This is a genomic window from Variovorax sp. RTB1, assembly GCF_035018765.1.
GTDB lineage: Bacteria > Pseudomonadota > Gammaproteobacteria > Burkholderiales > Burkholderiaceae_C > Variovorax.
In genome coordinates this window covers 1-57512 of the sequence record NZ_JASJXG010000011.1, presented here as the reverse complement: position 1 = coordinate 57512, position 57512 = coordinate 1, and the positions used below count along the sequence as shown (strand labels likewise).

General features: G+C 64.5%; 54 protein-coding genes (1 of these 54 running past the window's edge). 34 read left to right on the top strand and 20 right to left on the bottom strand.

Annotated elements, in window-relative coordinates:
- On the top strand, positions 1 to 299 hold the 3' end of the coding sequence (locus QN397_RS09790) for an FAD-dependent oxidoreductase (protein ID WP_323500793.1). Its footprint begins 859 nt before the window's first position; only the last 299 of its 1158 coding nucleotides appear in the window; its start codon lies off the left edge, out of view; its stop codon occupies positions 297 to 299.
- A 140-nt stretch (positions 300 to 439) separates the two neighbouring features.
- Entirely contained in the window at positions 440 to 1426 is a 987-nt protein-coding gene (locus QN397_RS09785; RefSeq protein ID WP_323500841.1) for an ABC transporter substrate-binding protein, read from the top strand.
- A gap of 36 nt (positions 1427 to 1462) precedes the next feature.
- On the opposite strand, the gene QN397_RS09780 is transcribed toward QN397_RS09785, so the two are convergent.
- Entirely contained in the window at positions 1463 to 1624 is a 162-nt protein-coding gene (locus tag QN397_RS09780) for a hypothetical protein (protein WP_323497942.1), read from the bottom strand.
- A 9-nt stretch (positions 1625 to 1633) separates the two neighbouring features.
- Complete coding sequence (locus QN397_RS09775) at positions 1634 to 1828, bottom strand: hypothetical protein (RefSeq protein WP_187052933.1); 195 nt, start codon at positions 1826 to 1828, stop codon at positions 1634 to 1636.
- Positions 1829 to 2089: 261 nt separating this feature from the next.
- Here QN397_RS09775 and QN397_RS09770 point away from each other — a divergent pair, with 261 nt between their 5' ends.
- The 4 genes from QN397_RS09770 to QN397_RS09755 all read left to right on the top strand — a co-directional run bounded on the left by QN397_RS09770 (position 2090) and on the right by QN397_RS09755 (position 5620).
- Positions 2090 to 2533, top strand: coding sequence for a hypothetical protein (locus tag QN397_RS09770; protein ID WP_323500792.1), 444 nt, complete (start codon positions 2090 to 2092; stop codon positions 2531 to 2533).
- 96 nt (positions 2534 to 2629) lie between these two features.
- Positions 2630 to 4102: an NAD(P)/FAD-dependent oxidoreductase gene (locus QN397_RS09765; RefSeq protein ID WP_323500791.1), complete on the top strand. Its 1473-nt coding sequence runs from the start codon at positions 2630 to 2632 to the stop codon at positions 4100 to 4102.
- A 15-nt stretch (positions 4103 to 4117) separates the two neighbouring features.
- Entirely contained in the window at positions 4118 to 4678 is a 561-nt protein-coding gene (locus QN397_RS09760) for a DUF4124 domain-containing protein (protein WP_323500790.1), read from the top strand.
- 762 nt (positions 4679 to 5440) lie between these two features.
- On the top strand, positions 5441 to 5620 hold the full coding sequence (locus QN397_RS09755) for a hypothetical protein (RefSeq protein ID WP_323497938.1): 180 nt from the start codon (positions 5441 to 5443) through the stop codon (positions 5618 to 5620).
- Between the two features lie 7 nt (positions 5621 to 5627).
- On the opposite strand, the gene QN397_RS09750 is transcribed toward QN397_RS09755, so the two are convergent.
- From QN397_RS09750 to QN397_RS09715, 8 genes are all read right to left on the bottom strand, one after another.
- A complete protein-coding gene (locus tag QN397_RS09750; protein WP_323500789.1) occupies positions 5628 to 7100 on the bottom strand; it encodes a D-aminoacylase in 1473 nt (490 codons plus the stop codon).
- Positions 7101 to 7170: 70 nt separating this feature from the next.
- Positions 7171 to 8187 carry an oligopeptide/dipeptide ABC transporter ATP-binding protein gene (locus QN397_RS09745; protein WP_323500788.1) on the bottom strand — a complete coding sequence of 339 codons (1017 nt, stop codon included), beginning with the start codon at positions 8185 to 8187 and terminating at the stop codon, positions 7171 to 7173.
- On the bottom strand, positions 8184 to 9233 hold the full coding sequence (locus QN397_RS09740) for an ABC transporter ATP-binding protein (RefSeq protein ID WP_323500787.1): 1050 nt from the start codon (positions 9231 to 9233) through the stop codon (positions 8184 to 8186). The genes QN397_RS09745 and QN397_RS09740 overlap by 4 nt, the downstream gene beginning before the upstream one ends.
- A 28-nt stretch (positions 9234 to 9261) precedes the next feature.
- Positions 9262 to 10155, bottom strand: coding sequence for an ABC transporter permease (locus tag QN397_RS09735; RefSeq protein WP_323497934.1), 894 nt, complete (start codon positions 10153 to 10155; stop codon positions 9262 to 9264).
- A 13-nt stretch (positions 10156 to 10168) separates the two neighbouring features.
- Positions 10169 to 11104: an ABC transporter permease gene (locus QN397_RS09730; RefSeq protein ID WP_323500786.1), complete on the bottom strand. Its 936-nt coding sequence runs from the start codon at positions 11102 to 11104 to the stop codon at positions 10169 to 10171.
- 31 nt (positions 11105 to 11135) lie between these two features.
- Complete coding sequence (locus QN397_RS09725; RefSeq protein WP_323497932.1) at positions 11136 to 12722, bottom strand: ABC transporter substrate-binding protein; 1587 nt, start codon at positions 12720 to 12722, stop codon at positions 11136 to 11138.
- 45 nt (positions 12723 to 12767) lie between these two features.
- Positions 12768 to 14228, bottom strand: coding sequence for a M81 family metallopeptidase (locus tag QN397_RS09720; protein ID WP_323497931.1), 1461 nt, complete (start codon positions 14226 to 14228; stop codon positions 12768 to 12770).
- A gap of 10 nt (positions 14229 to 14238) precedes the next feature.
- Positions 14239 to 15417, bottom strand: coding sequence for an FAD-binding oxidoreductase (locus QN397_RS09715; RefSeq protein ID WP_323497930.1), 1179 nt, complete (start codon positions 15415 to 15417; stop codon positions 14239 to 14241).
- 193 nt (positions 15418 to 15610) lie between these two features.
- On the opposite strand from QN397_RS09715, the gene QN397_RS09710 reads away from it, so the two are divergent.
- From QN397_RS09710 to QN397_RS09700, 3 genes are read left to right on the top strand one after another with little or no spacing between them, the layout of a single operon-like run.
- Positions 15611 to 16255, top strand: a complete 645-nt coding sequence (locus QN397_RS09710) for an XRE family transcriptional regulator (RefSeq protein WP_323497928.1) — start codon at positions 15611 to 15613, stop codon at positions 16253 to 16255.
- 22 nt (positions 16256 to 16277) lie between these two features.
- On the top strand, positions 16278 to 16904 hold the full coding sequence (locus QN397_RS09705; protein ID WP_323497927.1) for a DUF2141 domain-containing protein: 627 nt from the start codon (positions 16278 to 16280) through the stop codon (positions 16902 to 16904).
- Positions 16905 to 16919: 15 nt separating this feature from the next.
- Positions 16920 to 18440, top strand: coding sequence for a carotenoid oxygenase family protein (locus QN397_RS09700; protein ID WP_323497926.1), 1521 nt, complete (start codon positions 16920 to 16922; stop codon positions 18438 to 18440).
- A 19-nt stretch (positions 18441 to 18459) separates the two neighbouring features.
- Here QN397_RS09700 and QN397_RS09695 read toward each other — a convergent pair whose 3' ends face one another.
- Positions 18460 to 19572, bottom strand: a complete 1113-nt coding sequence (locus QN397_RS09695) for an ABC transporter ATP-binding protein (protein WP_323497925.1) — start codon at positions 19570 to 19572, stop codon at positions 18460 to 18462.
- A gap of 33 nt (positions 19573 to 19605) precedes the next feature.
- A complete protein-coding gene (locus QN397_RS09690; protein WP_323497923.1) occupies positions 19606 to 20337 on the bottom strand; it encodes a FadR/GntR family transcriptional regulator in 732 nt (243 codons plus the stop codon).
- A gap of 190 nt (positions 20338 to 20527) precedes the next feature.
- Here QN397_RS09690 and QN397_RS09685 point away from each other — a divergent pair, with 190 nt between their 5' ends.
- Genes QN397_RS09685 through araD form a run of 7 tightly spaced genes read left to right on the top strand, consistent with a single transcriptional unit; the run spans position 20528 to position 28161 of the window.
- On the top strand, positions 20528 to 21907 hold the full coding sequence (locus QN397_RS09685; RefSeq protein WP_323497922.1) for an ABC transporter substrate-binding protein: 1380 nt from the start codon (positions 20528 to 20530) through the stop codon (positions 21905 to 21907).
- Between the two features lie 13 nt (positions 21908 to 21920).
- Positions 21921 to 22817 carry a carbohydrate ABC transporter permease gene (locus QN397_RS09680; protein WP_187052915.1) on the top strand — a complete coding sequence of 299 codons (897 nt, stop codon included), beginning with the start codon at positions 21921 to 21923 and terminating at the stop codon, positions 22815 to 22817.
- Positions 22814 to 23650, top strand: a complete 837-nt coding sequence (locus tag QN397_RS09675; RefSeq protein ID WP_323497921.1) for a carbohydrate ABC transporter permease — start codon at positions 22814 to 22816, stop codon at positions 23648 to 23650. Before QN397_RS09680 ends, QN397_RS09675 begins: the two co-directional genes overlap by 4 nt.
- Before the next feature lie 2 nt (positions 23651 to 23652).
- Positions 23653 to 24468, top strand: coding sequence for a shikimate dehydrogenase (locus tag QN397_RS09670; protein ID WP_323497920.1), 816 nt, complete (start codon positions 23653 to 23655; stop codon positions 24466 to 24468).
- An 18-nt stretch (positions 24469 to 24486) separates the two neighbouring features.
- Positions 24487 to 25497: a tripartite tricarboxylate transporter substrate binding protein gene (locus QN397_RS09665; RefSeq protein WP_323497919.1), complete on the top strand. Its 1011-nt coding sequence runs from the start codon at positions 24487 to 24489 to the stop codon at positions 25495 to 25497.
- A 38-nt stretch (positions 25498 to 25535) separates the two neighbouring features.
- Entirely contained in the window at positions 25536 to 26360 is an 825-nt protein-coding gene (locus QN397_RS09660) for an aldolase/citrate lyase family protein (protein WP_323497918.1), read from the top strand.
- Between the two features lie 19 nt (positions 26361 to 26379).
- Positions 26380 to 28161: an L-arabinonate dehydratase gene (gene araD, locus QN397_RS09655; protein WP_323497917.1), complete on the top strand. Its 1782-nt coding sequence runs from the start codon at positions 26380 to 26382 to the stop codon at positions 28159 to 28161.
- Between the two features lie 15 nt (positions 28162 to 28176).
- Here araD and QN397_RS09650 read toward each other — a convergent pair whose 3' ends face one another.
- A complete protein-coding gene (locus QN397_RS09650; RefSeq protein ID WP_323497916.1) occupies positions 28177 to 29358 on the bottom strand; it encodes a mandelate racemase/muconate lactonizing enzyme family protein in 1182 nt (393 codons plus the stop codon).
- Between the two features lie 111 nt (positions 29359 to 29469).
- On the opposite strand from QN397_RS09650, the gene QN397_RS09645 reads away from it, so the two are divergent.
- From QN397_RS09645 to gph, 5 genes are all read left to right on the top strand, one after another.
- Positions 29470 to 31197, top strand: a complete 1728-nt coding sequence (locus tag QN397_RS09645) for a tannase/feruloyl esterase family alpha/beta hydrolase (protein ID WP_323500785.1) — start codon at positions 29470 to 29472, stop codon at positions 31195 to 31197.
- A 55-nt stretch (positions 31198 to 31252) separates the two neighbouring features.
- The gene (locus tag QN397_RS09640) at positions 31253 to 31564 is read left to right on the top strand and encodes a hypothetical protein (protein WP_323497914.1); all 312 of its coding nucleotides are present in this window, start codon (positions 31253 to 31255) and stop codon (positions 31562 to 31564) included.
- A gap of 95 nt (positions 31565 to 31659) precedes the next feature.
- Positions 31660 to 32067, top strand: coding sequence for an FHA domain-containing protein (locus QN397_RS09635; RefSeq protein ID WP_323500784.1), 408 nt, complete (start codon positions 31660 to 31662; stop codon positions 32065 to 32067).
- A gap of 183 nt (positions 32068 to 32250) precedes the next feature.
- Positions 32251 to 32457, top strand: coding sequence for a hypothetical protein (locus QN397_RS09630; RefSeq protein ID WP_323497913.1), 207 nt, complete (start codon positions 32251 to 32253; stop codon positions 32455 to 32457).
- Positions 32458 to 32499: 42 nt separating this feature from the next.
- Positions 32500 to 33201 carry a phosphoglycolate phosphatase gene (gph, locus tag QN397_RS09625; protein WP_323497912.1) on the top strand — a complete coding sequence of 234 codons (702 nt, stop codon included), beginning with the start codon at positions 32500 to 32502 and terminating at the stop codon, positions 33199 to 33201.
- Positions 33202 to 33403: 202 nt separating this feature from the next.
- On the opposite strand, the gene QN397_RS09620 is transcribed toward gph, so the two are convergent.
- A complete protein-coding gene (locus QN397_RS09620) occupies positions 33404 to 33535 on the bottom strand; it encodes a hypothetical protein (protein WP_323500783.1) in 132 nt (43 codons plus the stop codon).
- A gap of 7 nt (positions 33536 to 33542) precedes the next feature.
- Positions 33543 to 34439 (bottom strand): LysR family transcriptional regulator, encoded by an 897-nt coding sequence (locus QN397_RS09615; protein WP_323497911.1) that lies wholly within the window; start codon positions 34437 to 34439, stop codon positions 33543 to 33545.
- A gap of 106 nt (positions 34440 to 34545) precedes the next feature.
- Between QN397_RS09615 and QN397_RS09610 the strand changes: the two genes are divergently transcribed.
- The 7 genes from QN397_RS09610 to QN397_RS09580 all read left to right on the top strand — a co-directional run bounded on the left by QN397_RS09610 (position 34546) and on the right by QN397_RS09580 (position 46178).
- A complete protein-coding gene (locus tag QN397_RS09610) occupies positions 34546 to 35415 on the top strand; it encodes an aldo/keto reductase family oxidoreductase (RefSeq protein ID WP_323497910.1) in 870 nt (289 codons plus the stop codon).
- A gap of 26 nt (positions 35416 to 35441) precedes the next feature.
- Entirely contained in the window at positions 35442 to 36155 is a 714-nt protein-coding gene (locus QN397_RS09605; RefSeq protein ID WP_323497909.1) for a biliverdin-producing heme oxygenase, read from the top strand.
- A 690-nt stretch (positions 36156 to 36845) separates the two neighbouring features.
- A complete protein-coding gene (locus QN397_RS09600; RefSeq protein WP_416352203.1) occupies positions 36846 to 38729 on the top strand; it encodes a GspE/PulE family protein in 1884 nt (627 codons plus the stop codon).
- 33 nt (positions 38730 to 38762) lie between these two features.
- Positions 38763 to 40217, top strand: coding sequence for a diguanylate cyclase domain-containing protein (locus QN397_RS09595; protein ID WP_323497907.1), 1455 nt, complete (start codon positions 38763 to 38765; stop codon positions 40215 to 40217).
- A 65-nt stretch (positions 40218 to 40282) separates the two neighbouring features.
- Positions 40283 to 41365: a TRAP transporter substrate-binding protein gene (locus QN397_RS09590; protein ID WP_323497906.1), complete on the top strand. Its 1083-nt coding sequence runs from the start codon at positions 40283 to 40285 to the stop codon at positions 41363 to 41365.
- Positions 41362 to 44373: an EAL domain-containing protein gene (locus QN397_RS09585; protein WP_323497905.1), complete on the top strand. Its 3012-nt coding sequence runs from the start codon at positions 41362 to 41364 to the stop codon at positions 44371 to 44373. Before QN397_RS09590 ends, QN397_RS09585 begins: the two co-directional genes overlap by 4 nt.
- Complete coding sequence (locus tag QN397_RS09580) at positions 44370 to 46178, top strand: PAS-domain containing protein (protein ID WP_323497904.1); 1809 nt, start codon at positions 44370 to 44372, stop codon at positions 46176 to 46178. Before QN397_RS09585 ends, QN397_RS09580 begins: the two co-directional genes overlap by 4 nt.
- Before the next feature lie 36 nt (positions 46179 to 46214).
- Here the strand turns inward: QN397_RS09580 and QN397_RS09575 are convergent, their stop codons facing one another.
- The gene (locus tag QN397_RS09575; protein WP_323497903.1) at positions 46215 to 46478 is read right to left on the bottom strand and encodes a hypothetical protein; all 264 of its coding nucleotides are present in this window, start codon (positions 46476 to 46478) and stop codon (positions 46215 to 46217) included.
- 158 nt (positions 46479 to 46636) lie between these two features.
- Here QN397_RS09575 and QN397_RS09570 point away from each other — a divergent pair, with 158 nt between their 5' ends.
- Positions 46637 to 47275 carry an ABC transporter ATP-binding protein gene (locus QN397_RS09570; protein WP_323497902.1) on the top strand — a complete coding sequence of 213 codons (639 nt, stop codon included), beginning with the start codon at positions 46637 to 46639 and terminating at the stop codon, positions 47273 to 47275.
- A 15-nt stretch (positions 47276 to 47290) separates the two neighbouring features.
- A complete protein-coding gene (locus QN397_RS09565) occupies positions 47291 to 47854 on the top strand; it encodes a nucleoside 2-deoxyribosyltransferase (RefSeq protein ID WP_323497901.1) in 564 nt (187 codons plus the stop codon).
- On the opposite strand, the gene QN397_RS09560 is transcribed toward QN397_RS09565, so the two are convergent.
- Together QN397_RS09560 and QN397_RS09555 are read right to left on the bottom strand one after the other, a co-directional pair.
- Positions 47855 to 48964 carry an aromatic ring-hydroxylating dioxygenase subunit alpha gene (locus QN397_RS09560; protein WP_323497900.1) on the bottom strand — a complete coding sequence of 370 codons (1110 nt, stop codon included), beginning with the start codon at positions 48962 to 48964 and terminating at the stop codon, positions 47855 to 47857.
- Between the two features lie 162 nt (positions 48965 to 49126).
- On the bottom strand, positions 49127 to 49504 hold the full coding sequence (locus QN397_RS09555; RefSeq protein ID WP_323497898.1) for a helicase SNF2: 378 nt from the start codon (positions 49502 to 49504) through the stop codon (positions 49127 to 49129).
- Positions 49505 to 49781: 277 nt separating this feature from the next.
- On the opposite strand from QN397_RS09555, the gene QN397_RS09550 reads away from it, so the two are divergent.
- The 4 genes from QN397_RS09550 (at position 49782) to ligD (ending at position 54951) form a co-directional block, all read left to right on the top strand.
- On the top strand, positions 49782 to 50759 hold the full coding sequence (locus QN397_RS09550; RefSeq protein WP_323497897.1) for a cation diffusion facilitator family transporter: 978 nt from the start codon (positions 49782 to 49784) through the stop codon (positions 50757 to 50759).
- Positions 50760 to 51014: 255 nt separating this feature from the next.
- A complete protein-coding gene (locus QN397_RS09545) occupies positions 51015 to 51893 on the top strand; it encodes an oxaloacetate decarboxylase (protein ID WP_323497896.1) in 879 nt (292 codons plus the stop codon).
- An 87-nt stretch (positions 51894 to 51980) separates the two neighbouring features.
- Entirely contained in the window at positions 51981 to 52172 is a 192-nt protein-coding gene (locus tag QN397_RS09540; protein ID WP_323497895.1) for a hypothetical protein, read from the top strand.
- A gap of 229 nt (positions 52173 to 52401) precedes the next feature.
- Complete coding sequence (gene ligD, locus QN397_RS09535) at positions 52402 to 54951, top strand: DNA ligase D (RefSeq protein ID WP_323497894.1); 2550 nt, start codon at positions 52402 to 52404, stop codon at positions 54949 to 54951.
- A gap of 172 nt (positions 54952 to 55123) precedes the next feature.
- Here ligD and QN397_RS09530 read toward each other — a convergent pair whose 3' ends face one another.
- Both QN397_RS09530 and QN397_RS09525 read right to left on the bottom strand, forming a co-directional pair.
- Positions 55124 to 56287 (bottom strand): HupE/UreJ family protein, encoded by a 1164-nt coding sequence (locus QN397_RS09530; protein ID WP_323497893.1) that lies wholly within the window; start codon positions 56285 to 56287, stop codon positions 55124 to 55126.
- Positions 56287 to 57512, bottom strand: a 1226-nt coding sequence (locus tag QN397_RS09525; protein ID WP_323500782.1) for a hypothetical protein, incomplete at its 5' end; no start/stop codon positions are given. The genes QN397_RS09530 and QN397_RS09525, both read right to left, overlap by 1 nt.

Genomic DNA, 57512 nt, shown 5'->3' with positions numbered 1-57512 from the left:
TGCTTTCGAAGCAGGCAATCGAGCTGCTGCCGATGTTGCGCAATGCTCACTTCATTCGCACGTGGGGCGGCACCGAAGGCTATCTGCCCGACCGTCAGCCGGTGATCGGCCCGAGTCGCACGACGCCGGGTCTGTTCCATGGTTTCGGCTTTTCCGGCGGTGGCTTCCAGATCGGACCGGCCGTCGGCGAGGTGCTCGCCGATCTGGCGCGCGACGGCCGCACCCGCACACCCATCGGTGCCTTCGCGGTCGACCGTTTTTCATCCGTGCCGGAAGCAACGCCGGCGCTTGCCTCGTAAGTCATTTCGTTTCCCGTTCCTCGTCCCCACCCTCGAAAGGAAAGCCCATGTTCCGCTCCATCCGCTCCACCCAACAGCCCATCGCGTCGCGCCGCGCCCTCTTCACCGTGACCGCGGTTGCCGCCCTTGCCGCGTGCGGCATGGCAAACGCCCAGACCAAGACGATCTACATCGGCATGAACGGCGGCACGATGGAGAAGGCGTATTCGCAGTACGTGTTCCCTGCCTTCGAAAAGCTCTACGGCGCGAAGGTCGTCGTGGTGCCGGGCACCTCGTCGGACATCCTGGCCAAGGCGCAGGCCAACAAGGACAAGCCGCAGATGCACGTGATGTTCCTGGACGACGGCATCATGGTGCGCGCCATCGGCATGGGTCTCTGCGAAAAGCAGCGCCCGAGTGCTGCGCTCAACGACATCTATCCGGCCGCGCGCTTCAAGGACGACATGGCCAGCGGGGTGAGCCTGGGCGTGACGGGCCTCGCCTACAACGCGAAGATGTTCAAGGAAAAGGGCTGGGCCGCGCCGACCTCGTGGATGGACCTGGCCGACCCCAAGTTCAAGGGCAAGGTCGTGTTCCAGTCGGTGTCGGCATCGTCGTTCGGACTGCACGGCTTCCTGATGTTCAACCGCATCCAGGGTGGCAACGACAAGAACGTCGAGCCTGGCTTCAAGGCCTGGCCCACGACCATCGGGCCGAACGTGCTGGAGTACATCCCGAGCTCGGCCAAGATTTCCGAGATGGTGCAGACGAATGAAGCGGCTATCTTTCCGCTGACGCCAACCGCCGTGGCCGCGCTCAAGGTAAAGGGAATTCCGGTCGAGTACGCGAACCCGAAAGAAGGCTCTGTCGTGTTGATGGTCGGCCAGTGCGTGATCGCCAACAACAGCGAGCCCGAACTCGCACAAAAGCTCGCCGAGTTCCTGTTGTCGCCGCTGGCTCAAGCGAATGTGCTGCAGTACGGCAGCCAGATCCCGACCAATCCGAAGGCGCCGGCCGTCGGCGAAGGGGTGGGGCAGGTCGCTGCAATCAACGGCTACATGAAGACCGCGATCACAGTTGACTGGGAAAGCATCAACGCGAACCGTCCCGCCTGGAACGCGCGCTGGAACAAGACGATCGAGCGTTGAGCGGTTGGGCAGTTCAGCGCCCGAGCGAAGGGCGGTTCAGCGAAGGACGACCACGGCCAGAATGACGAGGACTGCGACGACCGCCGCCGCGATCCACAGCCACGATACGCGGCGCGCGGGATCTCCGGTTCCATCGGCCTTGCTCAAATCGGCAAAGCCTGTGTCGTTGCCGGAGCGAGTGTTTTTTTGGTTGGCCATGAGGTTCGATCAGCGGGTTGCGAGAGAAACGATCGACACGCCAAAGGCGACCATCAATGCGATCACCAGCCCCGCGTGCAGCCACACGCGCGAGCCGCCGCTGTTGCGGTATTCGCGCCGGCTTCGCTCGAGCGCTGCGGTGCGGGTGGCGCGTTCCGGCTTGTCGGTCCACCAGCCGAAATTGGTATCTGTATCGTCGTTCATGTAATCCATTTTAGTTACATTCGGACGCAAGTGCGGCTCACAAAATGTTGGGTGGAAACATTTGTTTTCGATCGTGATTTAGTGCGCTTTCTGACGCGACCGACTTGAAAACGTCCTCCAAAAAGGGGCTGTGTCGGTGCGACGCCACCCTGACGGCGCTGAAGAAGTGCGCCTACAGGGTCACGGCCTGCGCTTCCGTGGCGACTGCACGAGACGGCGTCTAACCTCCGTGTTTCTTACTTTCACACCGTTGCGCACCCCATGAAAACCACTCCCTTCGCTTCAGCCATCGCGCTCACGTTCGCATTGGCCCTCGGTGCTTGCAGCACCGCGCCGTCGACCACGACAACCGCGGTAAACAGCCCGGATCCGACGATCCTGCTGGTGCCGGTGCAGATCACCGATCCGGCATTACAGTCCGGCTGCTGGGCGCAGTTCTACTCGCAGCGCAACTTCGAAGGCGACATGGTGACCCTCGTCGGACCGGCGGAAGCCGAGAGCATGGACAAAGGCACCGCACGCGCGCTCAAGCGCGAAATCGACAGTGTGTCGGTCGGCCCCAAAGCGACGCTGCAGGTCTACGAGCACGCGATGTTCAAGGACCGCGTGGTGGACTTTCCAGCCAACAGCCGTGAAGGCGGCTTGGTGCGCAAGCTGGGTTTCGGCGGTCGTATCGAGGCGCTGAAGTTGAGCTGCGCTTCCTGAGGCGGTGCTCCGCCACGAGGGCGGTGATCGACCTGATTGCGCCCTTCGCCAGCTTCGCGTGAAACTCGGCCGCGGACGACCTGAAAAGGACACTCGATGGCGGATGAATTCGTTGACGTATTGATCGTGGGTGCCGGCATTTCCGGCATCAGCGCGGCGTACCACCTGCAGAAGCACTGCCCCGACCGGAGCTTTGCAATCTTGGAGGCGCGGCCCTCGAGCGGCGGCACATGGGATCTGTTTCGCTATCCCGGCGTGCGCTCCGATTCCGACATGCACACGCTCGGCTTCTCGTTCCGTCCGTGGACCGATGCCAAAGCCATCGCGCAAGGGCCCGCCATCCTCGACTATCTGCGCGACACCATGCAAGAGCATGGCATCGACAGCAAGGTTCGCTTCGGCCACAAGGTGCTGCGCGCGGAATGGTCCTCGTCCAAGTCGGAGTGGTGTGTGGAAGTTGGCCGCGCTGCAGGGGACAACGCGTTGTCCATTCGCTGCGGCTTCCTCTTCATGTGCAGTGGCTACTACGATTACGCCCAAGGTTACCGGCCCGAGTTCCCCGGTGAGGCCCGCTTCAAAGGGCGGATCGTGCATCCGCAGCACTGGCCTGCCGATCTGGACTGTGCGGGCAAGCGCGTGGTGGTGATCGGCAGTGGCGCCACCGCCGTGACGCTGGTGCCGGCCATGGCTGACAAGGCAGCGCACGTGACGATGCTGCAGCGCTCTCCGACCTGGATGGCGGCGCGTCCGTCGGTCGACGCACTGGACGTCCGGCTGCGGCGCTACTTGCCTCAGCGTGTGGCGCTCGGCATTGCGCGCTGGAAGAACGTGCTTTTGAGCCAGTTCGTGGTCGCCCTCTGCAAGCACCGTCCGCAGCGCATGCGCAAGCTGTTGCTCGGTGGGGTGCACCGGGCGCTCGGGCCGGGCGTCGACATCGCCACCCACTTCACGCCGCGCTACAACCCTTGGGAGCAGCGCCTGTGCCTCGTGCCCGATGGTGATTTTTTCGAAGCGATCAAGTCCGGGCGAGCCTCCGTGATGACAGACCGCATCGCGTCCTTCACCGAGACCGGTTTGCGCCTCGCGTCGGGCGCCTTGCTCGATGCCGACATCATCGTGACGGCCACCGGACTGAAGCTGGCGGTGCTGGGCAACACCGCCTTGTATGTGGACGGCCAGCGTGTGGAGCCTTCGCGCAGCGTCAACTACAAGGGTCTTATGTTGACCGGCGTCCCCAACATGGCCAACACTTTCGGCTACACCAACGCGTCGTGGACGCTCAAGGCGGACCTCACCGCGCGCTACGTTTGCAGGTTGCTCAATCACATGCGAAAGACCGGCGCACGACAGTGCTTGGTTCCCGCGCTGGCTCCCGACGCGCCCCTGCGTCCATGGACCGATTTTTCATCGGGCTACTTTGAGCGTGCCGCTGGCCAGTTGCCTCGGCAGGGGGTGACCCGGCCATTCAAGCTGAACCAGAACTACCTGAGCGACAGGGTGGCGATGCGCTTCGGTGCCGTCGACGATGGTGTGATGCGATTCACGCAATTCACTCCGCACTCGAACTGAGGACAATGGAAACCCATGCGACACCTCTTCGTCTTCGCGCTCTGTCTGAACGCCGGCGCCCTGGCATGCGGAGCGGCGCACGCCCAGGTCATTCGTTGCGTCGATAGTGCCGGCAACGTGAGCTACACCGATCAGAAGTGTCCGGCCGATACGCGCAGCGCAGAACAGGTGATGGGCCCCGAGGCCACCGACCCGCGGCTGGCTCCGCCGGAGCGGCCACCGTCATCGTCCGTGCCGCCATCGGCAACGCGAACGCCGCAATCGCCACCGGCCGATCGCTTCGCCGAAGAACGTGCCGAAGCACAGCGACGCGCGCTGGAACGCCAACGTCGTGCCGCTGAATACGCGGACGACAGCGCGGGCACGCCATATCCATACCCTTACGCGTATCCCGACAGCAGGTACCGCCAACCCGGCCCGCCGCAAGACATGCGACCGCAACTCCGCTCGTGCGATGCCGGCGGCTGCAACGACACGCTCGGCAATCGCTACAACCCGAACGGCAAATTGCAGAGCTATCAAGGTCTCAACGGCCAGAGGTGCCAGCCTGTGGGCACGACGGTCGTCTGCCGATGAACGGTGGCCGATGACCATTTAGCCAAATTGACCAGGGGATAGATCGAGTAGCGGGCCCATGGTCGCCCTTCGAGATATTTCGCTAAGGCTGCGAGAACGCGAGACTTTTCTTGACCGTGACGTCTGTCATGGATACGAGGACGACCATGCGTTTCACGACTGCTGTTTTTGCGCTGCTTCTGTGGCTGGCCGGAGATGCCTCGCAAGCGGACACGCTGTTTCCCGGCAAGATTCCATTGGGGGGTATCTGCTTGGCGGCAGGTGCCGACCCTGGGCCCATGAGCGAATGGGGCGCACGCGACGCCCGGTGCGCATCGAATTCATGCGATCCGGGACCCGCCTCCGAGGCGGTTCGAAAAGGTGGAGAAAAGGTTGCGTGGTACTGCGCGGCGCGGGTCGCGCATTGCGCTTTTCCGAGAGGATCGGGCGTCATGAAAGGCGCGCGCGTGGGTTCCGGCGAATGCACCTGCGACCCTGCCGATATTGCGGACGGGAGATGCCAGGGTGTGCAGCATCACGCTGTCGCGGTGCTCCCAACGAGCAGACCGGTGGGAACCGTCGCCTGCGATCCGGCCAGCCCGTTCGAGGGCTGCCATTGAAGTGCAGCCGACGTTGGCAAAAAGCATCGCCGACACGCGTTTTGTTACCTACTTTGCGAAAGCGTGAAATCCGCACATCGCAGCCATGCACAGCCCAAGTCCAATCGAGTCCTCATCAATGGAACTCAGAGGTATCGACGTGCGAAGAGGATTGGAATTGGTTGTGGACGAACCCATCAGCGGACGTTTCTTGTGGGCGGTGCTGGGGCGTGAAGTCTTCGGCTTGCCTCGCGCTACGCTCGAAAAAGCGGCCACGCCGCAACCTACGCGTAGCCAGGCCGTTCAGGCCGGAATCGCTGCGATGCAACGCCATATCGAGCCCGCGCCCGCGCGCCGCGCCTGAAGAGGGCTTACGACGCTTCCGCCGTCACCTTGTCCCGGCGCGTAATCACCTGGCCGCTGCGCGCACCACTGTGCACGCCGTGATGCCAGGTGATGGTCCCATTGACGATCACGGTATCGATGCCTTCCGCCGGCTTTGTCGGCGTCTCGTAATTTGCAGCATCACGAACGGTGGCCGCATCGAAGATCACGATGTCGGCGTGCTGTCCGACCTTCAACGTGCCGCGGCCGTGCAGGCCGAAGTTGCGCGCAGTGAGCCCGGTCATCTTCCACACCGCGGTCTCCAGTGGGAACAAACCGATGTCGCGGCTGTAGTGGCCTAGCACTCGCGGGAAAGTGCCCCACAAGCGCGGATGCGGCTTGTCGCCGAGCGGGATGCCGTCAGAGCCGATCATCGTCTCGTCGAACGCCAGCACGCGCTGCACATCGTCTTCGTCCATCATGAAATAGATCGCGCTGCCCGGCTGCAGCTTGCGAGCGGCCGCGTCGTTGGGGATGCCCCATTCTGTGGCGATGTCCGCCAGGTCGCGGCCGGCGCACTCGGGGTGCGGCTCGCTGCTGGCGATGAGCACACGGCCTTCGAGCATGCCGCGGTCGGTGCGGATCATGGTCGAGCCGGCCGTGTACGGGTAGCAGTCGAGCGACACGCACTGGTGCTTCATCGTTTCTCTGATGAAGGGCAGCGTGACCTTGGTACGGCCGAAGTTGTGCGTGTTCTGCACCTTGTGATGCGACACGACCACCGCGATGTCGAGCGCACGGCCGATCGCAAAGGTCTCTTCGAGTGCCTCCATCACGTGATCGCCCTCGTCGCGCATGTGGGTCGCGTAGACCGCGCTGCGCTTGCTCAGCGGGCGGCTCACCTCGATGATTTCCTCGGTCGTGGCCTTGACCGCCGGCGGATAGAAGGTGCCGGTCGACAGGCCGATCGCACCCGCTTGCATCGCCTCTTCGACATGCGCCCGCATGGCCGCGATTTCCGCAGCGTTGGCTGGCCGATCCAGGTCGCCCATGGTCAACGCGCGCAAGGTCGAGTGGCCGATCATCGCCGCCACGTTCACTGACGACGGCGTCGCGCGCAGCGCATCCAGGTACGCCTTGAACGTCGTGAAGCGACCTTCGGCGGGCGAGTCGATGAGGCTCAGCGGCATCGGCAGTTCCATGTCGGCGCGCAGCGGTGCGGCGCTGATGCCGCAGTTGCCGGCCACCACCGTGGTCACGCCTTGCGACACCTTGAAGGGCATCGCCGCTTGCGACAGCACTGCCTGGTCGTCGTGCGTGTGCGAGTCGATGAAGCCCGGCGCCACGATACGGCCGGTCGCGTCGAGCGTGCGGTCTGCCGTGCAGCCGTCGAGCTTGCCGATGGCTGCGATGTGACCGTCGATCACGCCGATATCGGCGATGAAACGAGGCGCCTTGGTGCCGTCGATGACGGTGCCGCCGTGGATGAGCAGGTCGTAATGGCTTGGCGCTGGCGTCATGGGAAATCCTTTGTTGGGTTACGGCGTGGGTGCGAAGTTGACGGTCGGCTGTAGCGTCTGTCTTATGCGGCTAGCGGAAATGGCAAGCCACCCAGTGCCCGCCGGTCGAAGCGGAATCGCGCTCGCTCAACGTCGGGTCTTGTTGCTTGCAGATGTCCTTGGCGATCGGGCAGCGCGTATGAAACCGGCAGCCCGACGGCGGGTTCGCCGGGCTCGGCGGATCGCCCTGCAGCAGCATCCGCTTGGCCGGCGTGCGCGGGTTCGGCACCGGCACCGCCGACAACAATATCTCCGTGTACGGATGCCGCGGTACCGAGAACAGCGTGTCGCGATCGGCCACCTCCACGATGCGTCCGAGGTACATCACCGCCACCCGATGGCTGATGTGGCGCACGACAGCCAGGTCGTGCGCCACGAAGAGGTAGGCGATGCCGAACTCCGCCTGCAGGTCCATCAGCAGGTTGACCACCTGCGCCTGCACCGACACGTCCAACGCCGACACCGGCTCGTCGCAGACGATCAGCTTGGGGTTGAGCGCCAGTGCCCGCGCGATGCCCAGGCGCTGTCGCTGGCCGCCAGAAAACTCGTGTGGGAACCTGCTGACGGATTCGGGTCGCAGGCCCACCTTGCCGAACAACCAGGTCACGCGCTCGTGCCGCTCCGCACGTGACATGCCGAAGTTGCGCAGTGGCTCGCCCACGATTTCGCCCGCTGCCAGCCGCGGACTCAGCGACGCATAAGGGTCCTGAAAAATGATCTGCACATCTCGCCGGCGCAGCCGCATGTGCTTGGGGCTCAGCGTGGTCAGCTCTTCGCCATCGAGCTGCACGGAGCCCGAGGTCGGCTCGATCAGCCGCATCACCGACTTGGCGGTCGTAGTCTTGCCGCAGCCCGACTCTCCCACCAGCGACAACGTCTCGCCGCGCGCGACGGTGAAGGAGACGCCATCGACCGCTTGCACCGGCGGCTTCTGCTTGGCGAGCCAGCGTTTGGGTGCGGCGTAGTGCTTCTTCAGGTTCGTGACTTCGAGCAACGTCGTTGAAGCCGCTGCGAGAGGCGTCACTGGATCGAGGACAGCCGCGTTCATGCGATGGCACCTTCTTCATGGTCGATGCGACCTTCTTCGACCGCGAAGCAGGCAGCGGTGTGACGTTCGCCGGGTTGTCGGGGATCGCCATGATTCGTCAGGCCAGGCACTTCTGCCACGCAGCGCGCATTGGCATACATACAGCGCGGCGCAAAGGCACAGCCATGACGCGGCGATTGCGGTGAAGGCACCAGCCCCGGGATCTCGGTCAGCCGCGCGCTGTGCGTGTTCATCGAAGGCATCGACGCCATCAGCGCGCGCGTGTACGGATGCAGTGGCCGCTCGAACAGGTCGATCACGTCGGCCTCCTCGACCGTGCGGCCGGCGTACATGACGACCACGCGGTCGCAGCTCTCGGCCACCACGCCCAGGTCATGCGTGATCATCACGACGCCCATGCCGAGTTCCTTCTGCAGCCGGCGAATCAGGTCGAGGATCTGCGCCTGGATCGTCACGTCGAGCGCGGTGGTCGGCTCATCGGCGATCAGCACCTCGGGGTTGCAGGCAAGGGCGAGCGCGATCATCACGCGCTGTCGCATGCCGCCGGAGAGTTGATGCGGGTACTCATGAACCCGCCGCTCCGGCTCCGGAATCTGCACGACGCGCAGCATCTCGACCGCGCGCGCCAAGGCTTCGGCGCGGTTGGCCTTCTGATGCACCTGCACCGTCTCGGCGATCTGCCGACCGATGGTCAGCACCGGGTTGAGCGAGGTCATCGGCTCCTGGAAGATCATCGAGATGCGGTTGCCGCGGATCTGCCGCATCTCGCGTTCGCTCAGCTTCAGCAGGTCGATGCCACGCAACCGCACCGAACCGCTGGTGCGCGCGGGTGGTGTGGCCAGCAGCCGCATGATCGACAGCGCAGTCACGCTCTTGCCGCAGCCGGATTCGCCGACCACGCCCAACGTCTGGCCGGCGCGCACGGTGTAGGAGACGCCGTCGACCGAGCGGGCCGGGCCGGTGAGCGTGTCGAAGTGGGTGCGCAGGTTGTCGACCTCGAGCAATGGCTCGCCGGTGGGCAATGCGATGCGGGACAGGGCTTTCATCGGGTGGGTGTTCCTGTGCGCTGCGCGTTCATAGCTGACGTGCCAGACGCGGGTCCAGCGCATCGCGCAAGCCATCGCCCAGCAGGTTGATTGCCAGCACCGTGATGGCCAGCAGGATGCCGGGGTACAGGATGATGTGGAACGCCACCGCGACGAAGTTGCGACCCTCGGCCATCATGTTTCCCCAGCTCGGCGTCTGCGCCGGGATGCCGACACCGAGGAACGACAGCGCGGCCTCGGTCAGCACCGCGGCCGCTGCCACGAAGGTCGCCTGCACGATCAGCGGCGCAACCATGTTGGGCAGCACGTGGCGCGCCAGGATCACCGGTAGCCGGGTGCCGACGGCATGCGCCGCTTCGACATAGAGCTGTTCGCGCAACGTCAGCGACAGCGAGCGCACGAGGCGTACGACGCGCGGGATCTCGGGGATGGTGATCGCTACGATCACCGTCGTCAGGCTGGCGCGCGTCACCGCCATCAGCGCAATCGCCAGCAGGATGCCGGGGATCGCCATCAGCCCGTCCATGATGCGCATCACCAGCGTGTCGGCCCACCGCACGAAGCCCGCGAGCAGGCCGAGCAGCACGCCCAGCACGGTCGCCAGCACGCCGACCCACAGGCCGACGATCATCGACACGCGCCCGCCCCACACGGCGCGGCTGAAGACGTCGCGCCCGAGCGCGTCGGTGCCGAAGTAGTGCTCGGCCGAAGGCGGCTGCATGCGCGCCAGCGGGTCGATGTCCTGCGGGTCGAAATTAGCAATCCAGGGTGCCGCGATCGACAGCGCCGCGATCGCGATCAGCAGCAGCGCGCCGATGATCAGCGTCGGGTGCTTGCGCGCCCAGTGCCAACGTGGCAGCACGAAGGGGACGTCTGCTGCAGCGATTGAATCGGGCACGACAGGAGGCAGAGCGGTAGACATGAGGCGGTGGCGTTCAGTACTGGATGCGCGGGTCGAACAGGCGGTAGCTCAAATCGATCAGCAGATTGATCAGCACATACACGCCGGCCGAAATCAGCAGCACGCTCTGGATCACCGGATAGTCGTGGCGCTGCACCGAATCGATCACGAGCCGGCCGACGCCGGGAATGGCGAACACGGTCTCGGTGACGACCACGCCGCCGATCAGCAACGCGATGCCGACGCCGATGGTGGTGGCGATCGGGATCGCTGCATTGCGCAGCGCATGCCCCAGCACCGGCAGCACACCGAGACCTTTGGCGCGCGCGGTTCGGATGTAGTCTTCGTGCAGCACTTCGAGCACGGTCGCGCGCGTCATGCGAGTGACCAGTGCGATATAGACCAGCGCGAGGTTCACGCAAGGCAGCACCAGGCTGCGCAGCCACGGGCCGACGCCGTCCGCGATGCGCGAGTAGCCCTGAACCGGGAACCACGGCAACTGGATCGCGAAGACGTAGACCAGCAGATAGCCGATCATGAAGACCGGCACCGAGAAGGCCTGCACCGCGAAGAGCATGACCAGCCGATCGATCCAGCTGCCGGCGCGGTAGGCCGCCAGCGTGCCGAGCGGCACGGCGATGAGCAAGGTGAGCAGCATGGTGAGTGCCGCGATGGATGCCGTCGGCTCCAGTCGCTGCGCCAGCAGTCGCGTCACCGGCACCTGCGTGAAGATCGAGATGCCGAGGTCGCCGGTCGCGAGGCGCCCTAGCCACAGCGCGAACTGCTGCCACAACGGTTGATCGAGGCCCAGCGCGGTGCGCAGTTTCTCGATGTCTTCACCGGTCGCCAGGTCGCCGGCGATGAGCGCCGCCGGGTCGCCGGGCGACAGGTGAATCAGCAGGAACACCACGACGGCGACCACCGCCATCACGGGCAGGGTGGCGAGCAGGCGGCGAAGGATGTAGCCCATGGCGAAAGTCTCGGGTCTCTGGTTCGACTGCTTACTTGTCGAGCACCCACACCGCCGGCATGCCAGACCACAGCTTGTCGATGCCCTTGATGTTGGAACGTGCCGCGAAGGCTGCTGAATACTGGCCTGCGTTCACATACGGGATCGCTTCGTAGGCGCGCTTCTGGAAGGCGTCGAGCAGCTCCTTGCGCTTGGCCGGCACGGTTTCCTTGATCCAGGCGGTGCGCAGTTCGTCCAGTTCCTTGTCGCAAGGCCAGCCGGGTAGCGAGTTGCCGCAGGCCGCGCTGAGATAGGCGTTGGTAATGGGCGAGTTGACGTCGAACTCGCCGGCCACCGTCACGTACATGTTCCAGCCGCCAGCGTCGGGCGCATCCTTCTTGGCACGGCGCGCGCCGATCGAGGCCCAGTCCATGTTCTGCATGTCGACGTTCATGCCCATGTTGCGCATCGTCTGCGCAGCCATCAGCGCTTCGGCGTTCAGGTAGGTGACGTCGGTCGGCACCAGCAGCACGACCTTCTCGCCTTTGTAGCCCGACTCGGCGAGCAACTGCTTGGCCTTTGCCAGATCGGTCTTGCGATAGGGCTCTGCGCCGGCGCTGGTTTCATTGGGGCCACCGCAAATGAAATACGTCGCGCAGTAGGTCACGCGCATATCGAGCGGATAACCCATCGCCGCGGTGAACTTCTCCTGATTGACCGCCATCGCGAGCGCTTGTCGCGCCTTCGGGTTGTTGAACGGCGGGTACATGTGGTTGAGCACCAGAAAGCCCTGGTACGAGCCGCCGGCGCCGATCTTCACGTTCTTGTCGGTGCGCAGCGGCGTGATGTAGTCCGGCGGCACTTGCTCGACCAGATCGACCTCGCCGTTCTTCAGCGCTGCGATGGCGCTGTTGGCGTCTGGCAGATAGAGCCATTCGACGCGATCGAAGTTGCTCTTCTTGCTGCCGGCCAAACCGCTCGGTGGTTCGCTGCGCGCCACGTAGTTGGGGTTACGCACGAACACCGCCTTGTTGCCTGGGACCCATTCGTCACGCTTGAAGATGAAGGGGCCGGAGCCGAGCACTTCGGTCAGCGGCGAAGTCGCCGGCATCTTGGCAAGTCGCTCCGGCAGGATCACCGGCGGAAAGCCCGAGGGCTTGGCCAGCGCGTCGAGCACCATGCCGAAAGGCTCCTTCAGCGTCAGCGAAAAGTTGTTGGCATCGACGGCTTTCCACTCGGCACCGACCGCGCCCATGGCACGGCCCAGGCTGTCGCGTGCACCCCAGCGCTGCAGCGATGCGACCACGTCGGCCGAGGTCACCGGGTTGCCGTCGGAGAACTTCAATCCGGGCCGCAGCGAGAAGCTCCACTGCTTGCCGTCTTTCGACATGGCGTACTTGTCGACCATCTGCGGTTGCGGCTTGCCGGTAGCGTCTTGCGCGAAGAGCGTGTCGTAGACCATGTAGCCGAAGTTGCGCGAGATATAGGCGGTGGTGAAGGTCGGGTCGAGGATCTTCACGTCGGCATGCGCGACGACTTTCAATGTCTTGGTCTGCGCCTGCGCGGGCAGGCCGGCAAGCGCCAGAGAGAGGCCCAGGCTGCCCCATGCAGCGAGGGTGGCAAGCGTGCGTCGTTTCATCGTCGGTACTCCGGTGGTGAGTTGGGCTGAAAACAAAGAAGGGAATCAGGCAGCGGCGACGGTGGGCACCAGCGGCCACTTCGGCATGCGCGCCTTGCGGTACGGCAAGGTCGACAAATCGATGGTCACGGCGCCCGGCGCGCCCGCGTAGATGACGTGCTTCGCGACCTTGGAGAACGATGCGTAGAAGTGTTGCGAAGACTTCACCACGATGATCTTTTTAGAAGCCAAGTCACAGCCGAGCTGCGTGAACACATCCGTGCCCATCGCCTGATTGCGCAGCGTGATCAGCACGACCTCTATGCCGTTGGCCTCGACCAGCGCGCAGTCGCCAAGCGCCACCGGCGTATTCGCCAGGCCGGTCATCACCATGTCGTGGCGCAGTGCCTTGACCGTGCACATCAGGTCGAGCGGGTCGCCCGACATCGGGCCGATCTTGCCGCCGATGCGCAGCGCGAGCCGTGCGCCTTCTCCGGCCTCGAATGCGATGCGTGCAGCGATCGGGTCCCACATCGGACCGACCGCAGCGTTGTCGATGCCACGTTCGATCATGCGTCGGAGGATGAAGGTCGAGTCGCCCGCCGCGCCGCCGCCGGGGTTGTCGGCGCCGTCCGCCAACACGACCGGGCCGCCAGCGAAAGCCAGCGCTTCGTCGAGCGCGCTGTCGATGTCCGGATAGCGCACCGCCAGCGCCTCGCGCATGCCGATCAGTTCGTCGGCCAGCTGGCGTGACAGGACATCGGCCTTGGCCTGGTCGCCGTCGGCATAGACCAGCAGCTTGGTGCCCATCTCGGGCACGTCGCCCCACGAGAAACCGTGTGCAACCGAAATCGACAGCACGCCGTCTTTGCCTTCGAGCGACTGCAGGCGATCGACGAAAGCGCGCGCCGGATTGCGCGAGGTGTGGACGGTCACGATCATGTCGCAGTCGACCACCGAGGCCACCGGCTTGATCTTGCCTTCGACCATGGCTGCGCAGAGGTCGACCAGCTCGATGCCGCGCTCCAGCACGTCGGTGTGCGGGTACTCCTTGAAGGCGATCAGCAGGTCGGCCTGCGCGATCATTTCCGGTGTGAGGTGGCAGTGCGGATCGAGCTCGGCGCCGACGACGACCTTGGGCCCGACGAGTGCGCGCACGCGGGTGAGCAGGTCGCCCTCGCAATCGTCGTAGCCGTCGGCGACCATGGCCCCGTGCAGGCCGAGCACCACCATGTCGACCGGCAATGCGGCGGCGAGGTCGGCCAGCAACTCTTCACGCAGCGTTTCGTAAGCGTGCCGCGTCGTGGTGCCACTGGGCTGCGCGCCGGCAACCATGCCCTCGACCAGGTCCCAGCCGAGTTCCTTGCCGCGAAGGCGGGCCGCCCACAGCGGCCCCGAGAAGAACGTCATCGCATCGGGGTGCTTACCCGCGGCGTAGTAGCCGCGGTCCTTGAACGACGCGAGGCCGGTCGGCATCGGTCCGAAGGTGTTGGTTTCGGTGGCGAGAGATCCGCTGAAGACACGCATGGGGGGCTCCTTAAGAGGTGGGTGAAAGGGCTGCGGCCTTGCGCAACCGCTGTGGGCCGAGCATCTCCGCGGTGAGACCAAACGACGCGGCGTGCGCCGGCACCGGCAGCCCGCGCGCCAGTGCCGCGCAGGTTTCGCCCATCGTGGGCGAGGTCTGGATGCCGTAGCCGCCTTGCGCCGCGACCCAGAAGAAGCCGGGCACTGCGTCGTCGAAGCCGCCCACCAGATCGCCATCGGCGACGAAGGAGCGCAGCCCGGCCCAGGTGCGCGTCGGCCGGCGGATCGCGAGCGTGGTGTTCTCTTCGATGCGGTGAATCGCCAGCGCGATGTCGAACTCTTCTGGCTGGATGTCTTGCGGCTCGACCGGGTCGGCGTTGGCCGGCGAACCGAGCAGCATGCCGGCGTCGGGCTTGATGTACCAGTCTTCGGTCGCGCCGAAAGCCATCGGCCAACGCGATGCGTCGACGCCCTCCGGCGGCGCGAAGATAAAGGCCGAGCGCCGCCGTGGCTCGATGCCGATCGGCTGCACGCCGGCCAGTTTCGCGATGGTGTCGACCCAGGCACCGGCTGCGTTGAGCACGACAGGCGCTTCATACGTGACACCGCCAGCCCGCACGCGCCAGCCTTGCGCGGTGCGCTCCATCGCATCGACGGGCGCGTTGCAAACCAACTTGCCGCCGGCTTGTCGCATGCCGCGCAGATAACCCTGGTGAATGGCGTGTACGTCCATGTCGGCCGCGTCGGGTTCGTAGACGGCGCCGATGACCTGCTCCGCGCGCAGCACCGGCACCAGCGCGAGGGCGCCGGCGGTATCGAGTCGTTGCGCGCCCTTGCCCATGCCGCGCAACACCTCCCAGTGCTCATCGAGATGCGCCTCTTGGCCCGGCGCCGCGATCATCATGGCGCCGCGTGGCGTCAGCAGCGGATGGGCGGTGAAGCCGGGCGGCGGGTTCTCGAAGAAAGCGCGGCTCGCCATCGTGAGCGCGCGCACCTGTTGCGTGCCGTAGCTTTCCATGAAGAGCGCGGCAGAGCGGCCGGTCGAGTGATAGCCGGGCTGGTCTTCGCGCTCGAGCACGACGACCCGGCCGTGCGGTGCGAGCCAGTGCGCAACCGAGGCGCCGGCGATGCCGGCACCGATGACGAGAAAGTCCGCCTGGACTGCGGAAGGTGATGAAGCCGTGACGCTCATTGGAAGATGGTGCGGACCGCGCGCAAGTGGTGCATTGAGGGGAAGAAGCAGGGCAAAGGAGGACCGAAAGTTGGCGCAGCGTAAATCACAATTTGCGGATACGCAAATTTCAGGCCAGTTCGCGGTGCGGCGTACGTATGAACATTGTTCTGGCTGGCAGAATTCGGCAACGAAAACGACTGGACGGCAAGCCTTGAAAGCACATCCACGCAGCGCCCCCGCGGTCGAGCCCACCACGCTCGACCGCGAGACCTTCGGCAAGCGTTTGCGCACGGCTCGCAAAGCGTTTGGCTGGACCCTGTCGCAACTGTCGGCGCTGTCGGGCGTGTCGATCACGACCATCTCGCGTGCCGAGCGTGGGCAGCTCGCCCTCGGCTACGAAAACTTCGCGGCACTCGGGCGCGCACTGCGGATGGACATGAACGCCATGTTCGCCAGCGACGGTGTCGAGCCGGCCTTGCTCGACGGGCCGGTGGTCACGCGCGCTGGCAAGGGCGTGGTGTACCGCGGCCTGTCTTTCGCGTATGAGTTTCTCGGCACCACAGCGGCCGGCAAGCAGATGAGCCCGGTGGTCGGGACAGTCCATTCGCGCACCCTGAACGGCCCGGAAGATTTCGCACGGCATGCCGGCGAAGAGTTCGCCTATGTGCTTTCGGGTGCGATCGACGTGCACTTCGAGGATGGTGAGGTGGTGCACCTGGCCCGTGGCGATTCGCTGTATTTCGAAGGTCGCATCGGCCACGCGTATGTCACCGTCAGCCGGCAGCTTGCCAAGATCGTCGGCGTGACCACGACCGATACGGCGTTCATGCAATCGGCACGGGCACGGGTGTTGTAACGCGCGAGCTGATACTTTCGTGGTGCCGTCGTGGCCCACGCTGCGGCTCGAGGCCGAAGTGGAAGTCGTCTTGTTCAGCTTCCCGGATCGGCCGGTGCAAGACGCCGTCGGCATTCACCGCGAAGCCTCCGAACGCTTCGCGCCAGCCGGCAGCATCTTGTCGCATTCCGATGGCCGTCGAGAACACTTCGCGCGATGGTCGGAGTTCCACTTCCCAAGGGGCTTCGACATGAATTTTTTCCGACCGCTGAGTGCGACCGTCTTTGCATTGCTGCTCCCGTTCGCCGCCAGTGCAGCCGACCTCAAAGTCACGGTCACCGATGGACCGACGGTTCCGGCCACGCTCTTCGTGGCGCTGTTCGACTCGGCCGAAGCCTTTGCCGCCGACAAGCCGCTGGTATCGCAGAAGGTTCCAATGCGGGACGGCACAGCGCAGTTCGCTTTTGCCGGTCTGGCAGCGGGGCGCTATGTGGTCAAGTCTTTCGCCGACGAGAACGGCAATGAAAAGCTCGACACGAATCTGGTGGGATTCCCGACCGAGCGTTACGGGTATTCGAACGATGCCAAGGGGCGCATGGGTCCGCCGTCGTTCGACGCGGCTGCGGTCAAGGTGGATGCCGACAGCACCATCGCCTTCCGCCTGCACTGAGCGAGGAGCCAGGCCATGGACCGCCGTGAACTTCTGCGTCGCCTGCTTGCCGCAGGCAGTGTGTCGCCGCTTTTGCAGCTCATTCCGTCGATGTCGGCCCACGCCGACACGCTCGACGCGCCGGACGCCTGGCAGGCGCAGTTCGATGCCTCGACCATGCCCTGGAAGTCGGCCTTCGCTACGCCGAGGGGCGACCTGCCGCTGACTGCCGCCAGGGTGCGCGGGCGTTTCCCCGATGCCGTCGCCGGCACGCTCTATCGCATCGGCCCGGCCGGCCATGACCTGGGCGGTGAGCGCTACCACCACTGGTTCGACGGCGACGGCATGGCGCATCGTTTCGTGATCGCCGGCAGCGAGGTTCACCACCAGGGCCGCTATGTGGCGACCGCCAAGCGCGCGGCTGAAATGCGCGCCGGGCGGCGGCTGACGGAGGGCTTCGGCACCGTGTTCAAGGGCACCGACGAAGTGACCTCTCCCGACAGCATGAACGTCGCCAACATCAGCATGCTGCACGTGGGCGGCGAACTGCTGGCGCTTTGGGAAGGCGGCTCGGCCACGCGCCTCGATCCGCAAACATTGGAGACGCGCGGCATCAAGACCTGGCGCGCCGATCTTGCGGGCGTCCCGTTCTCCGCCCATCCGAGGGTCGAGCCCGACGGGACGGTCTGGAACTTCGGCGTGAGCTCGAACAGCGGCCTGTTGCTGCTTTACGAGATCGCGCCCGACGGCGTGCTGCGACGTGCCGATGCGCTGCCGCTCGCCGACCTGCCGATGATTCACGACTTCGCAGTGACCGCCAGGCACCTCGTCTTTTTGCTGCCGCCGCTGGTGTACGACGTCAGGCGAAGGATGGCCGGCGCCAGCGTTCTCGACTCGCATGTGTGGCGGCCCGAACTCGGCATGCGCGCGCTGGTCATCGACAAGAAAGACTGGAAGCGGCAGCAGACATTCATGCTGCCAGTCGGCTTTCTGTTTCACCTCGGAAATGCCTGGGAAGAAGAGACCGCAAGCGGCACCGTGGTCCATGTCGACTATGCGCGCTCCGCCGATGCGTCGACCCTCTTCGTAAGCACGCGCGACGTCATGCGCGGCCAGCTGGTACGCGCTGCGAGCCCGACGCTCGCAGTCGCCAGCCTCGACCTTGGAAGCGGCAAGGCGACGCAGGTCGACCTGGCAGCAGAAGCCGAGTTTCCGCGCATCGATCCACGCTCGGTCGGACTGCGACATGGCCACGTGATTCATGCGACGAATCCGCTTGTCGGCCTGCCGATGTTGAGTGCGATCGCCAACACCAACGTCGAGTCGGGATCGTCCCAGGTCTTCAGCTATGGAAAGGAATCGGTGGTCGAGGAACACCTGTTCGTGCCGGACGGTCGAGGCCCGGGTTGGGTGCTGGGCACCGTGTTCGACTATGCGCAGAAAAAGACGGTGCTCTCCTGTTTTGCCGCCGACGCCTTGACCGATGGACCGGTTGCGCAAGCCACCTTGCCGTACGCGCTGCCATTGGGCCTGCACGGGACCTTCGTGCCGACGTAGTGCCTCGAAGTCGGCGAACTCAGGCGACGGCGCGAATCGCCTCGCTTTGCACCGCGCGCTCGTCGGCGCTGAAAAAGTGCAATGACTCGGGCGCAATCGACAGGCGCAGCGTGCCGCTGAGCTGCGGGTTGGCGGTCGGTGCGAGCAACACGAGCTCGCCGAGGGCCGAGCGCAGGTAGCAGAAGGCGCGATCGCCGAGCTGCTCGACGGCCAGCGTTTCGCAGTCGCGCAGTTCCAGCACGACCTCGCCGGGCGCCGGTTCGCCGATGCGGGCCTGCTCGGCCCTGAAGCCGATCGTGGCGGCTTCGCCGTGCAGCCGAAGCGGGACATGAAGCGGCACCTGCTGCGTCGCGTCGCCCAGCCTCAAGAAGGTGCCGCGCGCATCCGGCTCGCAGCGCTGGACCTTGAAGAGGTTGATGCGCGGCGTGCCGATGAAGCCGGCGACGAACAGGTTGGCAGGCGACCGGTACAGCGTCAGCGGCGAGCCGACCTGCTCGATGCGACCCTTGCGCAACACCACGATCTGGTCGGCCAGCGTCATGGCTTCGGTCTGGTCGTGCGTCACGTACACCGCGGTCGCTTTCAACGTGCGCTGCATGCGCGCGATCTCGAGGCGCAGCCGCACTCGCAGCTCGAGGTCGAGGTTCGACAGCGGCTCGTCGTACAGAAAAACCTCGGGCCGGCGGATCATCGCGCGGCCCATGGCCACACGCTGCCGCTGGCCGCCCGAGAGCTGGCGCGGAAAGCGGTCGAGCAGAGGCGTGAGTTCGAGCGTGCCGGCGATCTCGTCGACGCTACGCTGCTGTTCGGCGGCCGACGCCTTGGCCATGCGCAGCGGGAAGGCCAGGTTCTGCCGTACGGTCTTGTGCGGGTACAGCGCGTAGTTCTGGAACACCAGCGCACAGCCGCGGTCGGAGGGCGGCACGTCGTTCATCAATCGGCCGGCGATGCGCACCTCGCCGCCGCTCGGCGTTTCAAGGCCGGCGATCATGCGCAACAAGGTCGATTTGCCACAGCCCGACGGACCGAGCAGCACGGTCACCTGGCCGTCGGGCATGGTGAGGTCGATGTCAGGAATCACCTCGACGTCGCCGAAGCGCTTGCTGATGGATTTGAGTTGGATCTCGGCCATGAATTTCTTTGCTGCGTTGCGTTGAAAAAGGTGTCAGCCCGTGGGCGTATTGGCCGCCTGCGCGACCCCGCGCTGGATGTTGGATTCGGTCAGTCCGAGCAGTTCCTCCATCGCCTTGCGCGCCTCGGCTGGCTTGCGCGCCCAGATCTGGTCGAGCACTGCGCGGTGCAGCGGCAGGCTCTTGCGCGGCGCACCGGGTTGCCGCGTCGACAGCTCGAACGAGGTGCGCAGCGCGGCCTCGATGGTGGCACCGAAGGCCACTAAAAACGGGTTACCGGTGGCGCTCAGGATGGCGTGATGGAACTCCAGGTCGGGCCCCGCATAGGCGACCGGGTCCATGCCCGCAGCATCCATCGCACGGTAGGCACGCTCGATGGCGGCAATGGCGGCATCGGGCGCCGAGGTGGCCGCGAGTTCGCACGCGGCCGGCTCGACGATGCGCCGCAACTGCATCAGGTGTTGCGCCATCTGCACGCGGTCGTTGCCCGACCAGGCCCAGCGCAACACGTCTTCGTCCAGCATGTTCCATTGCATGCGCGGCAGCACGCGGGTGCCGGCCTTTTGCCGCGACACCAGCAGGCCCTTGGCCTTGAGCCGGCTCAAGGCTTCGCGCACCGAGGTGCGGGCCACGCCCAACTGTTCGGCCAACTCGACTTCGGTCGGCAGCGAGGTGCCGTCCCCCCACTCGCCGCCCATCACTCGCCGCGCCAGCGCCTCGGTGACGGCCAGCGGCCCACGCCGCGCAGCGGGGCTGGCCGAAGTCATGGAGGAGATATTCTGGTCAGACATAATAATTTGGCTGATGGAGGTTATACGAGGCGAATTGCGTATGATCTCCGGGTTTTCCACGACGGTACGAATTTAAATTGTCTGTCATATTCCTGGCTGCCAAAGGCAAGGAGCATGTCGAACCTGCCTGCGGTCCATCCCCGGCAGAGCCTCCAGGAGACACACCATGCGCACCAACGAACCGCTTCGAATCGACGCCCAGCGTCGCCGCCTGATCAAGGCCGCCGCCGCCACCGTGGCGGTGAGTGCCGGCAGCACGCTGGCATTTCCGGCCCTCGCGCAGGCCAAGCCCTTCGCTGGCGTGAAGCTGCGCGGCGCTGCTTACCAGCACGGCTTCTTCAACATCCTGCGCAAATACATTCCCGAGTTCGAGGCGCAGACCGGCATGACGGTCGACCTGCAGTTGTCGGCCTTTCCGGTCTACAACCAGCAGGCCGACCTGGAGCTGTCGTCGGGCGGCAGCGCCTGGGATTTCTGCAACGTCACCTTCATCCTGGCAGCGCGCTGGGTGGCGGCCGGGCTGCTCGCCAACCTCGACGATTTCTGCAACGACCGCAAGCTCACGCCGGCCAGCTGGAACCCGGACGACTTCGTCAAGGGTGCGCAATTGCCGTACCTCGACAAGGCCGGCAAGACCTTCGGCTATTCATGGGAAGGCGGCGCCATGTTGATGGGAATCAGCCGCACCGACCTCATGAAAAAGCGCGGCGTGGAAGCACCGCGCACTTTCGACGAACTCATGAAGGTGTGCGACGCGGTCAATGGGCAGGACGGCGGCAGCGGGCCGGTCACCGGCTTCGTCAGCTCGAATCTGCATCACTGGTTTTTGCCACCCTACATCCAGGGCTACGGCGGTGATCTGTTCGTCAACCCGCCCACCGACATCAAGCCGGCACTCGACACGCCGGCGTCCATCGAGGCCACCGCTTTCTACACGACGCTGTTGTCGAAATACGGGCCGCAAGGCGTGCTCGGCTACACCGAAGACCAGGCCCGCGCCGCACTCATCAGCGGCCGTTCCAACATCTTCATCCACTCCAGTTCGTGGGTCACCGCGATGCTCACCTCGCCCGACAGCAAAGTGAAGGACACGGCCCGCGTGATGCGCATGCCGGCCGGGCCGAAGGGCGACTTTCCCGCAGCGAACAGCCAGGGCCTGGGCATTCCGAAGAACGCCAAGAACAAGGAAGCCGCCTGGGAGTTCATCAAGTGGACGCTCAGCCCCGAGCTGACCGCACGCATCGTGAAGGACACCGGCCATCCGTCGATCTGCCGCCGCTCGGTGATCGAGAGCGCCGAGTACAAGCGCATCAATACGGTCAACGGCCAGGACATCGGCAAGCTCTACCTCGAAGTGCTCGACATGCCGAGCAAGACGCACAACTACATGGCCTACCGCACGGTGAAAGAATTTCCGCTGATCGGCGACGTGGTGAACAAGGCGGTCGAGCGCGTGGTGTCGGGCCAGATGCCTCCAGCCGAGTCGATGAAGTCGGCGCAAGAGGCCGCACTCGGCAGCCTGCGCCGCGCTGGCGCGAAAGTCTGAGCCCGCACCGCCGATGGCCGCTGCATCCTACGAACGTCAACGCCGCAGTTTCGTGCGGATGGCCATCGCGCCGAGCCTGCTGTTTCTGCTGCTGGTGGCGGGCTTGCCGACGTTGTTTCTGCTGGTCACCAGCCTGACGCCGGGGGCGCTGGTCAACCCCGGTTCGCTCACCGACTTCACCGAGCCGCTGCGCAACTACAAGCTGCTCGGCAGCGACGAGCGCTTCGTCGGCTCGCTCTGGGTGCAGGCGCGGCTTTCGGTCTACACGGTGGTGCTGCAGGTGCTGCTCGGCACCGGGCTGGCGCTTCTGGTGCACTCGGGACAAGACCGCTGGAAGTCGTTGCGGCACCTGTTCGTGATCCCGATGGTGCTGCCGCCCATCGTCGTGGCGGTGATCTGGAAGCTGATCTACACGCCCGACATCAGTCCGATCTACCAGGCCGCGCGGATGCTCGGCATCGCGCTGCCGGCGATGACGACGCATGTCGACTTCGCGCTGTGGGCAATCGTCATCGCCGACACCTGGGAGTGGGCGCCGTTCACCTTCCTGATGGTGCTGGCGTCACTGCAGACGCTGCCCGCCGAATATGTCGAGGCCGCGCGCATGGACGGTGCCGATGTTTGGCGCGTGTTCGGCCACATCGTGCTGCCGTACATCGCGCCGGTGCTGCTGGTGTGCACGCTGTTCCGGCTGATCGACAGCATCAAGGCCTTTCCGCTCATCTTCCTGCTGACCGGCGGCGGGCCCGGTTCGGTGACCGAGGTGACCAACTACTACGCTTACCTGGTGGCTTTCAACTTCGGCGAGCTGGGCTATTCGAGCGCCATCACCGTGGTGCTGCTGGTGGCCACGGTGCTCATCAGCTGGGCCGCGATGCGGGTCAGCCGCAACCGGGGAATCGACTCATGACATCGCAACGCGTGCTGGCTTTGCGCCGCCGCTGGCCGCTGGCGCGCTGGGCCGTGCCGATCATCCTGCTGGCGATGCTGTTGCCTTTCCTGTGGCTGTTGCAGATGTCGTTCAAGCCGACACCGCTCATCCTCGAATTTCCGCCCCGCATGTTCTTCACGCCGACGCTGGAGCACTACGTCGGGCTCTGGCAAGCGGGCTTTCCGGAGTCGTTCGTCAACAGCCTGATCACCAGCGTCGTGTCGACGGTGCTCGCGCTGCTTCTCGGTATTCCGGCGGCGTATGCGCTGTCGCGCTGGACCGGAAGAGGGCGCTTCGGCCTGGGGCTCGGCATTTTGCTGACGCGCATGGCGCCGCCCATCGCCTTCACCATTCCGTTCTTTCTGGCGTACCGCTGGCTCGGCCTGCTCGACACGCGCACCGGCCTCATCCTGATCTACATGACCTTCAACCTGCCGCTGGTCATATGGATGATGCAACCCTTCTTCGACGCGGTGCCGGAATCGCTCGAAGAGGCGGCATTGATGGACGGCGCCGGCTTTCCGACGGTGTTCTTCGAGATCGTCATGCCGATGGCGACGGCGGGCATCGCAGCCACTTCCATCCTGTGTTTTTTGTACGCCTGGAATGACTTCTTCTTCGCGCTCATCCTGACCCGCACGGATGCGCGCACGGCGCCGGTGGCAGTGGTCAACTTCATGAATTACGAAGGCTGGGAGTGGGGCAAGATCGCCGCCGGCGGCTCCTTGGTGATGGCGCCGGTGCTGGTGTTCTCGATGCTGGTGCGGCGCTATCTGGTCAGCGGTTTGACGGCCGGCGCGGTGAAGGGTTGAGCGTGTCCCACCCACCCCTTACCGGCGCAACGCGCATCGTCCCTATCCTTGCCCATCCGGTCGACCATGTGCGCGCGCCGCGCACCTACAACCCCGCGTTCGCCGCCGCCGGGCTCGACTGGCACATGGTGCCGATGGGCGTCTTGCCGGCCGACCTGAGCGCGACGCTGGCGCAGCTGGCGCGCGTGACCAACCTGCAAGGCGTCAACCTCACCATTCCGCACAAGGCGGCGGCTTTCGCACTGTGCAGCCGGGCCACGGCCGAGGCGCGTGACACCGGCATGGCGAACACGCTGCGACTCGAAGCCGATGGCCACTGGGCCGGCGCCAACTCCGATGGCATCGGCTTTCTCGGCGCCGCACGCGCGAACGGGCTGCTCGATACGGGTAGGCCGGTGGTGATCGCAGGCTCGGGCGGCGCCGGCACCGCGATCGCTTTCGCGCTGGCCGCAGCCGGTGTGCGAGAGATCGACGTGCTGGACACCGACGCCAACCGCGCCGCAGCCCTGCGACACGCGCTGCAGCGGAAATTTCCCGACCTCGTCATCGGCCATCGCCGCGAAGCCCTGGCCCACGCCGGGCTGGCCGTGAACGCCACGCCGATGGGCCTGCACGACGACGATCCGATGCCCTTCGATGCGGCGCTGCTGCCGGCCGATGCCGCGCTGTTCGACATCATTGCCGCGCGCGACACCGAACTGATGACCGCCGCCACAGCACGCGGGCTGCGCGTGCTCGGCGGGCGCCCGATGGTCGAGCACCAAGTGGCACACCAGATCGCGTTCTGGCGCGGCGACCATCACGCCTTGCCCAAGTGATCTAACGAAGAGATCGAGATGCCGAAGAGATACGTGCCCAAGTTCAAGATGACGCGACGGGCCTTGCCGGTTCTCGCCGCCACCCTGGCGCTGTGCGCCGCCCCCGCCCATGCGCAGTCCGCCGCCGACTATCCGCAGAAGCCGATCATGATGGTCGTGCCGCAGCCGGCCGGTGGCGCAGCGGATCAGTTCGCGCGGCCGTTCGCGCAGGCACTGGCCAAGCGCCTGAATCAGCCGATCGTCATCGAGAACAAACCCGGCGCCAACGGCAACATCGCGGCTGCTTATGTGGCGCGGCAACAGTCGGCCGATGGCTACACGATCTTCTTCGGCTCGGTCAGCACGATGGCAGTCAACCCGCATCTGTACAAGACGCCGGGTTTCGATTCGTTCAAGGATTTTCAGCCGGTCACGCTGACCAACCAGACGCCCAATGTGCTGATCGTCGGTGCCGCCACGCCCTACAAAACGGTGGCCGACGTGGTCGGCGACGCCAAGGCCAAGCCGGGCACGCTGACCTTCGGCTCGGCCGGCAACGGCAACACCATGCACCTGACCGGGCTGCAGTTCGAATCCAGGACCGGCACGTCGCTGATCCACGTCCCTTACAAGGGCGGTCCGGCCGCGCTCAACGATGTCATCGCCGGGCAAATCCCGATGATGTTTCACAACCTTTCGGCGGTGCTCGCCTTCGAGAAGGCCGGCAAGGTGCGGGTGCTCGCGGTCGCCGACACGCATCGTTCCAGGTCGTTGCCTAACGTGCCGACGATGGCCGAGGCCGGTGCGCCCGGCGTGGTGCAGCTCGCCTGGAGCGGCATGCTCGTGCGCAGCGGCACGCCAGCGCCGATCGTCGATCGGCTGAACAAGGAGATGCGCGAAGTCCTCAAGGAACCGGCGTTCCGCAAGTCGATGGAAGATCAGGGCTTCGACGTGCTGTCGTCGACGCCGCAGGAATTCGAAGCACGCATCAAGGCCGACTACGCCACCATGGGCGAGGTCATCAAAGCCGGCAACGTGCAGATCGACTGAACGCCACCCGATCCACTCGAACCGAACCGAAAGTGCTTATGCCCGCCATCAACCTCTTCAAACACGCACTCGCCGCCAAGCAGCCGCAAATCGGCATCTGGTCGACGCTGCCGTATCCCTACATCTCCGAGTTGCTGGCCGGTGCCGGCTTCGACTGGATCCTGCTGGACACCGAACACGCGCCGAGCGATCCGGTGCTCATGCTTCAACAGCTGCAAGCGGTGCAGGCTGAAAAAGACAAGCCGACGTCGGCCGTGGTGCGGCCGCCGTGGAACGATCCGGTGCTCATCAAGCAGTACCTCGACATCGGTGCGCAAACGCTGCTGCTGCCCTTCGTGCAGAACCGAGCGGAGGCTGAAGCTGCCGTCGCGGCCACGCGCTATCCGCCGGGCGGCATCCGCGGCATGGGCGGCAGCATGCGCGCCTCGCGCTTCGGTCGCGACACCGGCTATGTGAAAGAGGCCGAGCGCGAGCTGTGCGTGCTGGTGCAGGTTGAAACGGCGGAAGCGCTGGAGCAACTCGAAGACATCGCCAACGTGGACGGTGTCGATGGCGTGTTCATCGGCCCCGGTGACCTGTCCGCCAGCATGGGCGTGGCCGGCCAGGTCAATCACCCGACGGTACGTGCCGCCATCGACGACGCCATCCGCCGCATCCTGGCGTGCGGCAAGGCGCCGGGCATTTTGATGATCGACGAGCCGCGCGCCCGCGAGTGCCTGAACCTCGGTGCGCTGTTCGTTGCGGTCGCCACCGACCAGGTGCTGCTGCGCAAGGCTGCCGACGACGTGGCTGCGCGCTTCAAGTCGGCGTCGGTGCCCGGCGCGCCCGTGAATGCGGCGGCCAAAGCGCCCGCCACCTACTGAATGAAAGCGTCTTCCTCGTATGTCCGTTGATGTTTCGGTGACCCACACCGCCAAGCCGACCCGATCCATCGAAGAGCTGCGCAGCCAGCGCTGGTTCGCCAGCGACGACATTCGCGGCTTCGCGCATCGTCAGCGCATGCAGGCGCAAGGGCTGGCGCGTGAAGCGTTCATGGGCAGGCCGGTGATCGGGGTCATCAACACATGGAGCGACCTTTCGCCCTGTCATGCGCACTTCCGCGAGCGGGCCGAGACGGTCAAGCGCGGCGTGCTGCAGGCCGGCGGGTACCCGCTCGAACTGCCGGCGTTGAGCCTCGGCGAAGTGATGGTCAAGCCGACCACCATGCTCTACCGCAACCTGTTGTCGATCGAGTGCGAGGAGCTGCTGCGCAGCCTGCCGATCGACGGCGCGGTGCTGATGGGCGGCTGCGACAAGACGACGCCCGGGCTCATCATGGGCGCGCTGTCGATGGACATCCCGGCCATCTTCATGCCCGCCGGCCCGATGCTGAACGACCGCTACAAGGGCCAGGCGGTCGGCGCCGGCACGCACACCAAGAAGTTCTGGGCCGAGTACACCATCGGCAACATCGACAAGGCCGAATGGGTCGGGCTCGAAGCGCGCATGACGCGCACCACCGGCACCTGCAACACCATGGGAACGGCCAGCACCATGACCGCCATCGCCGAGGCGCTGGGGCTTTCGCTGCCGGGCGCCATGAGCATTCCCGCCGTCGATGCAGAGCACAGCCGCATGGCGTGGCGCTGCGGCGAGCGCATCGTCGGCATGGTGTGGGAAGACCTGAAGCCTTCGCGCATCGTGAGCAAAGCATCGTTCCTGAATGCCATCGCGGCTTACATGGCGTTGGGTGGCTCGACCAATGCGGCCGTGCACCTTCCGGCGATGGCCGGGCGCGCCGGCATCGAAATCACCATAGACGACCTGGATGAAATCGCGCGCAAGGTGCCGGTCATCGCCAACCTCTACCCCTCGGGCGACAAGCTGATGGAGGACTTTCACTTCGCCGGCGGCTTGCCGGCGGTGCTGAACAAGATCGCCAGGCACCTCGACCTGTCGGCCATGACCGTCACTGGCTGCACCTTGGGTGACAACATCGCCAACTGGCCGTCGACCGACGACGGCACCATCCTCGACCCAGAGACGCCGCTGAAGAAGGGCGATACCGACTGTCCCGAAGCCGGCATGGCGCTGGCCGTGCTGCGCGGCAACCTGTGCCCGGACGGTGCCGTCATCAAGCCGGCCGCCGCCACGCCGAAATTGCTGCGCCACACCGGCCGCGCGCTTGTTTTCGAGTCGAACGCCGAGATGCTCGCGGCGATGGCCGACGAAGCACTGGACGTCGACGAATCGACCGTGCTGGTGCTGCGCAACGGTGGCCCGGTCGGTGGACCCGGCATGCCCGAGTGGGGCAACTTGCCGATCCCTAAGAAGCTGTTGCGCCAGGGCGTGCGCGACATGCTGCGCATCTCCGATGCGCGCATGAGCGGCACCCACTACGGCACCTGCATCCTGCATGTGTCGCCAGAATCGGCGATCGGCGGGCCGCTCGCGCTGCTGAAAACCGGCGACATGATCTGCTTCGACATCGGCGAACGCCGGCTCGACATGCTGGTGTCTGATGAAGAACTGGCCGAACGGCGCCGGGCCTGGGTCGCGCCGGTGCAGCCATTCACACGCGGCTACACGCGCATGTTCCAGCGCGAGGTCACGCAGGCGCATCTGGGTTGCGACTTCGAAAGCCTGTCGGGCAACGGGCCGACGCCGGAGCCAGCCATTTACTGAGGAGCGACCGGTGTCTCAGACACCGGTCAGCGAGATCTCGATCAGGTACTGGTGGCATGCCTCCAGGTCGGGCACGACGCCCAGGCCGGGTGCGTTGGACAGCGTGACGGCGCCGTCGCGCACGACGAAGTTCGGCAGCGCAGTCAGTTCGCGCAGCGGGTTCGGATTGGCGTCGACTTCGACATAGCCCGGACCGCCGACAGCGGTTTTCAGATGCATCGACGCGGCGAGGCCGATGCCGCCACCCAGCCAGTGCGGGCAGTACCACTTGCCGGCGGCCACCGTTTCGAGGGCGACGTCGAGGCACGCGGTAATGCCACCCCATTTGCCGAGGTCGGGCTGGATGATCGACAGCCCTTTCACCGCGATGAACTCGCGGAACTGCGACAGGCCGGTGAGGTTCTCGCCGCCGGCCAGGGTCAGCGGTTGCGTCTGCGCGAGCTCGGTCCAGCGTGGTGCCGGTTGGTCGGCACGCATCGGCTCTTCCATCCATAGCAGATCGAAGCCCGCCATGCGCTGGCCGGCAAGGCGCGCCTCGTCGAAATCCCAGGCCTGGTTGGCATCGACCATCAGCGTCGCTTCGTTGCCCAGTGCGTCGCGCAACAGGCGCAGATTGGCGAGGTCGCGCTCGGCGCCGAAGCCGACCTTGAGCTTGAACGCACGATAGCCTTCGTCACGTTTTTGCAGCGCCAGTCGGTCGGGCTCGGTCGGGTTGATGCCGGAGGCGTAGACCTGGATCGGTGGGGCATGCGCACCGTCTTCTGCGCCATCGGTATCTCCCAGCAGTTGCCAGAGCGGCTTGCCGGCGCGGCGCGCAAAGAGGTCCCACATCGCCGTGTCGACGCCGGCGACGATCTGATGCAACGGACCGTATTCGCCAGTCTGAATCGCCAGCACGGCGAAGCGGCGCGTGAGTTCTTCGAAGCCCTCGCGCGGGTGCGTCCAGGCGTGCGCCATGACCACCGGCTTGCAGTAAGCCAACGCCATCCGCGCGCGATGCTCTGCGCCCACGGTGGGGAAGTTGCACCAGATCTCGCCCCAGCCGACATGACCGTCGGCATCGGTCAGGCGCACCAGAACGGCAGGGCGGTCGCGCATGATTCCGAACGAGGTCTGCACCGGCGGGTCGGCCGGCGCGCGAAACACGAAGACATCGAATTGCCGGATCTGGAAAGGGGTCGACGGAGGCATTTGCATGGCGTCTATTTTCGTTGCAACAAGCGGCTCGCACATGGCGGAATGCGGCCCGACGTGACACATCGCGCTGCTTCATACTGGCACCCGATTTCAAAAAACAACAGGAGACATATGAAGCAATCGACGACCGCGTGGGCGCGTGCCGGCACTGCGCCGCTGGCTGCGCTGGCAGCCCTCACCGTCGCGCTGCTGGCCGGCTGCGCAGGCACCGGCTCGGTCCGCGCCGTGGCCGATCCGGCGGCTGCGTGCGCTGCAATGATGCAGCCGATTCCAGCCGCGGCCATCGGCCTGCCGAGCTCGGGCGCGGTGATCGAATCGGCCACGCTGGTGTCAGCCAGCGAACTCTCATTGACGAATCCATTGCCCTTTGTTCCGCCACCACCCGAAGTGGTGGTGGTGCCTGCCACGCCGCAGTACTGCAGGGTCCTGGGTGCCGTGCAGTCTGTCGATCCGGCGGCGCCGCCGATCCGCTTTCAGGTGAATCTGCCGAGCCAGTGGAACGGCCGCTCTTTGCAGTACGGCGGAGGTGGTTTCAACGGCGTGTTGATCAACGCGGTCGGGCTGCCACCTTCCGCGCGCATCGATCAGCCGTCGCCGCTGGCGCGCGGATTCGTCACCGTCGGTACCGACTCGGGCCACCAGAACGCGCCCGGTGTCGCGCTCCAGGCCTTCGCGCTCAACGACGAGGCGCTCGTCAATTTCGCGCACGCGTCGTACAAGAAAGTGCGCGACGTTTCGGTGGATCTGATGAAGCGCCGCTACGGGCAAGCTCCGGCCAAGCTCTACTTCATGGGCAGCTCCGAGGGCGGCCGCGAAGGGCTGACGCTGGCCCAGCGCTATCCGCAGGATTTCGACGGCATCTTCAGCCGCGTGCCGGTCATCAACTGGGCCGGCCTGCAGGCGGCCGGCACGCGCATGGGCGCCACGCAAACCGGCGACGGCTGGCTGCCGCCGCCGCTCGTCAAGCTGCTGGCGAGCGCGGTGCTGGCCCGTTGCGATGCGCTCGACGGGTTGGTCGATGGCATCGTCGGCAACCCGATGGGGTGCGGCAAGCTGTTCGATCCTGCGACATTGCGCTGCACGGGTTCAGCCACGACCGACTGCCTGAGCGATGCGCAGGTTCAGGCGGTGCGAACGCTGCATGCACCGTATGAATTCAGCTTTCCGCTGGCCAACGGCATTCGCAGCTACCCGGGTTGGGGATGGGGCGGCGAGGCTGCTTCTGGCACCGGGCCGGTGGGTGGCTATGTCAGCTGGCAGACCGGTACCGCGCGACAGTCGTTGCCGGTCGGGCCGACCAGCAGCCGTGCCTGGCTCTATGGCAGTGGCGCAATTCAATATTTCTACGCGCGTGATCCGGCGTTCGATCCGAGCCGATTCCGGCCCGAGGATTTCGCACCCCGCGTGCGCGAAGTTTCTGCACTGATGGACTCGACAGATCCGGATCTGTCGGCTTTTCGCGCACGCGGCGGCAAGCTGGTGATCAGCGAGCACTTGGCCGACTACGCGCAAAACCCGTATGCGGGAATCGACTACTACCGCTCGGTGGTGGCGCGCATGGGTCAAGAGCGCGCAGATTCCTTTGTGCGGCTCTACACCACGCCCGGCGCCGACCATGTCGGCACCGGGGCGCCCGTGAGCGTCGACATGCTGCAGACGCTGACCGACTGGGTCGAGCGCGCACACGCGCCGCAAGATCTGGTGCAAGTCGACCTGCAGGCCGTGGCACCGTTTGCCGAAACCCTGGCGCGGCCGATGTGCCGTTGGCCGACACTGGTCAAATACCGAGGGCAGGGTGACCCCAGGCGCGCTGCAAGTTTCGAGTGCGCTGCGCCTTGAAGTTCGTGGCGTTGGCTGACACGAGCGCCTTTGGATTGACCGTAGAGTGCGTCGCATGACGTTCGACAAATCTGAAAAATCCGCTGTCACCGGGAGTGCAGTGCAGGATTCCAGCATCGAGCAGCTGCTGGAAGGCTATGCCGCCCGGTATACGCAGCAAATTCGCGATCTCGCCGAGACCTTCTCGGCGGCGACGACGCGGCTCGGCAGCGCGCAAGGAGATCCGTCGACCGCACTGGCAGACGACGTGCGTGCGAGTGCAAGAAAGCACCGTGTCGACGCGGATTTGCTGCTGGCTGCGGTCGCTGACTACGCGGTGATCGAGTCGCGCTCCGAGGCGCTACACCGCTCCCGCGCAGGACACTGATCGCGCAAGCTGCTGCGCCGGTGCGGGCCGCGTGGTTATCATGAAGCTCGCAGGTCGCGGCGGACTTTTCGGTTGCCAACCCGGCGTTGGACACCATGCCCAAACTGATACTGACGAGATCCGGTGGCGACCTTGAATCGGTCGAGTTGACCGCCCCGGAAACCACCCTCGGCCGAAGCCTGCATAACGACATCGTGCTCTACGACATCGCTGCGAGCCGTCGACATGCGGTGATCACTGTCGATGCAGCCTTCGTGACCATCCGTGATACCAACAGCCGTAACGGCACTTTCGTCAATGGCCAGCGCGTGGTGACGCAGACTCTGGCCGACGGTGACGTCGTTGACCTCGGTGGATGTGCGATGTGTTTTGTGTCGGGAGATCAGCAATACAGCGAGGTGGTTGCCCAAGGGGTTTCTTCAGTGCCGAACTGGATCGTCGACGACCTGGAAGAACACGTACCGACTGCGCCGGATGTGCCCCTGCAGTTACGGCGCAAATAGCTGCAGGCAGCTCACTCGAAGCACATTAGGTATGTTCGTTATCGAACAATGAGAAACATTCGACACTGTTGGACGAATGATGCAGCTGGCCCGAAATTGAGGCCGGATTCTGTGCACAGCTTCCTATGAGATGCAACTTCTCAGCCAGAAACTGTCGACTTCACGTAAACACGGGAAGCACATATGAACGCCGCCACATCGTTGGCTCTCGCTGTCAAGGAGCTAGAGCCAGGGGAATTCCACTGGATGTTGCTCGAGGAAGACGGCTCGTTGGAGGATGGATTCAGCTTCAAGCCGAGGCGGATCGGCGAGCCGGAAACCGACACTGCCGCCGCGTGGGTGGCAGGCTATCTGGCCTTGCGCGCCGCGCTGCGCGCAGCCAAGCGGTAACAGCCGCCAGGGTCGACGCCGAGCGCAAATAAAATCGGCGTCGTGAAATCACTTGTCTTCGACCTGTCTCGCTACGACGCCACGATCATCGACCTCGACGGAACGATGGTCGACACGCTGGGCGATTTCGTGGCCGCTCTCGGCCTCATGCTGAACGAACTCGGCCTGCCCGGCATCACCGCCGAGACCGTCGAGCCGATGGTCGGCAAGGGTTCCGAACACCTGATCAGTTCGGTACTCGACCATGTGCTCGCGCCAACCGTAGCCGCGCGAACAGCGTCGCTCTTCGATCGGGCCTGGACGTCTTACCAGTATCACTACCGCCTCGTCAACGGGCAGCAGTCAGCCGTTTTTCCGGGCGTGCGCGAGGGCCTGGAACTGTTTCGGTCCCGCGGGTTGCGCCTGGCCTGCATCACCAACAAACCGACCGATTTCGCGCGTCCGCTGCTGGCGGCAAAAGGACTCGACGGCTTCTTCGAGGTGGTGTTCGGTGGCGATGCGTTCGAGCGCAAAAAGCCCGATCCAATGCCGTTGGTGAAGACTTGCGAATACCTCGGAACGTCACCAGCCCGCACGCTGATGCTCGGTGACTCCAGCAACGATGCGCGCGCCGCGCGCGCGGCCGGTTGCCCCGTCGTGCTGGTGACCTATGGCTACAACCACGGGGAGCCGGTGCGCGATGTCGATGCCGATGGCGTCATCGACGCCTTCACCGATTTCGGCAGCGTGCGAGCGGGCGCTTGACGTTCGGCGTCGGCGGTATGCCGTCGGCCATCAGATCACCTGTGCCAGTCTTCGACCACCGAGGCGATTTCCGGCATCGTGGCCTGCTCGATGAGAGGCGTGTCTTCGTCTTCCCCCTCACCGAACTTGACCACCCATGGATGTCCGTCGATCTCGACAACGGACTTATAGGCGGTAGAAACTAGGTCCAGGCACGGCGCCTTCAGGCATGGCTCTTGGCTCCCCTGCGCGAAGCCGCCTGAACTTCACCTTCGAGCGCCGCGAGGTCGTGGGCCGGATTCGCCGACGCGGCCAGTGCTTCCCTATTGCTTTGCAAAATGCCGGTTTTGTTCAATCTTGATCTACGAAACCCGGATGAAATCAACAAACGCCCGCAGCGGCGCCGGCAGATATCGGCGGCCAGGGTAGTAGAGGAACGGGCCTGAGAACCGCGGCCACCATGACTGCAGCACCGGCTCCAGCGCGCCGCTGTCGAGGTGCGGTTTCAACCAGTCGTCGAACAGCTGGATTACGCCTGTGCCCGCGATCGCGGCATCGACGGCGAGGTCGACGGCGGCACCAATGCGCACGATGAGCGGTCCGGTGGGGTCCACCTTCACGACCTCGCCGTCGCGCTCGAACTCCCAGACCGGCATCGCACCGCTGGCGAAGCGGCCGCGCAAGCAGTCGTGGTCGAGCAAGTCGCGCGGATGCTCGGGGCGGCCGCGGCGGTCGAGATACGTCGGGGATGCCGCTGTCGCGTAGCGCTGTTCGCGCGGGCCGATGGGGATGGCGATCATGTCCTGCTCTAGCCGTTCGTCGTAACGGATGCCAGCGTCGCAGCCGGCCGCGAGCATGTCGACGAAGCTGTCATCGGCCACGATGTCGAGAACGATGTCGGGGTAGGCCGCCAGAAACGGCGGCACGATGCGTGGCAACACGAGGCGCACGGCGCTGATCGGCACGTTGAGCCTGAGCGTGCCCGCGGGGCGATCCCTGAAGCCGTTGACGACGTCGAGTGCGGCCTCCACCTCGAGCAGCGCCGGGCCGAGCCGGTCGATGAGCCGCGCACCGGCTTCGGTCGGCGCGACGCTGCGGGTGGTGCGGTTGAGCAGCCGCACGCCGAGCCGGGTTTCGAGTCGGCGAACCGCTTCGCTGAGGCTGGAGGCACTGCTGCCGGTGAGGCGGGCCGCTTCGCGAAAGCCGCCTGCACGCGCGACCGCGACCAGCGCCGTGAGATCACCGAGGTCTGCCGCCATTGTTCGAGATTCCGTACAGCCTGTGCCGAGCGCGGCATCTTATCGCCCGAGTCGATGCGACCTACATTGATCGCCAGACGCCAAGTCAAACCGCAAAGGAACCATCGTGATCGATATCGGAAAAGCAGGAACATTCACTCTCGGTGTCCGCACCGTCAAGCGCGTCGGCTACGGCGCGATGCAGCTCGCAGGCCCCGGCGTCTTCGGGCCGCCGAAGGACCGCGCAGGCGCTGTCGCGGTGCTGCGTGCTGCCGTCGAAAGCGGCGTCGACCACATCGATACCAGCGACTTCTACGGCCCGCACATCACCAACCAGATCATCCGCGAGGCGCTGCACCCCTACCGCGACGATCTGGTCATCGTCACGAAGATCAGTGCCCGCCGCGGCGAAGACGGCTCGTGGATTCCGGCCATGTCGCCCAAGGAGCTGACGCAGGCCGTGCACGACAACCTGCGCAACCTCGGGCTCGACGTGCTGGAAGTCGTCAACCTGCGCAGCATGCTCGACGTGCATGGGCCAGCCGAGGGCTCGCTGGAAGAGCCGCTCGCCGCCCTGGCCGAACTGCAACGGCAAGGCCTGGTGCATCACATCGGCCTGAGCAACGTGACGCCCACGCAGATCGCCGATGGACGCCGCATCTGCAAGATCGCCTGCGTGCAGAATCTGTACAACCTGGCGCATCGGGACGACGACGCGTTGATCGACGACCTCGCGAAATACGGCACCGCCTACGTGCCGTTCTTTCCGCTCGGCGGCTTCACCCCATTGCAGTCGACGGCTCTGTCCGACGTTGCCAGTTCGCTGGGCGCGACGCCGATGCAGGTCGCTCTGGCGTGGCTGCTGCAACGTGCACCGAACATCCTGCTGATTCCCGGCACATCGTCTGTGGGGCATCTGCACGAGAACCTGGCAGCGGTCGATCTGACGCTGGACAGCGATGCGGTCGCGAAGCTCGATCGGATTGGCGCGAAGTGACATCGCTCGCTTGTTGCGGTTCGCGCATGCGGGTCGTTCCGCTGCCTATGATCGAAGGGATGCGTGGCCATGTCGGCCACGGGGAGTCCGGCTTGAAGCCCAGTCTTTCCGAATCCCTCAGAACCGAAACCCGCGAATTGCATACACAAGCCGAGCGCAGCGCCTTCATGGGCGCGTTGCTCCGCGGGCGGATGGAACGACAGGCCTACTGCGCCATGCTGCGCAACCTGCATGCGATCTATGCCGCGCTGGAGCCGGCGCTCGAGCGGCATGCGAGCGATCCGCTTCTGTCTCCTTTGTCCTTTTCCCAGTTGCGGCGCGAAGGGCCGTTGCAAGCCGACCTCGACGCACTGCACGGCGCCGGTTGGGCCGATGCCTACGCCATGCAGCCGGCCACCGTGGACTACGTGGCGCGACTTTGCACGCTGGACGAAGCACAGCCCGAATTGCTGGCCGCGCACAGCTACGTGCGCTACCTCGGCGACCTGAGCGGCGGGCAGATGCTGCGACGCATCGTGCGCGACAGCATGGCGCTGCCGCCCGGACAAGGGACAGCGTTCTATGAGTTCGGCACATCGGAAGAAACGGTGCAGTTGAAGCGTGCCTACCGGGAAGGGCTCGAACAACTGCAGCCTGCCGAAGCGACTGCGCGAGCCATCGTGGCCGAGGCCCGCCGCGCCTTCGAACTGCACATGCAGCTCTTCGAGGAACTTGCGAGCGACATGCTTGCGGCGTTTTGACTCCCTGTGACTTTCAAAAAATGCCGGGACCGACTCGGACTGCGTTTCAGCAGGCGTAGCATCGCCGGGATGCAAGTTGAAAAGCCATCTTCAGCCGGGGCGGCCGCTCTGGAAAGCCCCGCCGACGAGTCTGCCCAAGCCAGTGGCTTCACGTGGCCGAACCCGGTCGCGCCGGGCTTCGCACCGAACGCCGTCATCAACGACGCGCCGGCCTGCGAGTTCTTTGGCGCGAACAACCAGCGCGTGGTTGGCAAGCTGACGCGCTTCTTGCCGAAAGAAGAAGCGGTTCATGTGCAGCTCAACCAGTCGAGCCGAGCGACCACCGTGCGCTTCAATCAGTTCCGCATGCTGCGCCTGACACGGCCACTGTCCATCGGGACCGCCGCCGGCACCGCGAAGTGGTCGTCCTTCAAGATCACCTGGAACGACGGCAGTGTTTTAGAGGGCGAATCGCTGGGCCAGCGCAAGACCGCTCCGGGGCTTTTTCTTTTTGTCGCCGGTGAAGACAAGAACTCGGTGGTGCGGCTTTTCGTGCCGCGCAGCAGCTTCAAGGAAGTGTTGTTGTCCGAGCCGGATGCATCGGCGCCAGACGCGCCTGCCGAACCTTCCTTGAGCTTGCAGCCGCTCGACGTGGAACCAGCCGAGGACCAGGCTTCCGGTGCGGCATCGCCGGATCGCGAGAGCGAGTCCGTGCTGTCAGCCGAAGTCGTTACACCGGAGCAACTGGTGGCGCAACTCGAAGCACAGAGCCGCATGCCGATGGTACGCATCGGCCAGGCGCTGATCTCGCTCGGCCTCATCACCGAAGAGCAGTTGCGCGACGGCCTGGCCCAGCAACAGTTCGACCGTACCGTGCCGCTCGGCGAAACGCTGATTCGCATGGGCGTCATCAAGCGGCTGGACCTGCAGACTGCACTGGCCCGCAAGATGGGATATCCACTGGTCAATCTGCAGCTCTTTACGCCCGCGGCGGAGGCACTGCGAAAGATCAGCCACGGTGCCGCACGACGCCTTCAGGTCATGCCGCTGATGGTGAACGAAGGGCGTCTGATCGTGGCGCTCGACGATCCGGCCAACCGGCACGCGGCCATCGACGAGGCGGAATTCATCGCCGGCATCAAGGTGGTGCCGGTGCTCGGGCAATACGCCGACCTCAACGCGATCCTGTTCAAGGCCTACGAGAAGATCGGTGCGACCGAAGTGGGACCGGCGAGCGCCGACCTCGACCGGCCGATCGAGTTCGACATCACCGGCACCAACGAGCTGCTGGAGACGCTCGAAAAAGAAGGCCAGCCTTCGTCCGACGAAGACGCGCCGATCGAGCAGTCCGACAACTCGCTGGTGCGGATGATCAACCGCATGATCCTGGAAGCGCATCGCGAGGGCGTGTCCGACATTCATATCGAGAGCTATCCGGGCCGCGAAAAGATCCGCATCCGTTTCAGGCGCGACGGCCGGCTCTACACGTACCTGGAACTGCCGCCAAACTACCGCAACGCGCTCATCGCCCGCATCAAGATCATGTGCGATCTCGACATCAGCGAGAAGCGCAAGCCGCAAGACGGCAAGATCAATTTCTCGAAGTTTTCACCACAGCATCGGCTTGAACTGCGGGTGGCGACCGTGCCGACCAACAACGGCCTGGAAGACGTGGTGATGCGGTTGCTGGCCTCTGCCAAGCCGATCGCGCTCGACGCGCTGGGCTTGTCGGAGCGCAACCTGGCGCAGCTCAAGGCGGCAATCGAACGGCCTTACGGCATGGTGCTTTGCGTGGGACCTACGGGCTCCGGCAAGACCACGACGCTGCACTCGGCTCTGATGCACATCAACACGCCCGAGCGGAAGATATGGACGGCCGAAGACCCGATCGAGATCACGCAGGTCGGTTTGCGGCAAGTGCAGATCAATCCGCGCATCGACTGGACCTTTGCGAAGGCGCTGCGGGCTTTCGTGCGGGCCGATCCCGACGTGATCATGGTCGGCGAAATCCGCGACGAAGAAACCGCCAAGACCGCCATCGAAGCGTCGCTTACCGGCCACCTGGTGCTGTCTACGCTGCACACCAACAGCGCGCCCGAGACCGTGACGCGGCTGCTCGACATGGGCATGGACCCGTTCAACTTCGCGGACTCGTTGCTGGCGGTGCTGGCGCAGCGTCTGGTGCGCCGCCTGTGCACGCATTGCGTGACCAGCCGACCGGCGACCGGGGCCGAGGTCGACGAGTTGCTGTCGGACTACATGCACTCCTTCGGAGCGACGGAGATGGCGGCCGATCACGACACCGTGCGCAGCGGCTGGCTCACGCGTTCTGCCCGTGACGGCGCGCTGCAGATGTACCAAAGCGTGGGCTGCAAGCAGTGCGGCGACACCGGATTCAAGGGGCGCGTCGGCATTCATGAACTGATGGTCATGTCGCGCCCGCTGCGCCGCCTGGTGCAAAACGGCGCGCGCGCCGAAGAGCTGCAAGAGACCGCCATGCGCGAAGGCATGCGAACGCTGCGGCAAGACGGCATCGACAAGGTGCTGGCGGGCCAGACCACGATCGACGAAGTGCGCGCGACCAGCAACGTTTAACGTCTGTCATCAAGACAGAGGAATTGCCGACCGATGGAGTCCATGACCGATTTTGAATCGATGTTCGACCTGGCCCCCGTGTCCCTCTGGCTGGAGGACTACAGCGGGTTGAAGCAGTTGTTCGACCGCTGGCGCGCCGAGGGCGTCGAGGACATTGCAGCGCATCTTGAAGCAGACCCTGAACGGGTTCGTGAATGCATGGCGCAGTGGCGCGTGCTGCGTGTCAACCAAAGTACGCTTTCTCTCTTTTCGGCCGACTCGCAGGAGCATTTGCTGTCGCAACTCGACAAGGTGTTTCGCGGCGACATGGCTGCGCCAGTCGTCCACGAACTGACGCAACTGTGGCAAGGCCATCTGTGCTTCGACAACCAGACGGTGAACTACGCGCTGGACGGCCGCCGCCTCGACGTGCAGGTGCGCGTGCGGGTGCTGCCGGGTCACGAGACCACATGGGATCGCGTGCTGGTGTCGCTCGACGACATCACCGAACGCGTCCGTGCGGAGCGGGAGCGCATCGAGAGCGAGCACTATGCGCGCGGCCTGTTCGAGCACTCGCCGGTCTCGCTGTGGGTCGAAGACTTCAGCGCAGTCAAGCTGTTGCTGGACGACATCCGCGAGCGCGGCATCGACGACTTTGCGACCTTCATCAAGGTGCACCCCGAGTTCGTCACGCGCTGCATGCAGGAGATCCGCGTCATCGACGTCAACCGCGAAACATTGCGAATGTTCGTGGCCACCGACAAGGACATGCTGCTGCACAACCTCTCGCGCGTTTTTCGCGACGAAATGACGGAGTCTTTCGCCGACCAGTTGCAAGACCTGTGGAATGGCAAGACGCTGCAGCAGCGCGAGGTCGTCAACTACTCGCTGGCGGGCGACACCATCAACATCCACATGCAGTTCGCCGTGCTTGAAGACCGACTTGCCACATGGGATCTGGTGCTGGTGTCGCTGGTCGACATCACCGCCCGCAAGAAGGCCGAGGCCTACCTCGAATACCTCGGAAAGCACGACGTGCTGACCCAGTTGAACAACCGCACTTTTTATTCCGAAGAGCTCAACCGGCTTTCACGCAAAGGCCCGTGGCCGGTGTCGATGCTGGCCATCGACCTCAACGGGCTCAAACACGTCAACGATGAAGCCGGCCACGCCGCCGGCGACGTGTTGCTGCGGCGCGCGGGCGAGGTGTTGAGCATGGCGGTGGATGCGCCGGCCTGGCCTGCGCGCATCGGTGGCGACGAGTTCGCGGTGCTGATGCCCAAGACCGACGAGCGGGGTGCCGAAGCGATGCGCGACCGGATCCTCTCCTTGCTCGAACTCAACAACCAGTTCTATTCCGGGCAAAGCGGTCATGTGTTGAGCTTCGCCATCGGCACAGCGACCTGCGAAGCACGCGAGCACCTCGATTCGGCACTTCAGCGCGCCGACAAGGCCATGTATGCAGACAAGGCGCGGCATTACCTGGCGCGTGGAGACCACGTCGCGTGAAAAATGTGCGTCGATTGGTTGTAATTTGATGTGTCTTTGGCCAGTTAGAGGCCATGATCGAGACCATGAAATTCGGTTGTTTCGCCTCGGTGCGGCGATGCATGCTTTTGGCTTACGTCGCAACACTCGTGCTCGGCACGGGATTCGTGCGCGCGGGCGAACCAGGCGCTGAACGTCGGCTGCGAATCGTCGGTGGACTGGCAGCGGTCAACCAGTACACGTTGCATGAAGAGCGCTTCTGGGCGCAAGACCTGGCCCGTCTGAGCGGCGGCAAATACAGCGCGAGCATCGTGCCGTTCAACCAGGCAGGGGTCCCGGGTGAGGAGATGCTCAACCTCATGAAGCTGGGTGTGATTCCATTCGGTACCGCGTTGCTGAGCCAGGTGTCGAGCGAAGAGCCTGAACTGGGCGCTGCGGATCTGGCTGGCCTCAATCCCGACATGGCGACGATGCGCCGCGTCATCGGCGCCTTTCGACCCACGCTCGAGAAGACCTTGCGCGATCGATTCAATGTCGAGCTGCTTGCGGTCTATGTCTATCCGGCGCAGGTCATCTTCTGCAAACGGCCGGTGACGCAGTTGTCCGATCTCGCCGGTCGGCGTACCCGTGTTTCGAGCGTGAGCCAAGCGGATTTCTTCAGTGCCCTCAAGGCGACGCCGGTGGTCATCGAGTTCGCTTCGCTGATGTCCAACATGAACTCGGACAACACCGAGTGCGCCGTCACCGGCGCGATGTCGGGCAACACCATGGGGCTGCACAAGATCACCGGCGCGCTGTACACGATGCCGGTGACTTGGGGGCTGGCCGTGTTCGGCGCCAACAAGGACATGTGGAACACGCTGCCGCCGGATTTGAAGGCACTCCTGAAGACCGAGTTGCCGAAACTCGAAGCCACGGTGTGGGCCGAATCGGAGCGTGAAACCGGCGACGGCGTGGCCTGCAACAGCGGCGCCGACACCTGTGTTCGCGGCACGCGCGGCACGATGACTGTGGCGCGGCCTTCCGTTGCGGATGAGCGCCGTCGCCGCGAGATCTTCACCTCCAACGTGCTCGGACCCTGGGTGCAACGGTGCGGCGCAGCCTGCGCTCAACTGTGGGAAAAGACCATTGGTCCCGCGGTGGACATCAAGGCGCCCGCGATCCAGTGAATAACCTGCTGCCTCGCCGATTCATCGCCGTCATCTACGGCGTCGCAGCCCTGTTCCTGCTGGCCGTCCTGGGCACTGCGGTGATCCTGACATCCGAGATGCGCGACAAGGCGCTGGCTGACAGCGAGAGCCAGGCCGTACGCTTCGTCAGAGGCTCGGAGGCCGCGCTCAATCGCAGCTTGCTGGGCGTCGACTTGTTGCTGGCAAGTTTGAGCGAGCCTCTGCAAACCTCCACGCTCGCGACAGTCACAGCCGATGCATCGCGAACCGACGTGGCACAGCTGATGCAGAAGATCGTGCGGCAAAACTTGCTGGTCAGGTACATCGCCTTCGTCGATGCCAGGGGCGACGTGGTGGCGACGTCGGAGCGGCGCGGCACCCGGCTCGTGGTCCGGCTGCCGACCGGCTTTCTGCAGCAAGTGCTCGCGCAGCCTGCCTCGTCGCTGGAGATCAGCACGCCGTCGGTGAGTTCGTTGACATCGCAGCGAGTCGTCTATTTCGCACGCGATCTGCAGCTAGCGGACGGCAACCACATCGTGGCCATTGCCGAAGTGCAGTTGTCCCTGCTGACCACCGTCCTGACCCAGGGCACGGACATCAGGGGTCTCGAAGTGACGCTCGAGCAGGATGCAGGTCCGATGCTCGCCAGCATGCCGCCGCGCGACGACCTTTCGGGTCGGCCTATCCTGCCGGCGCTGAGCGAGCGCGGCAGCGCCGGACAGGTGCAGCGTCTGCCGGCTCGCCTGAGCGGCGAGCCTGCCTTGGTCGTGGCGAGGCCGACGTTGCATCGCAACCTGCTGATCGTCGCGAGCATCCCGTTGAGTTCGGCCTTGTACGAATGGCGACGGCAGCGCACTTTCATTCTGGGCGCAGCCGCGGTTTTCATGCTCATGATCCTGGGGGTGGCCTACCTGACGCAGCTGCACTTTCGGCGGCAATGGCATTCGCGGGTCACGCTCGACCAGGCACTCGAGTCGATGGTCGACGGTTTCGTGCTGCTCGACTCCGAAGATCGCGTGCTCGCATGGAACCGCCGCTTCGTCGACACCTTCCCATGGGCACGGAACATGATGGCGCCGCTGTTGCCGTTCGACCGGATCATCGACGCGGGCGCGCCCCATGTGCGCGCCGAGATCGTCAATCAGGACGACGACGTGCGCACCGAGTCGGACCGGCGCCAGCGGCCCAGGCAGGGCGAGCGCGAACTCACCTTCGAAGGCGGGCAGGTCGTGCTGGCAGTCAAGAGCCGCACACCGGATGGCGGCCTGGTGTGCGTGTACCGCGACGTCACGGAGAGGCGGCGTCACATCGCCGACGTGATCGACGGCAAGGCGCAACTGCAGGCCACGCTCGACGCCTTGCCCGACGTGCTGCTCGAGCTGGGGCTCGATGGCCGCTGCCATCGCTTTCATTCGCCCCGCACGCTCGAACCGGCGATCGACGTGGCGCACCCGGTCGGCAATCTGATCTCGGATCTGTTGCCGCCCGATGCCGCAGCCGAAGTCATGTCGGCGCTCGAAGAGACTTATGTATCGGGCTTTTCGACCGGACGCCAGTTCGAGCGGCGCGCGGCGCATGGCACCACCTGGTTCGAAATGTCGGTCTCGCGCAAGGCCGTGGGCGAAGGGGCCGATGCGCGCTTCATCGTGATCCTGCGCAACATCACCGAGCGCAAATCGGCTGCACGCGAAATCGAGCATCTGGCGTTCTACGACAACCTGACCGGGCTGCCGAATCGGCGGCTGCTGCTGCATCGGTTGCAGGCGGCTACGGACAACAACGCTCGCCGCCCGCGCCAGGGCGCTTTGTTGTTTCTGGATCTGGACCATTTCAAGACGCTCAACGACGCACGCGGCCAGATCATCGGCGATCTGCTTTTGAAGCAGGTTGCCTTCCGGCTTTTGGTGAGCATGCGCGACGGCGACACCGTGGCCCGGCTGGCCGGCGACGAATTCGTCATGCTGCTGGAGAATCTAAGCGAAGACCCGGCTGTCGCAGCGATGCAGACCAAGGCATTGGGAGAGGCGATCCTGTCGGAACTGCAGCAGCCGTTCGAGCTCGGCAACCAGCAGCACCACATCACCTGCAGCATCGGCGCCACGCTCTTCGGCGCGCAGGACCTGTCGCTCGAAGAATTGCTGAAGCAGGCCGACATCGCCACCTACTACGCCAAGACGGCGGGCGGCAACGCCATGCATTTTTTCGAGACGGCGATGCAGACCACCATCACCGCGCGCGCCACGCTCGAGAACGAACTGCACACCGCCATGTCGGCCAAAGAGTTTGTCCTGTACTACCAGCGGCAGGTAACCTCGGAAGGCGAGGTCATAGGTGCCGAAGTCCTGATCCGCTGGATGCATCCGCATCGCGGCATGGTGCCGCCGGCCGGCTTCATCGAGCTGGCCGAGACGACCGGCTTGATCGTGCCCATCGGTTTGTGGGCGCTGGAGCAGGCCTGCACGCAGCTGGAACGCTGGAGCCACCATCCGAAGCGGTCGCATCTGGTGCTCGCGGTGAACGTGAGTGCGCGCCAGTTCCGCCGCGACGACTTCGCAGACCAGGTTCGCGACGTGCTGATCCGCACCGGCGCCGACCCGTCGCGGCTCAAGCTCGAACTGACCGAGAGCCTGCTGCAAGACAAAGTGAGCGAGACGATCCGCAAGATGCGATCGCTGGCCGCCATCGGCATCCAGTTTTCGATGGACGATTTCGGCACCGGTTTTTCGTCGCTGTCGTACATGACGCAATTGCCGCTGCATCAGGTAAAGATCGATAAGTTCTTCGTGCATGGCATCGGCGTCAACCCCAAGGTCGAACTCATCATCCAGACCATCATCGGCATGGCGAAAAGCCTGGATCTGTCGATCGTCGCCGAAGGGGTCGAGACGCAGGAGCAGCTGGAGTTTCTGGAGAAACACGGTTGCCTGTTGTGCCAGGGCTACTTCTTCGGCAGGCCTGTGAGCTTCGAACAGTTCGATGCCGAGCTCGATGCGGAGATGGTGGAATGAACGCAGCCGACAACCCTATGCCGCCCGAGACGGGGCAGATCGAGACCTTGAACATGCTTCGTCCGATGGCCGAAGGTTTCGATGGGCTGGGCGTTGCGATGTGCGTCTTCGACAGTGCCGATGCCACCGTGCTCTGGAACCGGACGTTCCTGAAGTTCTTTCCGGAGCACGCAGCCTACGTTCATGTGGGTGAGCCTTACGTCGACAATCTGAGCCGCTTCTATCGGGAGCGCCTGGGCCCGGACGAGCTGCCGCTGATCGAGCGTTACGTGCAGGAAGGCCTGGATCGCCACCGCACTCAGCAGCGCCCCTTTTCATTCGAGCATTTGGGCAGGCGCCTCCAGGTGACGGCGTTTCCCGTGCCGGGAGCGTGCCGGGTACGCCTGTGGAAGGTTGAGCCCGAAGTAAGCGTAGCCACGGAGTCTGCAGACGGCATGAACGTCGAACCGGCCAGCACCCGACAGGCAAGTGAGCAGGTCATTGTCGAAGCAACACTGCTCGACCACGTGGCCGACGGCGTGATGGTGACGGATATTGCCGACCGCATTCTCTGGGTCAACGAGCCATTCGTTTCGATGTATGGCGTGGCTGCGAGGGCAGCGGCGGTCGGCACTGGGTTTGCCGACGTCTACCGCGCCGCCTGGGATGCGCACGCAAGCGAAGAGCAGGCCCTGTACGAGCGCGGCCTGGCGACGCTGGTCGACAACATGCGTTTTGCCGGCGCGCCCTTCGAACTGCCGCTGCCCCGCGACCGGTGGAGTCGTGTGATCGCGCAGCGCAGCCCCGATGGCAAGGGATTTTTCGTGCATGTCGACATCACCTTGCTCAAGCGCCAGCACCACCTCCTGAGCGTTGCCGAAGCACGCGCGAGGGAGAGTGAGGCGCAGTTGCAGAGCAAGTCGATGCTGCTCGAAGCCACGCTCGACCGGATGGAGCAGGGCATCATGATGGTGAACGCCGACCGGGTGGTCGAAGTCTGCAACCGACGTGCAATGGAACTGCTCGACCTGCCGCCGGAATTGATGGCGTCTCGACCGACGTTCAGCCAGGTGCTGGCGCATCAATGGGCCAGCGACGAGTTCATGCACACGCCGCAGGATGTGCTCGATTTTGTTCGTGGCGGCGGCATTCTCGATCGGCCGCACAGCTACGACCGCATGCGTCCGAACGGGCAAGTGGTGGAAATCCAGAGCGTGCCTATCGAAGGCGGCGGCGTCGTCCGCACCTATGCCGACATCACCGAGCGCAAGCGCAGTGAAGAGCGTATTCGGCACATGGCGCAGCACGACGGTCTCACCGCTCTGACCAATCGCGAGGTGTTTCTCGAAGAGCTGCATGACGCGACGGATGAGTCACAAAGCACCGGTGAAATCTTTGCCGTGTACTTCATCGACCTCGACAAGTTCAAGTCGATCAACGATCACTTCGGTCACGCGATCGGCGACAAGGTGCTGGTGCAGGTGGCCGATCGCATGCGGCGACTGGTCGATGTATCCGACGTGGTCGGGAGGCTGGGCGGCGATGAGTTCGCGATCCTAAGGCGTCAGGTCGACGGGCCGGCGGGCGCGATGATGTTCGCGCAAACCTTGCTCGACGCCTTTCGCACGCCGATGCAAATCGAAGGGCACGTGCTCCACCTCGGCACTTCCGTAGGCGTGGGGCTCTACCCTGCCTCGGGTACGGGCGCCGATGCGCTGTTGCGCGCTGCCGATGCGGCGATGTACCTTGCGAAGTCGAGCGGAAGCGGGCGCGCGTTGTTGTTTGTGCAGCCCACAGATGCCGTCAGCGAGTCCGTTCCGGACTAGCGAACGGCTGGCCGACGCGGGTCGATTGCGGGTGTCTTATTTCTTCAGCGGCTGGGTTGGTGCTGCAGCGGATTGCGTGGCTGCCTGAGCTTGCGCCTTGGCCGCAGACTCGCTGTCTTTCTTGGCGGCTTCGTGGTGGCCGATGGCGCAACCGGCTGCGGCACCCAATACGCCATGCTTGCCGGCGACGTGGCCCGCGACGCCACCGACTGCAGCGCCCTTCAGACAGCCCTTGGCTTCGGCGGCACCGCTCAGGACGGCAAAAGATAAAACGGCGATGGCAAGAACGTGGATGCGCATGGTGACTCCGGGGATGTTGGTGTGTTTGTAGAGCGTATTCAACGCGCATCGGAGCAACGCGTCGACGTATCGGCCTCAACACGAGAAGCTTTCCTACAAAGAGCCTGCTGAACGGCGGTTCCGCAGGTCGGCTTCGGCATTGAGGTACGGTGGCGCCGATGAACATCGCGTTGAATCCCCCCTTCCTGCAAATACAGGATTTGAACTTCACTTATCCGGAGCAACCGCCCCTTGCCAGTGGTTGGTCTGCATCGATCGGCTCCGGCGTGACACTCATGTTCGGCGATACCGGCGGCGGCAAATCGACCTTGCTGCGAATCATGGCCGGCGTGCAGCCCGCCAGCGGCCGATTGACGCTCTCGGGCGGGCGATTGGACGAGAGCCCTGAAGCCTATCGACGCAACGTGTTCTTCGTCGACTCAGGGACATCGATTTTCGATCAGATGACGGCGCGCGCATGCACGGCGACCTTGCGCGAGGGCGACGCGGCATTCGACGAGAGCGCGTGGCGAGACATGGTCGATGGGTTTTCGTTGACCCCGCACATCGACAAGCCGATGTACATGTTGTCGACCGGCTCCAAGCGCAAGGTCTGGCTGGCGAGCGCGCTGGCTTCCGGTCGGGCGCTGACCTTGCTGGACGAACCGACGAGTGCGCTCGACGCGGTCTCGATTCGCTGCCTGTGGCGCGTGCTGGGAGAACGTGCCAATTCGTCTGAGCGCGCTATCGTCATCGCCAGCGCCGAGCGCATCGATCAGGTTCCGCTGGCTGGCACTATCGAACTGCCGCTGGCTTGAGATGGGATGCAAGAAATGAAAGCCAGAGCCAGCGGTCCTCGCGTCTACCTCGCCGGACCCGACGTTTTCTTTCCCGACAGCAAGCAGATTTTCCAGAGCTTGCTGGCCCATTGCGAACGACTCGGTATGGTCGGCCTGGTGCCGTCCGATGGCGGGATCTCCGAAGGATTCGTTGGAACCGACGATGAACTGGCGCAGCGCATCTACGACGGCAACGTGGCGCTCATGCAAGAGGCCGATGGCGTGATCGCCAACTTGATGAGCTTTCGAGGTGTCGAGCCGGATTCGGGCACGGCTTTCGAAGTCGGCTTTGCCGCTGCCCTGCAGAAGCCGGTGGTCACGTACGGCGTGCCCGAAGGCACCTACGCCAGCCGCGTGGCCGCGGTCATCCCGACCACGCCAGGTTCGGACGGCAATCTGCGCGAGACCCAAAGCGGCGTGCTGGTCGAAGGCCTGGGCCAGCGCATGAACCTGATGCTGACACGCTCCACCGTCATGGCGCCCACGGCGGAAGCGGCGCTTGCAATGCTGCGCGACATGCTCGAGGGCAGCAGTGATGAGGACGACAAAGCCGTCTGATCAGGCGGCCTGCCGTAGCGTGACGACCTTCATGGCGCGGTGGACTTCGGCCTCGCCATGCTTGGACAGCAATTGCATCAGATGCTTTCGTATCAACATGCCGGGCCGGTCGGAATCCATCGAATATTCGACGCCGCGCCGGCGCGTGTCGACCAGCGCATCGGGGTCGGTCGATTCGAGGATGTCCTTGTCTTCGCGCGTGATCTCTTCATCGAAGGCCGTCAGCATCTGCGCGGCGCAGTCGGCTTCGGTGTCGTTGCGAAAGAGCCATTGGCACAGCTGCATGCGGCCGTCGTCGATCGGCGTGAAGCAGTTGATGATGATGTGTCGCTTGCCCGGCTTGACGGGCTGTCCGTCCCCGTCGGTTGGCGCTGGATACTCGATGTCGAGCCGGCGCGAGAAGGGCAAGAAGTAGGCGTTGCGCATGTGTCGCGTCGTGATCGGCTCGGTCACGCCGCTGATGGCGTGAAACTTCTCCGGGTTGACCGCTTCGATCACCGTCTCGGCATAGAACCCGTTGTCGTTCTCGACCAGGTTGTACTTGCTCGGCTTCGGGCTGGCGGCCACGCCGAAAGTGCCGCGATGCACGAAACTGAAGTGCGAGTTGTCGAACGAATTTTCGAGCGCGCGCATCGGGCTGGTGTTCCAGGTTTCGTAGAACTGGAAGATCGTGCGATAGCCCGGGTCGTCGAATTCGGGAATCGCCGGAATGTCGGCGATCGGGTCTTCGAGCGCCACCCAGGCGAAGCCGTAGCGAGCGGTGCAGTGGTAGGCCGGCGTTTTGTAGTCGGGCGAGATCGCGCGGTCTGCTTCGTATTGGGGAATCCGAACGACCTGGCCGCTGCGGTCGTAGGTCCAGCCGTGGTAGCCGCACTGAATCGCGCCCTGGCCGCAGGCTTTGCCTTCGGCATCGACGCACCAGCCTTTGGACAGCTTCGCGGTGCGGTGGCAGCAACGGTCGCGCAGCGCGGCCGGCTCTCCGTCGGCATCCATGAAGAGCACGATGTCTTCGCCGAGCAGCTTGAAAGGTCTGGGGCCGTTGGCAAGTTCGGTCAGCGGCATGACGGCATGCCAGAACTTGCGAAAAACGGGTTGTTGGGTGACCAGCATGAAAAGTCCTTCGGGTTGCGTGTGGGGATACGAACTTGAAAGAGCAATTTCCTGCCGCGAGTGCGAAAAATGCGAAAACTCGCCCCGGGCTGAACGCTTCTACTCTGCGCTCTGCCGGATGCAAATTGCGCGCCAGGATTATGTCCCGGCGCGCACCGGCTTTTACAGCGAAGCCGAGTTGATGCCGCGTGCCGCAGCGCGAGCTTGTGCGCGCACGGTGGCACGGTCGAGCGTGCTGCCGGCCAGCGTCAAGACGCCTTGTCCGTAGCCATCAGCGTATGGATTAGGGCTGTGCGCTGCAGCGACGGCTTGCGCACGGATACCACTGCGGTCGGTCGACGACGCGATCGTCAGCACACCCGAGTCGGCGCCTTCAGCGTATGGGTTTTCGCTGTGTGCGGCGACAACGGCCTGAGCCTGCACCTGCGTGCGGTTTGCTTCATGCGTCAGCGCGTGCACGCCGTCATAGGTTTCTGCTTGCGCGCCAGCGGCGGCGAAGAGTGTGAGTGCAGCGGCAGCGAGGATCTTCGAGGTGTTCATTTCAATTTCCTTAGGTGTTCTGGATGACTCGACGGGTCCGGAAGTGGTGTCGATTGCTGTCCATGGGCTGAATTTTGAACCGGAAAACCTAGGGAAAACCCTCAAAAAAAGAACCTCGGTGTTCGCGTTCTGGAGACAATGACGGCGTGAAAGACGCCATCGGTACGCGCGCGATTCCGCACGGCGGCAGATCTGGGACACGCAGGGATTGCGCTGGTTCATCTTGATGCTCGACAGTCCCACACGCTGATCGACCGGGTTCCGTCAACATGCACGCATGGCCGAATCCAAAACTGCAATCTATGGCGCGATCGGCGCCAACGTGGCGATCGCCGTCACCAAGTTCGTCGTCGCGGGCGTTACGGGCAGCTCGGCCATGCTGTCGGAGGGCATCCATTCGGCGGTCGATACTTTCAACGGCATCTTGCTGCTGGTCGGCCTTAGGCTGAGCCAGCGGCCCGCAACGCCGGAGCACCCTTTCGGGCATGGCAAGGAGCTCTATTTTTGGAGCCTGATCGTGGCGGTACTGATCTTCGGTCTGGGCGGCGGCGTGTCTTTCTATGAAGGCATCCAGCACATTCGCAATCCCGAGCCGATGCGCGATCCGATGTGGAACTACATCGTGCTGGCCGCCGCCTTCGTCTTCGAAGGCACGAGCTTCACCATCGCACTGAAGCAGTTCATTGGCCAGACCCACGGGCAGCCGTTTTGGACAGCGCTCCACCGCAGCAAGGACCCGACGACCTACACGGTAATGGCGGAAGATTCGGCGGCACTGGCCGGTCTGCTGGTCGCGGCCGTCGGCATCTACGCCAGTCACCGGCTCGAGATGCCGGCGCTCGACGGCGCGGCGTCGGTGGTCATCGGGGTGCTATTGGTGGGCGTGGCGGTGTTGCTCATTCGCGAGTCGCGCGGGTTGCTCATAGGTGAGGGCATTCGCCCGGAAACCGCGCGCGAGATTCGTGCTTTGGCGCTGGCGCATCCGGGCGTCAACGGCGTCGGGGAAATACTGTCGATGTACATCGGGCCCGATGACGCGCTGGTGACCATCGATCTCGACTTCGACGACGGCACCGCCACCGACCAGGCGGCCGCCACCATCTCGACGCTACAGCGCGAGGTGCGAGCGCGCTACCCGATGATCAAGCGCCTTTTCATCGAGGCCGGCAGCCCGCCGGAGGCCGATCAGGCCACTGGCGCCGTGCCGTTCGAGCAGGTTGATCCCACCAACGGAGCGGTCGTTGCTCGCGCCTGAAGTGCTGCATTTTTTCAAGTTTTGCGCCAATATCCGACAACTGATACAGCTGCCGGGCACTCTTTGACTCGCCGTCACCGCTATCGGCCAGGGCAGCCTGACCCCGCAGGATCCACTTGAAAAGATTCGGAATCTGTTCAAACGGATGGGGCCGGCTCTCGGGAAACTACAGCGAGGCGCACAGCTGCTTGGTCGCGCGAGCACCGAGTGCGGAGGATTGAGGATTGAGGATTGAGGGGAGTTACCCTCCACCTCATGTCAAGCAGCCCACGCAAAACCCTTCGCGCGCTGGCCGAGGCGCGCCGCGGCGTGCTGGTGCCAGGTGCCTTCAACGCCCTCTCCGCCCGCGTCATCGAGGACCTGGGTTTCGAGGCCATCTACATCACCGGCGCCGGCGTCACCAACATGTGGTTCGCCCTGCCCGACCAGGGCTTCATGGGCCTGCACGAGATTGCAGACCATACGGCACGAATCCGCGACGCGGTCAGCCTGCCGCTGATCGTCGATGCCGACACCGGATTCGGCAACGCGCTGAACGTGCGGCACACGGTGCGCGTGCTCGAACGTGCCGGCGCCGATTGCATCCAGTTCGAAGACCAGGTCTCGCCCAAGCGCTGCGGCCACTTCTCCGGCAAGGATGTCATCAGCACCGCCGAAGCCGTCGCCAAGATCAAGGCCGCGGTAGACGCCCGCACCGACCCTGACCTGCTCATCCTCGCGCGCACCGATGCCTGCGCTACTCAGGGCTTCGAGGCGGCACTCGAACGCGCGCAGAAGTTCAGCGAAGCGGGTGCCGACATCCTGTTCGTCGAAGCCGTGACCACGGTCGACGAGATTCGCGCGCTGCCGCAGCGGTTGGCGCGGCCGCAGTTGATGAACATGGTGATCGGCGGCAAGACGCCGATCTTCAGCGCCAACGAACTGGCCGGGCTGGGCTACGGCCTGGTGCTCTATGCCAACGCGGCGTTGCAGGGCGCCGTCGCTGGCATGCAGAAAGCGCTGACAGTGCTGCGTGAGACGGGGTGCATCGACGAGGACCCTGCCCTGGTCGTGTCGTTCGCGGAGCGGCAGCGGCTGGTAGGCAAGCCGGCGCTGGATGCGCTGGAAGCGAAGTACGCGACCGGCGCACGCTGAGTCGCCCTTGGCAGCAGGTGACGAGAGGCATGTTTTTGCCCCTGAATGGAGTTACCACTGCTTCAAGGTGTAAATACAATGGCTTACATGAACACCGAACGCGACAACTTCCATGATTGGGCGCGAGACAAGCCGGACCACAGCAAGTTCACGCCTTTGAGCCGGGCGGATTTCGTGCAGGCGCGGTCGCACGGCGGCCTGCCGTGGGGGCGCATCGTTGCCGCCATCCTGATCTGCGCGGTCATCGTCTACGTTCTCAAGTTGCTGATCAAGCACTGAGCGTCGACTTCCCGAACCGGGCCCGAATCAAGGTGCTCGGCGGTAGAGTGCTGCCCCGCCGCGGAGCAGCACGACACTCTTCGCCAACCGGCTGTCCCGAAGAACTCGGCCGCATCACGGCGCAGAGCTTGCGCGCCGGCAAAGGCTCGGGCTTGTAACCTGACCTCATGCAGCGACGCTGCGCCGTCCTACAGTGCATGAAGGGGACTCGGGCTTAGGCTGCATCGCCATGGCGAAACACGATGCACTCGGGCCTTACAAAGCCAAGCGGAACTTCTCGATCACGCCGGAGCCGCAGGACGGCGGCGAGAGTCGTGCAGAGTCGAAGCGCGGTCTGCAGTTCGTCATCCAGAAGCATTGGGCGACGCGCCTGCACTATGACTTGCGCCTCGAGCTCGACGGCACCATGAAAAGCTGGGCTGTGCCCAAGGGTCCGAGCTTCGACCCGGCGGACAAGCGCATGGCAGTGCAGGTTGAAGACCATCCCATCGCGTACAACAGCTTCGAAGGGCAGATCCCGGATAAGCAGTACGGCGCCGGCAAGGTCATCATCTGGGACAAAGGCACCTGGGCGCCGATCGGCGACGCGCGCGAGGGCTATCGCACCGGCAAGCTCAAGTTCGAGGTGCATGGCCACAAGCTGCATGGGCATTGGACCCTCGTGCGCATGAAGGGCAGGGACGCCGACAAGCAACCGCCCTGGCTGCTCATCAAGGAGCACGACGCATACGAGCGCTCCGCCACCGAGTACAGCGTGGTCGATGAGCTGCCCGATAGCGTCGCGAAGTTGCCAGCACCGGATGGAGGCGAACGCACGATGAAGACCCGTAAGGCGGATAACTCACCAATCGAGCCCATCGGCATTCCAGGGATCAAGCGCGCCAAGCTGCCGCCCGCGCTCAAGCCGCAGCTCGCCACCCTGGTCGACGCGCCACCGTCCGACCCTGCCAACTGGCTGTACGAGATCAAGTTCGACGGTTACCGTTTGCTGGCACGCGTCGACGGCGCCAACGTCAATCTCTTCACCCGAAACGGCCACGATTGGACGCACAAGCTCGAGCACTTGGCCCAAGCGTTGCGCAAGGCCGGGTTGCCACCGTGCTGGCTAGACGGTGAGATCGTCGTCCATGGCAGTGCGGGCGTGCCGGACTTCCAGGCGCTGCAGAACGCCTTCGACAAGGCACGCACCAAAGACATCGTGTACTTCGTTTTCGATCTGCCGTTCTGCGGCGGACAGGACCTGCGCGAAGTGGCGTTGGAAAACCGGCGTGGCATCCTCAAGTCGCTGGTCGACGGCATCGATTCCGATGCGATCTGCTTCAGCGACGAGTTCGACGCGTCGGGCCGCGACATCACGTTGTCCGCATGCAAGCTCGGCCTTGAAGGCGTCATCGGCAAGCGCAAGGATTCCATCTATCGCGCCAGCCGTTCGCCGGACTGGATCAAGCTCAAATGCACCCAGCGGCAGGAGTTCGTCATCGGTGGTTGGACCGATCCGCAGGGATCGCGCGCTGGTCTCGGGTCGCTCTTGCTGGGTGTTCACGACGACAAGGGTGCACTGCGCTATGCAGGCAACGTCGGCACCGGCTTCAACGCGCAATCGCTGGCGCAATTGCGGAAGCAACTCGATGCGCTCGCGGCCGAAAAGAGCCCGTTCTCTGCGAAGACTGCGATCGATCGCAAGGCCCATTGGGTCGAGCCCAAACTCATCGCAGAAGTCTCTTTCGGCGAATGGACGACGACAGGCAGCGTGCGCCATTCTGTGTTCCATGGGCTGAGAACGGACAAGCCGCCGACAGCCATCGTGCGGGAGAAACCGGTGCATGTTCAAAATGCGTCGATGTCGGGGAAGACATCGACCTCGTTGCCCGCGGGTTTAAAGGTGTCCAGCCCGGATCGCGTAGTGGACGCCAGCACCGGCGCCGCCAAGATCGACATCGTTCGCTACTACGCGTTGATTGCGCCGTTGATGCTGCCCCACTTAAAGAACCGCCCGGTGTCCTTGCTGCGTGCGCCGGATGGCATCGCCGGCAGTTTGTTTTTTCAAAAGCACCTGGACAAATGCAAACTGCCCGGCGTGCGTGAGCTCGACCCCGCGCTCGACCCCGACCACGGCCGCTACCTCGAAATACCGACCATGCAAGGCCTGCTGTCGGCAGCGCAAATGAACGTGATCGAGTTCCACACGTGGAATGCGGTGAAGACATCCATCGGCAAGCCCGACCGCATGACCTTCGACCTCGACCCCGGCGAGGGCGTTAGCTGGGCGACCATCCAGGAAGCTACCAAGCTGGTCCGCGTGCTGCTGGAAGAACTGGAGCTGAGGTCTTTCGTGAAAACCAGCGGCGGCAAGGGCCTGCATGTCGTGGTGCCCATTCGCAAGCAACTCGACTGGGACACCGTGAAGGACTTTTCGCAAGCCATCGTCCAGCATCTGGCGAGCACCCTGCCACAGATGTTCGTTGCCAAGAGCGGGCCACGCAATCGCGTCGGCAAGATCTTCGTCGACTACCTGCGCAACGGGTTCGGCGCCACGACGGCGTGTGCATGGACGCTGCGCTCCCGGCCGGGCCTTGGCGTGTCGGTGCCAATCGGCTGGGACGAGATCGACCACGTCACCGGTGGCGACCAGTGGAAGCTTGCGAACATTCACAGCCGCCTCGACGTCGGCAACAAGCCGTGGGACGACTTGGCGGGTGCGGCGCAAAGCCTGAAGGAAGCGATGGACGTGCTGGACTTCCCTAAGGACGCCTCGAAAAGCCCATCGAAAAAAACTTAGTAGGTCTGAGCGTTCAGCTCGCCGGCCAGTAGAGCTCGATCCATGTGGGCGCGCGGTCGCTCGCGCCGCTTCGACCCCTGACTTCCCAGGCTACAGTCGCCGCCCGGGCAACGGCGACCACTCGGCGTTGATGAGCAAGTGGTCGGCAAGCTGCCTGCTCCAATCAGAGCTGCTAGACCGGCAGGATCTTCAGGTCGAAGACCCGCTCGACAAACCACAGCGCGGCAACGATCACCGCAAAGACCGAACCGCCGCGCAACACGACTGGCGGGTAGCGTCGCCAAGACCGCAGTGCCAGCAAGACCGTCAGCGCAATGGTCACGATGATCAACTGGCCGGCCTCTACGCCGAGGTTGAATCTCAGCAATGCCGACACGAAGCTCGCGACTGGCAAGTCGAGCTCGGCCAGCACGTTCGCAAAGCCGAAGCCGTGAATCAGGCCGAACAGAAAAGTGAAGATGCGACGGCGCCCGCGCAGCAATGGCACGATGTTGTCGACCGCCGCCACGATGATGGTGAGCGCGATGGCCGGCTCGATGAGGCGCGGTGAAAGCGACACGATCTTGAGCCCCGCCAGCGCCAGCGTGATCGAGTGGCCAAGGGTGAACATCGTGACGGTCGCCAACATCGGCCACACCGCCTGCTGCCACCGCGCCACCGGCCGCCAGCCCTCGCGCGTGCGCACCAGCACGGCGGGCAGCAGCAGGCAGATCAGGAACAGGATGTGGTCGTAGCCGATCAGAATGTGATGGATGCCGTCGAGGAGAAAGCTGGTGTCGCCGGAGGATTGCGGTGAGGGTGACGCAGTCGTCGCATCGTGCGGCAGCGCCACAGCAACTGCTCCGCCCACCGGATCGAGCGACCGCAGCGCTGGAGCCGCAGCGCTGCCCATGTCGACGCGCAACAAGCCGCGGTGCGTCGGGTCGACTTCTTTGAATAACCGGTAGTCGACATCGAGGCGATCGCCCGCAGCGCACTGCGACTGAAGCTGCAGCACGAGGTAGGTGCCGTCGACGCGGCTTTCGATGGCGGGCGGCTGCGCTTCGTTCAACACGCAGCGCCCTTGCTGCAATTGCAGGTGCGCCAGCGCATAGGCACGAATGTCGTCCATGCGTGCCTTGACTTCGCCCCAGCTCAGCTTCTGGTCGCCGTCTTTATCGATGTCGAGCATGGCGTCGAGATCGCGCAGCGAGATGTCCCAGCGCAAGTTCAAATGGTCGCCGGCACGGCTCAACTGCAGGTAGGCGTCGCTGGCCTTGTGGGCTTGCGCGGGAAGGATGAACACGATGCCGATCGCCAGCACAGCAAGGACGCGAACGACAAAGGCACGCCTCATCACAAGACCGCATCGACCCGCGCATCGCGCAGCCCGATCTGCTGCATCAACGCCTTGACTTCTGCACGCGCCGCATCGTCGTTGGCCGTGGCGGCGGCTCGTGCGAACACAAGCAGGTCGATCGGCTCGCGCTGCAACTGCACGTTGAGCCGCGCGAGCTCGAGCGCGCGGTGCGCATCCTTTTGTACGTCGAGCGCGAACATCGCGTGCTCTCTCGCATGCGGCACCGTGCTGCCGGGCCGGAGCGCCGCCGCATCGAAGCGCGCGGCCAGCTCGTCCACGTCGCTCTGCGCCGTTGCGCGTTGCGCGGCGCTCAACTTCTTTTGTTCGCCGAGCCGTTGCGTGGCCATGACGATGCGCAACAGCACGGCGTCGCTGCGCGGCTCGGACTTGAGCAGGGGCAAGACCTCGGTCGGTCGGTTCTGGCTCAGCAGAAAGTCGCTGTAGGCCAGCACGTCGTAGCCTGCGCGCTCGGCGCCCAGTGCTTGGCGGTAGGCGGTATCGGCAGCGGGCGCACGGCCTGCCAGTTCATTGATTTCTGCCACTGTCGTCAGGAGCCATTGCCGCGTCGCGTTCTGGCGCGGATCTTTCAGCGGCGGACTGTCGAGCAGGCTTTGCAACGACTCCTGCGCGCCGCGATGGTCGCCACGCAGGCCCGCGTTCTCGGCCAGGCACGCCACGGCATAGAGGTTCTGTCGCAGCTTGACCAGTGAGCGGCATGCCGCATCCGAATCGGCATAGCGGCCGCGCACTCGGAGGATGGTCGCCAGCGTGAGCCAGCCCTGGGCGTTAGACGGGTCGGCAGCGAGCGCGAGCTTGAGCGTGCGCTCCGAGCCATCGAAGTCATGAAGAAATTGGGCGACCGTCGCATGCATCACCAGGATGCGGTTGGGCGTGGTCGCCGTGAGTGGTTGCCATGCCTGCAGCACGCCCATGGCGTAGCCGGCGTAGCGCGCGTCGCCTTGCGAACGCGCGAGATCGAGATAAGTTTTGGCGGCTTCGAGGGCAGTGCCCTCGTCGCGCGGCCGTTGGACCAGTTCGCGACGGAGACGGCGCTCCTCGCGTGACCAGCCTGCCACAGAAGGAAGCGACTCGACGATCTCGTTGTCGCTCGTCGGCACCCGCGGCACGGCATGTGCCGTGCCGCTGGCGACGAAGACCGAGAGTACCGCCGCGAGCAGCGAGGCTGCGGCGGCACCGTATCGGATCATGCGAACGCGACCAC

Coding starts and splice junctions, on each gene's coding strand:
- QN397_RS09785 (WP_323500841.1), top strand. CDS start 440: ATGGCAAACGCCCAGACCAAGACGATCTACATCGGCATGAACGGCGGC.
- QN397_RS09765 (WP_323500791.1), top strand. CDS start 2,630: ATGGCGGATGAATTCGTTGACGTATTGATCGTGGGTGCCGGCATTTCC.
- QN397_RS09640 (WP_323497914.1), top strand. CDS start 31,253: ATGACGTTCGACAAATCTGAAAAATCCGCTGTCACCGGGAGTGCAGTG.
- QN397_RS09775 (WP_187052933.1), bottom strand. CDS start 1,828: ATGAACGACGATACAGATACCAATTTCGGCTGGTGGACCGACAAGCCG.
- QN397_RS09540 (WP_323497895.1), top strand. CDS start 51,981: ATGAACACCGAACGCGACAACTTCCATGATTGGGCGCGAGACAAGCCG.
- QN397_RS09615 (WP_323497911.1), bottom strand. CDS start 34,439: ATGGCGGCAGACCTCGGTGATCTCACGGCGCTGGTCGCGGTCGCGCGT.
- QN397_RS09645 (WP_323500785.1), top strand. CDS start 29,470: ATGAAGCAATCGACGACCGCGTGGGCGCGTGCCGGCACTGCGCCGCTG.
- QN397_RS09545 (WP_323497896.1), top strand. CDS start 51,015: ATGTCAAGCAGCCCACGCAAAACCCTTCGCGCGCTGGCCGAGGCGCGC.
- QN397_RS09745 (WP_323500788.1), bottom strand. CDS start 8,187: ATGAACGCGGCTGTCCTCGATCCAGTGACGCCTCTCGCAGCGGCTTCA.
- QN397_RS09530 (WP_323497893.1), bottom strand. CDS start 56,287: ATGAGGCGTGCCTTTGTCGTTCGCGTCCTTGCTGTGCTGGCGATCGGC.
- QN397_RS09595 (WP_323497907.1), top strand. CDS start 38,763: ATGGAGTCCATGACCGATTTTGAATCGATGTTCGACCTGGCCCCCGTG.
- QN397_RS09750 (WP_323500789.1), bottom strand. CDS start 7,100: ATGACGCCAGCGCCAAGCCATTACGACCTGCTCATCCACGGCGGCACC.
- QN397_RS09675 (WP_323497921.1), top strand. CDS start 22,814: ATGACATCGCAACGCGTGCTGGCTTTGCGCCGCCGCTGGCCGCTGGCG.
- QN397_RS09555 (WP_323497898.1), bottom strand. CDS start 49,504: ATGAACACCTCGAAGATCCTCGCTGCCGCTGCACTCACACTCTTCGCC.
- QN397_RS09730 (WP_323500786.1), bottom strand. CDS start 11,104: ATGGGCTACATCCTTCGCCGCCTGCTCGCCACCCTGCCCGTGATGGCG.
- QN397_RS09725 (WP_323497932.1), bottom strand. CDS start 12,722: ATGAAACGACGCACGCTTGCCACCCTCGCTGCATGGGGCAGCCTGGGC.
- QN397_RS09565 (WP_323497901.1), top strand. CDS start 47,291: ATGAAAGCCAGAGCCAGCGGTCCTCGCGTCTACCTCGCCGGACCCGAC.
- QN397_RS09760 (WP_323500790.1), top strand. CDS start 4,118: ATGCGACACCTCTTCGTCTTCGCGCTCTGTCTGAACGCCGGCGCCCTG.
- QN397_RS09575 (WP_323497903.1), bottom strand. CDS start 46,478: ATGCGCATCCACGTTCTTGCCATCGCCGTTTTATCTTTTGCCGTCCTG.
- QN397_RS09715 (WP_323497930.1), bottom strand. CDS start 15,417: ATGAGCGTCACGGCTTCATCACCTTCCGCAGTCCAGGCGGACTTTCTC.
- QN397_RS09770 (WP_323500792.1), top strand. CDS start 2,090: ATGAAAACCACTCCCTTCGCTTCAGCCATCGCGCTCACGTTCGCATTG.
- QN397_RS09720 (WP_323497931.1), bottom strand. CDS start 14,228: ATGCGTGTCTTCAGCGGATCTCTCGCCACCGAAACCAACACCTTCGGA.
- QN397_RS09570 (WP_323497902.1), top strand. CDS start 46,637: ATGAACATCGCGTTGAATCCCCCCTTCCTGCAAATACAGGATTTGAAC.
- QN397_RS09780 (WP_323497942.1), bottom strand. CDS start 1,624: ATGGCCAACCAAAAAAACACTCGCTCCGGCAACGACACAGGCTTTGCC.
- QN397_RS09580 (WP_323497904.1), top strand. CDS start 44,370: ATGAACGCAGCCGACAACCCTATGCCGCCCGAGACGGGGCAGATCGAG.
- QN397_RS09590 (WP_323497906.1), top strand. CDS start 40,283: ATGAAATTCGGTTGTTTCGCCTCGGTGCGGCGATGCATGCTTTTGGCT.
- QN397_RS09690 (WP_323497923.1), bottom strand. CDS start 20,337: ATGACTTCGGCCAGCCCCGCTGCGCGGCGTGGGCCGCTGGCCGTCACC.
- QN397_RS09560 (WP_323497900.1), bottom strand. CDS start 48,964: ATGCTGGTCACCCAACAACCCGTTTTTCGCAAGTTCTGGCATGCCGTC.
- QN397_RS09680 (WP_187052915.1), top strand. CDS start 21,921: ATGGCCGCTGCATCCTACGAACGTCAACGCCGCAGTTTCGTGCGGATG.
- QN397_RS09650 (WP_323497916.1), bottom strand. CDS start 29,358: ATGCAAATGCCTCCGTCGACCCCTTTCCAGATCCGGCAATTCGATGTC.
- QN397_RS09635 (WP_323500784.1), top strand. CDS start 31,660: ATGCCCAAACTGATACTGACGAGATCCGGTGGCGACCTTGAATCGGTC.
- QN397_RS09700 (WP_323497926.1), top strand. CDS start 16,920: ATGGACCGCCGTGAACTTCTGCGTCGCCTGCTTGCCGCAGGCAGTGTG.
- QN397_RS09665 (WP_323497919.1), top strand. CDS start 24,487: ATGCCGAAGAGATACGTGCCCAAGTTCAAGATGACGCGACGGGCCTTG.
- QN397_RS09685 (WP_323497922.1), top strand. CDS start 20,528: ATGCGCACCAACGAACCGCTTCGAATCGACGCCCAGCGTCGCCGCCTG.
- ligD (WP_323497894.1), top strand. CDS start 52,402: ATGGCGAAACACGATGCACTCGGGCCTTACAAAGCCAAGCGGAACTTC.
- QN397_RS09660 (WP_323497918.1), top strand. CDS start 25,536: ATGCCCGCCATCAACCTCTTCAAACACGCACTCGCCGCCAAGCAGCCG.
- QN397_RS09550 (WP_323497897.1), top strand. CDS start 49,782: ATGGCCGAATCCAAAACTGCAATCTATGGCGCGATCGGCGCCAACGTG.
- QN397_RS09695 (WP_323497925.1), bottom strand. CDS start 19,572: ATGGCCGAGATCCAACTCAAATCCATCAGCAAGCGCTTCGGCGACGTC.
- QN397_RS09630 (WP_323497913.1), top strand. CDS start 32,251: ATGAACGCCGCCACATCGTTGGCTCTCGCTGTCAAGGAGCTAGAGCCA.
- QN397_RS09740 (WP_323500787.1), bottom strand. CDS start 9,233: ATGAAAGCCCTGTCCCGCATCGCATTGCCCACCGGCGAGCCATTGCTC.
- QN397_RS09735 (WP_323497934.1), bottom strand. CDS start 10,155: ATGTCTACCGCTCTGCCTCCTGTCGTGCCCGATTCAATCGCTGCAGCA.
- QN397_RS09605 (WP_323497909.1), top strand. CDS start 35,442: ATGCGGGTCGTTCCGCTGCCTATGATCGAAGGGATGCGTGGCCATGTC.
- araD (WP_323497917.1), top strand. CDS start 26,380: ATGTCCGTTGATGTTTCGGTGACCCACACCGCCAAGCCGACCCGATCC.